The following is a 55,752-nucleotide window of genomic DNA, read 5'->3' on the forward strand; positions in this document are numbered from 1 at the left end:
CCGACATGGCGCGCCTCGCCATTGGCCTGCCAGTCCAGCCGGTCATCTTCATGGATCGGCACCTTGCTCAGGATCGCCACCCCATGATGCATGCGCTGACCGTTCAGCACCTGATGCACATAGCCCATGCGCCGGAACATGTCGGTGGGGAAGGTTTCGTTCACCACCTTGGTTTCCTGCAAGCACAGGATGTCGGGGGATTCCTGCCGCAGCAAGTGTTCGACGATGTCGATGCGGGCGCGGACGCTGTTGATGTTCCAGGAGCAGACGGAGAGGGTTTGGGCCATGGGCTTGCCCTAAAAGCGTGCGGGACGTTGCGCAAGCCGCCCGCATGTTCACCGGCGGCGGACAATGTAAGACCCCCGCTCCGGGGGCGTGGAACGGGGGTCTCGATCGCGCCCTTGAAGCGCTTCGCAGCGAAAGATGGGGACCGGGTAACAGGGGGGAAATCCCGGTTTTGCCTTCCGCTGTGAAATCTTGATTAGCGTCGCGGATATGAGCGGCAGATGAACGGCGCGGAAAGTTTTTCCATCCGTCGCGCCGGACGCTCCAGTCAGCCGCCTGCGGAACGGCCACGTGGACGCGGATCGGTCCAGCGAAAGGCATTATTGTCCACCGGCACCCCGTAACGCTGATTGGTCAGGCGCACGGCCGTACGGTTATTCTGCGAATCAAGCGCCACCCAGCCATAAAGCTGCAAGCCGGCGGGACTCGCGGCGTCGCGCTTGAAGATCATGGTGATGGTGCCGAACTCCGGCCGTTTGGGATCGCGCGCCTGAACGGACAGGATCGACGGGTCGTCGGTCGGGATCACCTTGCCGAATTTCGACAGGTCCTTGCTTGGATCGATCAACGCACCCAACGGCGAATTGCCGATCGGCCAACGCTGGACCTGCCGCACCTCATAGTCGATGACGGTCAGCGCCTTGCCATCTCCCACGATCAGCAATGGCACGCCCTTTTGATACTGGAAGCGGATCTTGCCGGGCTGCTTCAGCGTCAGCTTGCCGGTCAGCGTCTGGCCATTGCGGTCGGTCTGGCTGAAATCGGCGGTCATGGTCGTCACCGCGCGGATATAGGCATTGACCCGCGACAGGTCCGACTGGTTTTGCTGCGCGGTGGCCGGGACGGTCGGTATGACCAGCGGCGCAGAGGCAAGGACCAGCATAAGGGGCGCAACGATGCGCTTCATGGCGTGTAACTCCGGTTCGTTCCTGTGGGATCTGACCTAGAAGGCGGGGCTTGAACCCGCTGTGAACCCGCTCGTTCCGAAACTGCAAGGATTTGCGCAAGCGAAATCCTGCCGCGTCCCGCTTGCCCAAATCAAAAAAAGGGCCGGTCCGAAGACCAGCCCTGAAAGTTTTTAGGAGAGGATGCCTGAAAGGCCCGTTCCTTATGTCGTCAGGCCGGCGTCCACTCAAATGCGAAGGCTTCGATCACGATTGCATGCCCTGCAATCGCATCAGATGGGATTGCCATTCTCGTCGCGCAGCACTTCGCGCCGGCCGACATGGTTGGGCGGACCGACTAGGCCCTCCTCCTCCATCCGCTCGATCAGGCGCGCCGCGCTGTTATACCCGACGCGCAATTGCCGTTGGAGCCAGCTGGTCGAGGCCTTCTGGTTTTCGAACACCAGCTGACATGCCTTGCGGAACAGCTGCGCGTCCGGGCTGTCATCGCCCAGATCGACGCCATCGAGCGCAAAGCTGCCTTCCTCCGGTTCCTCGGTGACGGCGGAGATATAGTCGGGCTGCCCCTGCGCGCGCCAATGGTCGGCAACCATCCGCACTTCGTCATCCGATACGAAGGGACCATGAACGCGGGTCAGGCCCTTGCCGCCATGCATATAGAGCATGTCGCCCTTGCCCAGCAGTTGTTCGGCACCCTGCTCGCCCAGGATGGTGCGGCTGTCGATCTTGCTGGTGACGAAGAAGCTGATGCGGGTCGGCAAATTCGCCTTGATGACGCCGGTGATGACGTCGACCGATGGGCGCTGGGTTGCAAGTATCAGGTGGATGCCTGCCGCGCGCGCCTTTTGCGCGAGGCGTTGGATCAGGAATTCGACTTCCTTGCCCGCCGTCATCATGAGGTCGGCCAGCTCGTCGACCACCACCACGATCTGCGGCAGCGGCTGGAAATCGAGCTGCTCCTCCTCATAGATGGGCTTGCCGGTTTCGGGATCATAGCCGGTCTGGACGCGCCGGCCGAGCGGCTTGCCCTTGGCCTTGGCGGCGCGCACCTTCTCGTTATAGTTGGCGAGATTGCGGACCGAAATGGACGCCATCATGCGGTAGCGGTCCTCCATCTGCTCCACCGCCCATTTGAGCGCGCGGATCGCCTTGCTCGGTTCGGTCACGACCGGCGACAGCAGATGCGGGATGTCGTCATAGGTCGACAATTCCAGCATCTTGGGATCGATCATGATGAGGCGCAGCTGGTCGGGCGTCATGCGATAGAGCAGCGACAGGATCATCGCATTGAGGCCCACCGACTTGCCCGACCCGGTGGTGCCCGCGATCAGCAGATGCGGCATGGGGGCGAGGTCCGCGATGATCGGCTCGCCCGAAATATTCTTGCCAAGAATGATCGGCAAAGTTGCTTCCTGGCCGAATTGCTCGCTGGTAATGAGTTCGCGGAAGGACACGCCCTCCCGATTGGCATTGGGCAGTTCGATGCCGATGACCGTGCGCCCCGGAATCGTCGCGACGCGGGCCGACAGGGCCGACATGTTACGCGCAATGTCGTCGGCCAGCGCGATGACGCGGCTTGCCTTGATACCCGGCGCGGGTTCCAGCTCATACATGGTGACGACCGGGCCAGGGCGGACCTCGGTGATGTTGCCCTTCACATGGAAATCGTCGAGCACCGATTCGAGCAGCCGGGCGTTGCGCTCCAGCGCGGCCTTGTCGATCTTGCCACCCTGATTGGCAGGAATGGGATTGAGCAGATCGGGCGAGGGCAGCGAACTGTTGCCGAACAGATCGTCCTGACTGACGGGGGCCATGGCGCGCTGCACCGGGGCGGGCTTGGGCGCCTGGATCGTGATCGGCGGCTTGGGCTCGTTCGATACCTGGCGGCGCGGCGCGATGACGCGCTCCTCTTCCTCCTCCGCCTGCGACATCGGTTCAGCGGCCGGGCTTCCCGCCAGCGCCAGACTGGGACGCGGCAGGGTCAATCGCGGAAGGGTCGGGCGACGCAGCGCGATGATCGGCTTTTCCAGCGCCAGACTGCGATAACAGATGAACAGCCCGATGATCAGCGCCAGCACGATCACGCCACCCTTGATCCAAGGAGCGGCGGCCGGAGCCTGCGCCAGCAGGCTGCCAATTCCCTTGGCCGTGACCAACCCGATCACTCCGCCCCAACCGGCAGGCAGACCGACCAGGGGATCGGTCTGGAACAGGGAAAGGGCAATGCCGATCAGAATGATGCCGAACAGACATTTGCCGAACTGGCCCTTCCACCCCTGCATATCCTGGTCGCCCCAGAGCCGACGGGCCGTGACCGCCATCAGCGGCAGGATCAGCGCCACCGGCACACCCAGCAGCCAGAGCAGAAAATCGGCCGCCCAGGCGCCGGGCGCGGCCATGATGTTGGCGACATGATCGCCCGCGACCGTGTTCATCGACGGATCGCTCGGCGCATAGCTGAGCAGCGCCAGCGCCAGGAACAAGGTCCCCAGCACCAGCGCGATCGCGCCAATCAGCGCGCCGCTGCGGATCAGGCTGCGCTTGAGCATTTCACGCCATTCCGGCGTGCGTTTGACGGTGCGGCCGACGGCCATATCCTGTCTGTGTCCCCCAAATGTTCCGTTTCGGCACAATGCGCCGAGGGGGGAGTCCGCGTCAAGCCCGCGGACCTTCAGCCTGTCGTGCCGAGGCCTGGCTTACGACGGGAGCGCAGCCAGGCGAACCAGTGCCTGCCCATCGACCCGCTGGACGGTCCATTCGTCCATCGCGCGTGCACCCAGCGCCCTATAGAAGGCGATGGACGGTTCATTCCAGTCCAGCACCGACCATTCCAGCCGCGCGCAGTCCCGATCGATCGCGAGCGCCGCGAGGCGCGCCAGCAACGCCTTGCCCGCACCCCGCCCGCGCGCCTCCGGCAGCACAAACAGATCCTCCAGATACAGGCCCGGTCGCCCTTCAAAAGTAGAAAAATTATGGAAGAACAAGGCAAAGCCCACCGCCGATCCGTCCGCCTCCGCGATCAGCACTTCCGCCATCGGACGGGGTCCGAACAGGTAGCGGCCAAGCATGTCGCGGTCCGCCTTCACCTCATGCGCCAGCCGTTCATACTCGGCGAGCGCCAGGATGAAGCCGTGGATCGTGTCGATGTCGTCGGCCTGCGCCGCGCGCACTAGGATGCTGCTCATGCCGTCCCTGCCTCCACATGGGCGATTGCCGCCCGTTTCGAGCGCGCCGCGATAAGGCAGCCGGCAACGATCAGCAAGGCGCCCGCCAGCGTCGCCAGCGTCAATGGCTCGCCAAAGATCAGCCAGCCGATGATCGCCGCCCAGATGAAGGCGCTATATTCGATCGGTATCAGGCGCTGCGCCTCCGCGCGGGCATAGGCCCAGGCCAGCACCGCGAGCGAGGTGAAGGCGAGGGTTGCGGCGAGGAGCACCAGCGGGGCGGCGTCCAGCGGCGGCATTGCCAGCCAGAAGGGCGCTGCCAGGGCAAAGACCCCCAGCATGACAAGATGCTGAAAGAAGGCGACCTCGATCGGGGAGGCCAGCTGCGCTTGCTTGCGCTGGATGATGAGGTTCCAGGCGAAGAGCACCGCGGACGCCAGCACCGCCAGCGCGCCGAGCAGGGCATCGGGCTCGTAGCGCCCCTGCAACCGACCGGACAATATGACCGCAACGCCGGTCAGACCCAGGAGCGACGCGCCGATCGCGCGCCGCCCGACGCGTTCCCTGAGCAGCCACGCCGCCAGATAGAGCGCGATCAGCGGCGCGATGAACGACAGGGCGATCGCTTCGGCGAGCGGCAAGCGCAAAATCGCCCAGAAAAAGAGCGCCGCCATGAAGGCGACCACGACGCCGCGCAGCAGATGGATGCGCAGCACCGCCGCGCCGGGCCAGCGCTGCCGCGTCGCCAGCATCAATATAAGGCCTAGCACCGTCCCCGCGAGCGCCCGCCAGAAAAGGGCATTGTAGAGCCCAATCGCCAGCCCCAGCCCTTTCATCGTCGCATCCATCACAGAGAACAACGCGACGCCCAGGCAACAGACGACAAAAGGGGCCGCGACATTATGCGGCGGTGAGGCGTCCATGGTTGCGCTTTGTCCTATTCGGCCGCTTCGACCTTGCCGGCGTCCGTGGATTCGGCCTCCAGCTTGGCCGCTTCGATCTCGGCCGCCTTGGCTTCCACCAGACGGACGATATGGTCGACCATATCGGCGTCCTGAACTATATGGTCGGTGACACCCGACAAATAGACCATATGCTTGCCCGCCCCGCCGCCGGTCAGGCCAATGTCGGTTTCGCGCGCTTCACCCGGGCCGTTGACGACGCAGCCGAGGACGGAGAGCGACAGGGGCGTATGGATATGCTGGAGCCGCTCCTCCAGCGCCTGCACGGTGCGGATCACGTCAAAGCCCTGCCGCGCGCAGCTGGGGCAGGAAATCACCTTCACGCCGCGGGTGCGGATGCCGAGCGACTTCAATATCTCATAGCCGACCCGCACTTCCTCTTCCGGTTCGGCGGACAGGGACACGCGGATAGTGTCGCCAATGCCGGCCCAAAGCAGATTGCCGATGCCGATGGCGCTTTTCACCGTGCCGCCGATCAGGCCGCCCGCTTCGGTAATGCCCAGATGCAGCGGACAATCGACCGCCTCGGCAAGGCTCGCATAGGCGGCGACGGCCAGGAACACGTCGCTGGCCTTCACCGCGACCTTGTATTCGTGGAAATCCTGATCCTGAAGCAGCTTGATATGGTCGAGCGCGCTTTCGACCAGCGCTTCGGGGCAGGGTTCGCCATATTTTTCCAGCAAATCCTTTTCGAGACTGCCGGCGTTGACGCCGATGCGGATGGAGCAGCCATTCGCCTTGGCCGCGTCCACCACTTCCTTGACCCGCGCCTCGCTGCCGATGTTGCCGGGATTGATCCGCAGGCAGGCCGCGCCCGCATCGGCGGCCTCCAGCGCGCGCTTGTAATGGAAATGGATATCCGCGACGATCGGCACGCGGGCGGCGCGCACGATCTGCTTCAAGGCGGCGGTCGACGCCTCGTCGGGGCAGGACACGCGGATGATGTCCACGCCCACCTCCTCGCAGCGACGGATCTGGTCGATCGTCGCCCTGACGTCGTGGGTGGGCGTATTGGTCATCGTCTGCACGCTGACCGGGGCGCCTCCACCCACCGGCACATTGCCGACCATGATCTGCCGGCATTGGCGACGGGCGATATCGCGCCAGGGACGCAGGCCGGGATTATGGTCGGACATGAAAAAGGGGCTCCGTGGTTACGAAGCCCCTATAGTCCTTCACGCGCCGGGTTGAAACCGCCGACGCGCACAATCGCACGCCCGGATCAGAAGCGGACGGTCAGCGACGCCGCGACCTGATCGGCATTGCCGCTGGTCTGCGCCAGCGTGGTGGCGGTTACGGTGGCCGGCGCCGGGAAATAGCTGTCGGGGCGAATGATGTTCGCCTTTTCGACGAAGGTGTGCGCGTAGCTGAGGTTGAGCGCCATCATTTCCGACATGTTCCAGGTCGCGCCGCCGGTCAGCCAGACGCGGTCGCCATCGGGCACGCGGGTGGTCAGATATTGCGGATTGGTCGGCGTGCGGTCGAACATCGTGCCGGCGCGCAGCGTCAGCGCCGGGCTGACATCATATTCGCCGCCGACGCTGACCGAATAGCTGTCCTTGTAATCCAGTTCCTTATTGGTCGTGCCGGTCGCGGACGTGACCGCGATGCCCTTGAACTTCGACCAATTATACCATTTGCCGGTGATCATCGCGCGCAGCTGCGGCGTCAGGCGGTGCATCATGCTGACGGTGACGATATCGGGCAGGTCGAGCGGCGCGGTCGCGGCGAATTCGCCATTGGCGGCTGTCAGCGGCGCGGCCAGGCCCGAGATGATCTGGGTCCCTTGCAGCTTGTGGCTGATGCCGGAGCGATAATGGACGCCGAAATTGGTGTCGCCCGTGGTGTAGAACAGGCCCGCGTTCCAGCCGACCGACCAGTCATTGCCCTTCAGGCTGGTGAAACCATCGGTCGGGACGAGCGGCGACACCTGCGGCAGCGCATTGGTCAGCGTCGCCTTCACATATTGCACGTCGACGCCACCGCCGATCGACAGATTGTCGGTCAGCTTATAGGCGGCCGATGGCTGGATATTGTAGGTTTTAAGGTCGGTGTAGAGCGAGTCGTACCGCCCGAAGAAATCATCATCATATTCCAGCTTCAGCCCAAAGGGCGCGTTGACGCCCAGGCCCAGCCACAGCTTGTCCGTCACCTGCGCGCTGGCGTAAAAGCTGGGTACCGGAATGACGCTTTCGAACGGATTGCCGCCATCGCCGCCCGTCACGGGCACTTGCACGGTCGATCCGGGGACCGAACGATAGCTGCCACGATTGGTCTGATGCGCCGACGCCATCAGGGCTGAGGCGCCAGCGGACAGCTGCACGCCCTGAAGCTGCGTCATCGCCGCCGGATTGAAATAGATGGTGGACGGATCATCCCCCGCCGCTGCGCCGCCCGACAGTGCCCGGCCAATTTCGATCGGCGACTGTTCCTGCAGATAGAAACCGCCGGCCAGCGCGGGAACGGGCGCAGCCAAGGCGGCGGTGGCGACAAGGGACCAGGATAGGCGGGTCAATGACATGGGGGTGCATCCTCTATTGTTGGCGACTCTTCTTCGGTCCGGGTTAGACGCGGCCTTCACCGCGCGAACCAGCCGGTAACGCAGGCGGCTTATCAAAGATGATGCGAATTTCCAGTATATCCGCCGCTGTTCGCCGCACTTTTGCTGGCCTTGTTGCGTGCATACGACATGGTGACGCTACGGCTGCCGAACGCCATCGGGCCATGGCCGAGACAAAAAAAAGCCGCCCGGAAAGGCGGCCTTGAAGTTTTAGGAGAGGATGCCTGAAAGGCCCGATCTTTGTGCGGTGCAACGCGGATTATCGCAAATGCGAATGGATTAACGGCGATTGCATTTTCTGCAACTGGAGCCCGGAAGACAGCTTTCCGTAAAGGAAAGTTGCGAATTGATATTCAGATCTTAAGCCAGCTCCATATCGCTTTCTGCTGATTTTCGCCGTCATCCTCTCTGGATACCCGAAGCCCGCAGCTGCGAATCAAGCATCTCGATCAATTCTGCCAACGCCGATTCGGTGTCGGCTTCGGCCCGCATCACCAGCGCCGCCTCCGTATGGGACGCACGGAGCAACCACCATCCCCGCGGCGCGTGCACGCGCACGCCATCGACCCGATTTAGGTCGGCGCCCATGGCCTCCAGGCGCCCACGCACCTCGTCCACTATCGCAAATTTTCGCGCTTCCGGCACGGATATGCGGATTTCCGGCGTGATGGCGCTGGCGGGCAGGCCATCGACGAGGGCGGTCACGCTTTGCCGCCATTCGCCAACGGCGCGGATCAGCCGGACGGCGGCATATAATCCATCGTCATAGCCGGGATAATCATCGGCGAAGAAGAGGTGCCCCGTCGTTTCCCCGCCCAGCGGGTTGGCAATCTGCTTCATTTTGGACTTGATATGGCTGTGGCCGCTTTTCCACATCACGGGTTGGCCACCCAGCGCGGCAATCCGGTCGAACACGGTCTGGCTGGTCTTGACGTCGGCCACGATCGGCGCGCCAGGCCGGACTTTGACCACCTGCTGGGCAAATAGCCCAAGCAGCAGATCGCCGGGGATGGCGCGACCCTGCCCGTCAATCACACCGATCCGATCGCCATCTCCATCAAAAGCCACACCGAAATCGAGCTGCTTGTCCAGGACCAGGGCGCGCAGGTCGGCCAGATTGGCGTCCTGGCTGGGATCGGGATGATGATGGGGAAAATGGCCGTCTATGTCGGTGAAGAGCAGATGATGCTCACCCGGCAGCAATTGCGTCAGGCGCTCGACCGCCGGTCCGGCCGCGCCATTGCCCGCGTCCCAACCGACACGGCAGGCCGAACCGTCAAAGCCCTGCATCATGCGGGTGACATAGTCGTCCAGCATCGCGCAGTTTTCGACGCGGCCTCTACCATCGTCCCAGTCACCGGCGGCGCAGAGCGCGCCCATCGCCTGAATCTCGGCCCCGAAAAAGGGCGCATGGCCCTTCACCAGCTTGAAGCCATTCTGATCGGCGGGATTATGGCTGCCGGTTATCTGAATGCCGCCATCCACATCGCCCGTCATTTCGGCATGATATAGCATCGGCGTCGGCCCCAGGCCGATCCGCACCACATCGACGCCGGTCGCCACCAGCCCGTCGACCAGGGCCGCTTCCAGCATCGGGGAACTCAGCCGCCCGTCATAAGCCACAGCGACCCGCCGCCCACCGCCGCGCGCGACGATTGTCCCGAAACCGCGCCCCAGTGCCCAGGCATCGGCCTCATGCAATGTTCGACCCACGGTGCCGCGCAGGTCATAATCGCGCAGCAGCGTGGGGTCGAAGCGATGGCTCACCGTTCGGCCTGGTCCCGCAGCAGCAGATCGCGCGCGGCATTGATCTGTGCCGCCAGCGCCTCGGTCCCACCCTTGTCCGGATGAACCGATGCGATCAAACGACGATGCGCCGCGCGTATCGCGTCCGGATCGGCATCGGGGCCCAATCCCAGCAAAGCCCGCGCCCGCACGATGTCAGCCGGATCGGCGGGCGCAGCGGGAGGAACGACCCGCTTGCGCCGGCGCACGCGCGCCTTGCCCTGCCGCGCGAAGAACAGCGCCGCGCTGATCAGCAACGGCGCGCCAATGAGCGGCTTGCCCTTCGCCGCCAGCACGGCGCCCACCAGCGCCGCGCCCAGCGCCATGCCGTCCTTCGCCGTCATGCGCTGCAGCTTGCCGGTCCAGATCAGCCAGATGGCAAGCGCCGCGATCAGCAGCGTTAAAACGCCCATCAGGCCGCGCCAAGCAGGTCCACCGACGCGGTCCCACCCTGCGTCGGCAGGGCAAATCCCGCCACCATCTCCCGCAATTCCTGTCGCGCCGCAATGTGGCTGACGCCCAGTTCGCCCAGATGCCCCTTGTCCAGCAGGGTGAGGCCCGATGGGAAAAGCTCGCGAAAGATCACGCGTTCCGAGAGTCCGGGAATGACGCGAAAGCCAACCCGGCGCGACAATTCCATCAGCGCGTCGCCCACGCGCTTCTTGTTGCGCGCATCATGATGCTGGACGCGGTTGCGCAGCACCACCCAGTCGATCGTGACGCCATCCACCTTGGCCCGCGTCTTGCGCGCGTCGAAGATCAGTTCCGAATAGAAGGACAGGCGCCGCACCTTGAAGGTTTCAGGATCAACCTGGCCGATGAGGTCGAAATCGACGAAACTGTCGTTCATCGGCGTCACCAGCGTATTGGCGTGCGGGGCGAGATGCCGCGCGAACACATCGTCGCGCCCAGGCGTATCGACGACCAGGAAATCCTGACCCTGGGCCATGGCGATCACCTGATCGTCCAGTGCATCGGTACTGTCGCCCGTGAACACCGAAAAATCCGGCACCGGCAGATCGATACCGCGGCGACGCGCGGTTTCGACGCGATTTTCCATATAGCGGGTGACGGTCCGCTGGCGCGGGTCGAGGTCTATGAGGCCGACCTTGTGCCCCAGGGCGCTCAGCGCGATGGCGGTATGAACGGCCGTCGTCGATTTGCCCGTGCCGCCCTTTTCATTGGCGAAGATGATGAGATGCGGCTGAGGATTGCCCATTGCCCCTGATAACCCCGTTGACTGTCGCAATGATTATTGACGCTCGCGCCGGCACCAGCCTAGCAGGACGCGCATTCTTTCCTCGCCCTTATCGGAGCCCATCCTCCCGTGCAAACGCTGCGTGACCTGCCCGCCCTCCGCGCCGCTGTCGATGCCCTGCGCAGCGATGGCCGACCGATCGCCCTGGTGCCGACCATGGGCGCCCTTCATGACGGGCATATGGCCCTGGTGGAGGAAGCGCGCCGTCATGGTCGCCATGTCGTCGTGTCGATCTTCGTCAATCCCCGGCAATTCGGCCCCAATGAGGATCTGGATGCCTATCCCCGGCGTGAAGCCAAGGACGCGCAGATGCTGCAGGCCGCTGGCGCTGACATCCTCTGGATGCCCAGCGTGGATGTCATGTATCCCGCCGGCTTTGCCACCAACATCAGCGTGTCGGGCATCAGCGAAGGGCTGGATGGCGCGGCCCGGCCCGGCCATTTCGACGGTGTCGCCACGGTCGTGACCAAGTTGTTCAACCAAGTCCGGCCCGATGTCGCGATTTTTGGCGAGAAGGATTATCAGCAGCTTGCCGTCATCCGCCGCTTCGTGGCCGATCTGGATCTGCCAATCGAGATTATCGGCCTGCCGACGCAGCGCGCCGAGGACGGCCTCGCTTTGTCGTCGCGCAATGCCTATCTGACCGACGAAGACCGGAAAAAGGCGCTGGCGCTCCCGCGCGCACTGGGCGAAGCCAAGCGGCAGATCGAACGGGGCGATCCGGTGGATGGCGCCCTGGCGCGGGCGATTGCGATGCTGTCGGCCCATGGGTTCGGCCCGATCGACTATGTGACCCTGTGCGACGCGGCGACGCTGGAGCCAATGCACAGGCTCGATCGCCCGGCGCGGCTGCTGGGCGCAGCGAAGATCGGCACGACGCGTCTCATCGACAATATCGCGGTCGATCCGGCCTGATCGTATAGCCCTTTGTCAGAAGGGCTTCACGATTACCGCGATCACGATGACGGCGGCGGCGATCCCCGGAATTTCGTTCAGCAATCGCAATTGCCGGTCGCCAAGCGGCCGCTGCCCCTTGGCCAGCTTCTTCGTGTAGCTCGCGATCCAGCCATGATAGCCGGTCAAGCCCAGCACGAAGAGCAGCTTGAGGTGGAACCAGCCGAACTGCCACGCGCCGATCTCCACCATCAGCATCAGCCCCAGCACCCAGACCAGTACCAGCGAGGGGTTGAGGATGATCTTGAGCAACCGGCCTTCGCGTTCGATCCAGCGCTGGTCCTCGGGCGATCCCGGCACGGTTTCCTGATGATAGACGAAGAAACGCGGCATCATGAACAAGCCCGCCATCAGGAAGATGACGAAGATCAGATGGGCGGCCTTCACCCACAGATAGGCGGCGCCAAGATAGGCCATCAGCTGCAATCTCCTTGCTGTCGCACATAGCTAAGAAGCGCCTCGACATGCGCAATGGGCGTGTCGGGCAAAATGCCATGGCCAAGGTTGAAGATATGCGGGCGGTCCGCAAAGGCAGATCGGATGGCGTCCACCGCTTCCTCCACCGCGCGCCCGCCGGCAATCAGCGCCAGGGGATCGAGATTGCCCTGCACGGGCATGCCGGCCGGCAAGGCCTCATGCGCCCAGCGCGGGTCGATGGTTTCATCGACGCCAACGGCGTCGACGCCGGTTTGCGCCGCATAATCGGCCAGCTTCGCGCCCGCCCCCTTGGGAAAGCCGATGACCGGGATGTCGGGATGGCGCTCTTTCAGCGCAGCGACGATGCGGCGATTGGGGTCTATCACCCAGCGTTCGAACTGGATCGGCGACAGGCTGCCGGCCCAGCTGTCGAACAGCTGCACGGCCTCCACCCCGGCCTCGATCTGGCCGCTAAGATACGTGACGGTCGCATCGATGATCGCGTCGATCAGCGCGGCGAAGCGGTCGGGCTCGCAATAGGCCATGCGCCGCGCCGCGCCATGATCCTTGCTGCCCTGTCCCGCCACCATATAGGTCGCGATCGTCCAGGGACTTCCGGCAAAGCCCAGGAAGGTGACATCAGGGTCCAATGCGGCCTTTACCCGGCGCACCGTTTCATAGATCGCATCGAAGCGCGACCAGTCGGGCGTCAGCGCGGACAGGTCGGTTTCCGCCAGGATGGGCGCTAAACGCGGGCCTTCGCCAGCTTCGAACCACAGATTTTGCCCCATGGCATAGGGTATGATCAGAATATCGGAAAACAGGATCGCCCCGTCAAAGCCGAACCGGCGCAAGGGTTGCAGCGTCACTTCCGCCGCCGCGGCGCTATCATAGACCAGCTCCAGAAACCCGCCCTTGTCGGCGCGCAGGGCGCGATATTCGGGCAGGTAGCGTCCCGCCTGACGCATCAGCCAGACGGGCGGCACGGCCGGCTGCTCGCCCCGCAGCACGCCCAATAAGGTCTTGTCGGCAATTCGGGCCGGGGCGTTCAGGCTCATCAGACTCTCACTTAATTAAGATTCAAAAAGGATGATGCAGATGTTGGTGCGTTGGCAGCGGGGTTACTGCGCTGTGCCCATAATTGCCAACAGATTGACTCTGACGATCGACGCAATCGCATCCGAGTCAGCTTCCCTATCCCCGCTATCCACAGGCTGTGGATGAAATTGAGCGCCTGTGGGAGGGTTGTGGATAAGAATCCGGTCAGTGGGGAGCAGGAATGACCAGCCGATCATCCACTGATTCCTCCCTTGCTTTATCCACAGCCCTTCCACACAGATGGGCACATGGCGCGCATCCACCTCCATCTCCTGTCGGACTCTACCGGGGAAACGCTGGAAAACATCGCCAAGGCGGCGATCGGCCTGTTCGAAAATGTCGAGGCGATCCGCCATTTCTGGCCCATGGTGCGATCGGAAGTCCATCTTGATCGGATCATGGAGGATATCGCCGCCAATCCGGGGCTCGTGCTGTTCACGCTGACGAACCATATGCTGCGGCGGCGGCTGGAAACGCGATGCCGCGCGCTTGGCCTGCCGCATGTGGCGGCGCTCGACAGCGTGGCCGATGCCCTCTCCAACATATTGGGGCAGGAAACCCGCACCCGGCCGGGCCGCAAACATATATTGGACGAAGCCTATTTCGCGCGGATCGAGGCGATCCAGTTCACCATCGCCCATGATGACGGCGTGGGCCATGAAAATTGGGAGGAGGCCGATATCGTGCTGGCGGGGGTATCGCGCGCGTCCAAGACGCCGACCTCCATCTATCTTGCCAATCGCGGCTACAAGACCGCCAATATCCCGCTGGTTCCGGAATCGCCGCCGCCGCGCAGCCTTTACACGCTGCGTCATCCGATGGTCGTCGGGCTGACTGTCAGTCCCGAACGGCTGGTGCAGATACGCCGCAACCGCTTGCTCTCGCTCAACCAGGCGCCCGAAACCGCCTATGTCGATATCGACAAGGTGCAGGATGAACTCGCCTTTGCCCGCCGCATGTTCGCTGACCATGGCTGGCCCGTCATCGATATGACGCGGCGGTCGATCGAGGAAGCAGCCGCGGCGATCATCAACCTTTTCAACGACCGCGTTCTGGCCGAAGGAGATGGCGCATGATCGTCCTTGCCTCGCAAAGCGCCAGCCGCCGGGCGTTGCTGAGCGCGGCGCAGGTGCCCTTTGAGGCGCTATCCCCCGGCGTGGACGAAGATGCCGCCAAGGAAGCGCTGCGCGCCGACGGGCTGGACGCGCGCGCGCTCGCCGATGCTTTGTCGGAACTCAAGGCGCTCAAAGTATCGCGCCGTGTGCCCGGCGCGCTGGTGCTGGGTTGTGACCAGACGCTCAGCATCGGCGACGGCGCGGAACGGGGCGAGATGATCGACAAGGCTGTCGATCGGGCTGATGCGGAGCGCATCCTGCGCCAGCTTTCGGGCCGGACGCATCACCTCCACAGCGCCGCCGTCATCATCCTCAACGGAGAGCCGATCTGGCGCCATGTCGAGCGGGTGCGCATGACCATGCGACCGTTGTCGGACGACTTTATCACCGCCTATCTGGACAGCGACTGGGACGAATGCCGCTGGTGCGTGGGCTGCTACCGGATCGAAGGGCCGGGCGCGCAGCTGTTCAGCCGGGTGGAAGGCAGCCAGTTCGCCATTCAGGGCCTGCCGCTGCTTCCGCTGCTTGACTTTCTGCGCGTCCGCGGCGTTCTGAAGGCATGACAGACAAGCTCCCCTATGCCGAGGTGATCGGTGATCCGATCGCACATAGCCAGTCGCCGCTCATCCATAATTTCTGGCTTGAGGCGCTCAATATCGAGGCGGAATATCGCAAGACGCATGTGAGGGCCGAGGGCCTTGGCAGCTATTTTCTTGAGCGCCGGGCCGACCCGGACTGGCTGGGCTGCAACGTCACCATTCCGCACAAGATCGCGGTGCTCGACTATGTCGATGATCCGGGTGGGGTGCGCGACAGGATCGGGGCGGTCAACACCATCGCATCGGAAACCGGCGGGCCGCTGATCGGCACCAACACCGACGCCGGCGGCTTCCTCCAGCCCCTGCTGCGCGAAGGGTGGAAGGGCAGCAGCGCGGTCATCGTCGGATCGGGCGGCGCGGCGCGTGCGATCCTGTTCGCGCTCGCAAGCCTTGGCGTTCCCGACATCAGCATCATGGCGCGCGACGCGGCCAAGGGGCAGGCGCTGCTCAATCGCGCCCGGGTGAAGGGCCAGGTGCTTGGCATGGCCGATGCGCTGCCCGCCGTTGACTTGCTGGTCAATTCGACCTCGCTCGGCATGGCGGGGCAGCCCGCGCTCGATCTTGACCTGACGCCGTTGCCCGAAAAGGCGATCGTCTACGACATCGTCTATGCCCCGTTGGAAACCGGCTTGCTTAAAGCTGCCCGCATCCGCGATTTGCGGACGCTCGATGGCCTTGAAATGCTGATTGGACAGGCGGCGCTGGCCTTCGACATATTCTTTGACGCGCAGCCGCCTCGCGACCTGGACGGGGAATTGCGCGAACGGCTGCTCGCCGCACAGTCATGAAGGTCTATGGCCTCACCGGCTCGATCGGCATGGGCAAATCGACCGTCGCGGCCATGTTCCGCCGGGCGGGCGTGCCGGTATTCGACGCTGATGCCGAGGTGCATCACCTGCAAGGACCGGACGGTCCGCTGCTTCCCGCCATCGAAGCGCGCTTTCCCGGAACCACTGGCCCCAAGGGCGTGGACCGAGCAAGGCTGGGCGCCGCCGTCTTCGGCAACCCGGAAGCGCGCAAGGCGCTGGAGGCGATCGTCCATCCCGCGGTCCATGCGCGGCGCAAGCGGTTCCTGCAACGCCACCGCGCCCGTGCCTTCGTCATTCTCGACATTCCGCTCCTGTTCGAAACCCGTGGCGACAGGCGACTGAACGGCGTGATCGTCGTCACCGCGCCGGCCTGGAAACAGCGGCGGCGGGTGCTGGCCAGGCCGGGCATGACGGCAGGGAAATTCCGACAGATCCTGAATTTGCAGACGCCGGATACTGTAAAGCGGTCAAAGGCCGATTATATCATCGACACGGGCACAACTTTGGCCGGAACGGCCGCACAGGTCCGCGCTCTGGTCGCTTGCCTTGGCCGCAAGACAGGCAGATAAGGGTTGGCCCACAGAGTCGATTGCGAGGGCGATGCGCGAGATTATTTTCGATACCGAAACGACGGGGTTCGACCCCGCATCCGGCGACCGGATGGTGGAGATTGGCTGTATCGAGCTGGTCAACCGGGTGCCGACCGGACGCACGTTCCACGCTTATTATCACCCCGAACGCGATATGCCGGCGGCGGCCTTTGCCGTGCATGGCCTGTCCGCCGATTTCCTGGCCAAGCACCCGGTCTTTGCGGCTGGTGCGCTCGAACTGCTCGATTTTCTGGAGGACAGCCCGCTCGTCGCGCACAATGCGCGCTTCGATTTCGGATTCCTCAATCATGAACTGACATTATGCGGCCATCCGGAAGTCGGCATGCATCGCATGATCGACACGGTCGCGATCGCCCGGCAGCTGCATCCGGGCGCCAAGCACAGCCTCGACGCGCTCTGCACACGCTACGGCATCGATCGCAGCCATCGGGTCAAGCATGGCGCGTTGCTGGATGCCGAATTGCTGGCGCAGCTTTACATCGAACTGACTGGTGGCCGGCAGATCGGCCTGGGTCTGGCACAGGAGGAAGCAAAAGAGATCGTCAGGGTGGAACTGACGGAAAGTCCCGTGGTTCGCCCTGTTCGTCCTGCGCGCGTCTTCATGGCGAGCGCGCAGGAGCTGGAACGGCACGCCGCGTTCGTCGCGACGCTGGACAGGCCGCTCTGGCTGGAGGAGGCATAGGCCCAGCAGGGACCTGTGCCTTCACGCCAACCCGGCCGCCCTCCCGGCGGTTCGGCAAGAACAAGGAGAAGGCATATGGATATTCGTGTTTCCGGGCATCAGGTCGAAACGGGCGATGCGCTCAAGCAGCATGTCTGGGATCGGCTCGAGGCGATGGCCGAGAAATATTTTTCCCGCACGATTTCCGCCCAGGTCACCTTCCGCGGCGCGCCGCATGGCGCTTTCCATTGCGACATCGTTTGCCATGTCATGACCGGTCTTATCCTTAAAGGTGCGGGCGAAGCGCAGGAGGCGCATCCGGCCTTTGATCAGGCGGCCGAGCGGATCGAAAAGCAGCTGCGCCGCTATATGCGCCGCCTGAAGGACCGCAGCCAACAGGCCGCCGCCGCCGAAGCGCAGCGCGCCAACGGCTTCAGCCTGGATGATGTCGATGGCGCGGGCTACACCATCTTTGCCGGCGGCCGCGACGAGGAAGAGCCCGATGACGCACCCCTGATCGTCGCGGAAACGCGCGTCGATATTCCAGAGGCGAGCGTGTCCGATGCTGTCATGATGCTTGACCTGCGCAACACCAATGCCCTGCTGTTCATGAATGCGGGCACATCGACCTACAATATGGTCTATCGTCGCCAGGATGGGACGATCGGCTGGGTCGAGCCGCGCGCCTGACCCGTTGGGCCCGGCCCCGCGCTGTTGACCTTCGGGGTCGGGCGGCTTATGGGGCCGGGCTTCACAGTCCCCGAGCATACGCGCATAATCTTCCCCCTGGCTGAGCGCGGCTCGGCTGGTTCGGAATGGTCATGGTACAGTTCAACGATATCGTCTCGCCCGACGCGCTGGCCGCGCGGCTTACGATCAATGGCAAGAAACAGCTGTTTCAGAAAATCGCGGCGCTGGCGGCGGACGCCTACGGCCTCGATGCTGCGATCGTCGCAGAGGCATTGTTCGACCGAGAGCGGCTTGGCTCGACGGGCTTTGGTGGCGGCGTCGCCATTCCCCATGCCAAGATCCCAGGACTGGCCCGCATGTGTGCGCTGGTAATCCTGGCCGATCCCGCCATGCCGTTCGATGCCGTGGACGATGCCCCGGTCGATATCATCTTCGCTCTGCTTTCGCCGGTGGACAGCGGCGCTGAACATCTCAAGACGTTGGCGCGCGTGTCGCGTTACCTGCGCGACGATCATAATGTGGCGCGCCTGCGGGGCGCCAGTTCGGCTGAAGCGCTTTATGCGCTCCTTGCAGGCAGCGGGACGCGTGACGCAGCCTGACGGTCCGAGCGGGGAAGCCGCGCATTTCCGCGCGCTGGAGCAGCTTTATCGTTCCGCGCCGATCAACCGCCTGTTCCGATCCGACCTCGTCATTACAGAAGCAGGCCGGTCCCGCATCGATTTCGACGTCGATGAAAGCCAGTTCCACGCGGCCGGCGCCGTGCATGGCACCGTTTATTTCAAGATGCTGGACGATGCCGCCTTCTACGCGGCGAACAGTCTGGTCAGCGATCGCTTCCTGCTGACGACCGCCTTCAACCTGTTGTTCACCCGCCCGATCGGGCCGGGACGGATACGCGCGGAAGGACGCTGGATCAGCGGTAAGCGGCGTGTCTATGTTGCCGAAGCGAGCCTGATCGACTCGGACGGAGAAGAGGTCGGCCGTGGGACCGGCACTTTCATGCGGTCGCAATTCCCCCTGTCCTCGCTTCCCGGCTATGCCGCCTGACGCCCGGCTGACCAGCGCGATGCTGGTCGGGGCCCTGCGGCGTCGCGTCGCCGAAGCTGGAGGATTCGCCACCATCCTGGTCAAAGGCGATGAGATAAGCGGCGTCATTCTGGTCCAGGCGCTGGATCGGGGACAGGATATCGGCCTTTTTGAGCGAGTGCCGAACCTTGATGGCGGCTATGCGTTGATGCGCTGCGGACCTGCCACTGGCGACGATCCAGAAGCGCTGGCCACCTATATCGAACGCCGTCGCAGGTCGGACCCCGACCTGTGGATAGTCGAACTCGATGTCCCAGAAGCGGAACGGTTCGCCGCTGAAACAATCTGCTGATCGTTGACAGACCGTCATGGTCCGGGCAGAGGCGCGCGACGCCAATGCGCAGGTTGCCGTTTCGTCCATGGGGGGCGGGTCTGGTAAACACGCAGACGGGAGGCGGCCGGTCGTCGCGACAATAGGGTTACAATAGACGACGCCCCGGCCAAGAACCGCTTGTTTTTGAGCTGAAATGAGTTTTCGTTTGAGAGCTGCGATCGTCGCAGCCTTTGCCTTGTCCGCGGCTGCCGCCGTGTCCGCTTCTGAAATGTCGATCGCCGGCGAATCCATCGCGTCGATGACGTCCTTGCCAAAGACCGAACCCGCTGCGACGCAGCCTGCGGTCGTCTTTGCCGCCCCGCGCGAAACCGCGCAGCCACTGGAATCCGACCATGCGGCCGGTTCCTCCTCCACATCCGACTCCGATTTTTCGGCAACCAGCCTCGCTGCTCTGGTCGATGCCCAAGGCGCGCCCGAGGAGCTGGACGGCGACATGCAGTGCCTGGCCGGAGCAGTTTATTTCGAATCCAAGGGCGAAAGCCTGGAAGGCCAGCTGGCCGTCGCGCGGGTGATCATCAACCGCGCCAAGTCCGGCCGCTTCGCCGACAGCCTGTGCGGTGTCATCTATCAGCCGAGCCAGTTCAGCTTCGTGCGCCGCGGATCGATGCCGCCCATCCGCATAGAAAGCCGCAGTTGGCGCCAAGCGGTCGCCATCGCCCAGATCGCCATGAACGACAGCTGGGACAGCCGGGCCGAAGGCGCGCTGTTCTTCCACGCCCGTCGCGTGTCGCCCGGTTGGGGCAAGACCAAGCTGGCCTCGATCGACAATCACATCTTCTACCGCTGATCCTGCGGGATTTGCGGCCAAGGCAAAAGACTGAGCCGGTTCGGATCGTCCGAATCGGCTTTTCTTTTGTTTCCTTTATGTTCTAAAGATCGGCCATGGATAGCATCGCACAAGACGCCTGCTCCCCGCTCACTGACGGCACGGCCCTGGCGGTTGCGCGCGGCACGCTGAGACTGTTTTTCCGGCACGACATGAGCGGAATATTGGAAGTGCCGCTGCCCAATGGCCGCCGCGCCGACATCATGGCGATCGATAGCGCCGGGCGACTGACCATCGTCGAAATCAAATGCAGCCGCGCTGACCTGCTCGGTGACATGAAATGGCCCGATTATTTCGACTATTGCGATCGTTTCTACTGGGCTGTGCCGGCGGGATTCGACCTCAGCCCGTTTGAGGGCGAATCGCTCTGGCCGAGCCGGACCGGCCTCATCGTCGCGGACCAATATGACGCCGAACTGGTGCGCCCCGCACCGGTCGAGCCGCTGGCGGCGACCAGGCGCAAGGCCGAAACGCTGCGCTTTGCGCGACGCGCCGCGCGCCGTCTTACCGCGCTGGCCGACCCGGATCACGCGGCGGAACTGGGCTGGTAATGCTCCTTTGCCGGGCCGCCACCACGCGCCGCTGCGTATCGAGTTGAATCAGCATGTCCGCTCGATGCGGCATGTCATCCAGCATGTGGCGGGTGATCCGTTCATAATGCTGGATGAACCGGGTCAGTGCTGCGTCATCCATGCCCCGCCCGACCGCGCGTAATGTCTGCTCCTGTTCGCCGCGCCATCGCCCGACCACCGAAAAATCCGGTGCAGCCAGAAAGATGAAGCGGTCGATCCTGTCGAAAAGCCTTTGATACGGACCGGCCAGCGCCGCGTTGACATAGCGCCGCCAGCGGGCGCCGGCATCCTCCTCCCGCTCCAGCGCATTGATCGGGGCATTCAGGGCATCGGCATGTTGTGGCCTTGCGCCCACGCACCAGCCTTCCAGTAGCAAAAGGCCCGCGCCCGCCGGCGCGCGATCCCACTGCGCTCTAGGCAGGCGGTCGTCAGCACCTTTGTCGAAGCGAGGGAGGGCCACCGCTTCGCCTTGCTCGAGGGCGGCGATCAACTCCAGGCCAAGGCTGACGTCATGCGTCCCCGGCACGCCCCGCGTCCGCAGCAAGGGATGCACGTCGCGCGCCAATGCGATTCGCTCCGCCTTGGTAAGATAGAGATCGTCGATGGACAGCAGCGCCGTGGGGACGTGTTCCGCGTCCATGCGGTTCTTGATGGCGGTGGCGAGCGTCGACTTTCCGCTGCCTTGCGCACCGGCGATTCCGACGATCGCCAGCCTGTCGCCCGCTTGCGCCATCGCCTGGGCAACCATTGTCGCGGCGATGTCGATGGCAGTCACGCGCCCACCTTCCTGTTTGCGGGCGAGCGATGCTTACGGAAGGGCCGCCACCAGCAATTTATCGATCTTGCGCCCGTCCATGTCGACAATCTCGAAACGCCATCCCTGGTCATCCACGAAATCGCCCACCTCGGGCAAGCGCCGCATCAGCCAGAGCGCATGGCCGGCGACTGTCGCATAGTCGCGGTCTTCTGACAGGCTGATGTCGATGCGGTCGGCCAACTGGTCGATCGCCATCTGGCCCGACACAAGCAGGCTGCCATCCTCCCGCTCCACCAGATCCGGTTCGTCAAAGGCGTCGCGGTCGGATGCGAAATGCCCGGCAATGGCGGACATGAGGTCGGCCGGCGTCACGATGCCTTCGAAATGGCCATATTCGTCATGCACCATCACCATCGGCACGTCCGACCGGCGCAGCACTTCCAGCGCGTCCATGGCGTCGACCTGATCGGGCACGATTTCCGCGCGCCGCATCAGCAGGTCCAGCGACAGGGGCTCGCCGCGAAACAGGGCGGTCATGATGTCCCGCGCCTGGACGACGCCGACGATATCCTCAACCGACCCGCGCCCGACCGGCAGGCGGGTATGCGATGTCGCAAGCAACCGCGCGCGGATCGTTTCCTCATCGGCCGACAGGTCGATCCAGTCGACATCCATGCGCTGCGTCATCACCTCACGCACGGGGCGGTCGGCCAGGCGCACCACGCCTGAAATAATCGCGCGCTCGCTTTCCTCGATCACGCCCGACCGGCTGGCCTCCGCAACGATCAGATGCAGTTCCTCGGCGGTGACGTGATTTTCCGATTCGCGGTCCAGCCGCAGCAGCTTGAAGATCAGCGCACTGGACCCGTCGAGCACCCAGACCAGCGGCGCGGTCAGCTTCGCCAGCCACAGCATCGGCGTCGCCACCAGCAGCGCGATCGGTTCGGGCGCGCGCAGGGCGAATTGCTTGGGCACCAGTTCGCCCACGATCAGCGAGGCGTAGGTGGTCAGGCCGATCACCAGCGCGAATCCGACATTTTCCGCCAAGTTCGGAGCAAGACCCAGGCCCTGCAACCGTTCGCCGACCGGGCCGCCCAGGCTCGCGCCAGAATAGGCGCCCGCGACAATGCCGATCAAGGTGATGCCGATCTGTACCGTCGACAGGAAACGTCCCGGATCGGCCGCCAGGTCGAGCGCCACCTTCGCCCCCCTGCGTCCCGCCTTTTCCATGGCTTGCAGGCGCGGCCGCCGCGCCGACACGATCGCCAGTTCCGACATGGCGAAGATGCCATTGAGCGCCACCAGCGCCAGGATGATGACGATGTCGACCCAAGGAAAGGGCGTCGGAGTTGGGGAGGGGATCGTGGCCATGGTGGTCAGCTGCCCCCTATAACGCCTATTCTTTCAATTTCACAACATCGCCATCATCAGCAGTTCAGTTCGGCTGTGGAACAAAGATGCCGGCTTGGCCATTTGGGGGGCCATGCGCTCCTTTTGCGGGCGGATAAAGACAAGGGAATAGAGATTATGAGGATTTCTCATCGCATTCTGGGCGCGGCGGGTCTGGCCGCCATGCTGGCCACCACCGCCTGCACGACCGATCCCAACACGGGTCAGCGCTCAATTTCGAAGGCCGCGATCGGCGGCATTGGCGGCGCACTGGGCGGCTATCTGCTGGGCGATCTGGTCGGCGGCCGCAATGACCGCACGGAAAAGATTCTGGGCGCGGGCATCGGCGCCGTCGCGGGCGCGGGCATTGGCGCTTACATGGACGCGCAGGAGCGCAAGCTGCGCGAGGATACCGCCGGCACCGGCGTCGACGTCATTCGCGATGGCGATAATCTGCTGCTGCGTATGCCCTCTGGCATCACCTTTGCCTATGACCGGGCCGACGTGCAGCCGCAGTTCCAGCCGACACTCAACGATGTCGCCAGCGTGCTCGCCCAATATCCCAAGACCTATATCGACGTGTACGGGCATACCGACAGCGACGGGTCGGACGCCTATAATCAGACCTTGTCGGAACGCCGTGCGCAGGCGGTCGCCAATTATCTGGTGAGCCGAGGCGTGCAGTCGGCGCGGATCGGCACGCGTGGCTTTGGCGAAACGCAGCCGATCGCGTCGAATGCGACGGAGGAAGGCAAGGCTGCCAATCGCCGGGTCGAAATCAAGATCGCGCCTGTCACCGAAGCCGACGTGCGCAACTGATCGATCAGCCCTTACCTGAAAACAATTGCACCCGGTTCGCTTGCGGACCGGATGCAATTGTCTGGAGGGGTTGCCGGACAGGGCGCAGCGGCGCCTTATCCCGTCACTCCTGCAGGGATACGCCCGGGCTGCGCGGGTCCGCCGCGCCGACCCAGTGGCCGTCCGCCGTGCGCTCGGCCGCATTAGCCTTGAGGCCGAGCGGGCTGATCGTGACATGATGGCCCAGCTTTTCCAGCGGACCCTTCATCGCCTCCAGCGACGTGCCCTGTTCCAGCACCAGACCGTCCTTGTTGTAATAGATAAGCCCGTGCGCGATCGAATCCTGCGCTGACAGGCCCCAGTCGAAATGCGCGATCAGCGCTTTTGCCACCTGCATGATGATGGTCCGGCCGCCGGCCGCGCCCACGGTGAAGATGGGCACGCCCTTGTCGTCATAGACGATCGTCGGCGACATGGAGGATAAAGGGCGCTTGCCCGGCTCGACACGGTTGGCGACCAGCTTCCCGTCCTTTTCCGGCGCAAAGCTGAAATCGGTCAGTTCATTGTTCAGGATCACGCCATTGGCCACCAGCTGGCTGCCAAAGAAGCTTTCGATGGTGGAGGTCCAGCTGGCAACGTCGCCATTGCGATCGACCGCGACGAAATGGCTGGTGCCCACTTCAGGCTGCGGTCCGGCGGCGGTGCGCGGCTGCGCGCCGGGCGGGGTGCCCGGTTCATAGGTGCGCAGCGATCGGTCCAGCCGGATCATGGCGGACCGGCGCTTCAGATAAGCGGGGTCGATCATGCCGGCCACCGGTACCGATACGAAGTCGGGATCGCCCAGCCAGGTGTCGCGATCGGCATAGGCCAGTTGCATCGCTTCGCCGATCACATGCCAGCTGCGAGGATCGTCCTTGCCCCACTGGCCCAGCGGGAAGCGCTCGACCATGCCCAATATTTCCAGCACGGTGACGCCGCCGGCCGATGCCGGACCCATGCCGCATACGGTGTAGGCGCGATATTTGCCGCATACCGGCTTGCGCATCTTCGCCTTATATCCGGCAAGGTCCGCCGTCGTCATCGGCACCGGATTATTGGGCGCCTCCGTCACCGCCTGGGCGATCGCCTGCGCGTTTTCGCCAAGGTAGAAGGCATCCGGTCCCTCCGCCGCCACCTGTTTGTAGAGCGCGGCGAGCGGTGGGTTCTTGAGCAGGGTGCCGACCGGCGGCGGTGCGCCATCGACCCAGAAATAGGATTGGATTTCCGGAAAATCCTTCCAGATATCCTTCAGTCGGTCGAGCGCGGTCGCCGTCCGTTCGCCCAGTTCGAACCCGTCCTGCGCCAGCTTGATCGCCGGCTGGAACAGGTCGGCCCAGGGCAGCTTGCCCCATTTGCGGTGCGCGTCCCACGCCAGCCGCAAATTGCCCGGCACGCCCACCGAATAGCCGCCCGGCCACGCCTGAATGAAGGGCAGCGGCTTGCCATCGGGACCAAGGAAGCGGTCGGGCCGTGCGGCCGCCGGCGCCGTTTCGCGACCGTCGATTGATTCGAGCAAGCCCGTGTCGCCATCATGATGCATCAGGAATCCGCCACCGCCGATGCCGCTATTATGCGGTTCGACAACGCCGAGCGTCAGCATCATGGCGATCGCCGCGTCGGTGGCGCTGCCACCCTGACGCAATATCTCCTGCCCGGCCTGGGCGGCACGCGGATCGGCGGCCGACACGGTGGCATTGAGGGCAATCGGCGTGCGGGCCAGCAGAGGCGCGGGCGCGGCGATGGCAAGAAGGGCGAGCGAGGCCAGTGCGGCCGGGAGGCGGAACGTCATGACCGGCACCCTAGGCGCTCTGCGACATGCCGCAACCTTTTCGATAGCATCGTCATGGCTTTCCTGAACGGATCAGGCGTCGCTTCCCACCAGTTCGGCGATGGTGCGCACCCCGTCGCGCGTCATCAGTGCCTTCAGTCCGCTATTGATGCGCCGCGCCAGCCAGGGGCCTTCATAGACCAGTGCGCTGTAGACCTGCACCAGCGATGCGCCGGCACGGATCCGGTCATAGGCGTGCTGCGCGGTGGCGATGCCGCCTACCCCGATCAGGGGCAGGCGTGTGCCCAGAAGCCGCCGGAAATCGCGCAGGCGGGCCAGTGAAAGGTCGGTCAGTGGCGCGCCGGACAGACCGCCGGTTTCGGCCGCGTGAACGGACCGCAGCGCCGGCCGGCTGACGGTAGTGTTGGACACGATGAGCGCATCTATCGCGTGGTCGATGCAGGCAGCTGCAATGTCCTCCATGTCCGCCGGCGTCAGATCGGGTGCCACTTTCAGGAAAATGGGCGTCGGGTCCGCGCCGCGCGCCGCCATCACCGCCCCCAGCAGATCATCGAGCGCCGCGCGATCCTGAAGCGCCCGCAATCCGGGCGTGTTGGGGGACGAGATGTTGACCGTCAGATAATCGGCCAGCGGCGCCATGCAGGTGACTCCGGTGACATAATCGGCGATGCCCCGGCCCGCTGCCGTCGCATCCTTGTTCGCGCCGATATTGATGCCGATCACCGGCCCTTCGCCCTTGGGCCGGCGATAGCGCGCAATCCGGTCGGCCGCTGCGCCCTGACCACCATTGTTGAAGCCGAAGCGGTTGATGACGGCCTTGTCGTCGACCAGGCGAAACAGACGGGGCTGGGGATTGCCGGGCTGCGCCAGCGGCGTCACCGTGCCGAGTTCGGCAAAGCCAAATCCCAGGCCGTGCATCTTGTGCGCCACCCGCCCGTCCTTGTCATAGCCCGCGGCAAGGCCAACGGGGTTGGGAAAGCGCAGGCCCGCCACATGGCTTTCCAGCATCGGGTCAGTGGGCAATGGCTGCGCCGTCGGCATCATGCGCAGGGCGACGATCGACAGATTATGCGCGCGTTCAGGGTCCAGCGCGAAGAGCAGGGGGCGGATCAGGCGATAGGACATGGCCGCGCTATGCCAGCGCCGTTCATCGCCGTCGAGTCAGGGTGGCATGAGTGCAACACGCTCGCGTTTGCGTTACTTAATGACAGCAAACGTCATCAATGAGACCGTTTCGGACGAAGAAATGTCCGTTCTGTCCAATAAACTTTCAACGATTCGGGCGTAAAGCGCTCCTGCGACCCGAAGGCTCCTAGGCCCTATGGCCAACGAGACCTTTTCCTGACCCGGCGATGAAAATTGCCGGGTCATTTTTTTGCCCTTCCATCGTCCCCGGGGCGGTTGGCCATTGGACTTCATGGCTCTTGCGTATTGTGACGCCACGCGCATAGTGAGCGCCGGGGTGAAAATATGGGGTCGCATCAGGCATCTAAGCCGGTGGGCGCAGTCGCGCTGCCGGATGAACGGGGACCGCTATCCTACGCGGTGGCTGCGGCGCAGGGACCGGTGCGGCTGCATTATATGCCGCCGCCCGAACATCTGCGGCTCTATTTCGGGTCCATCTATCATTTCAGCGTGACCGCCGATTCCTATGCCGACGCCACGCGCGCCGATGTGCCGCAATTGCGCTTCATGCTGACGGGCAGCGGCCATTATCAGTTTCAGGACGGCGTGAAGGTGGTGACGCCGCCCGTCTGCCTGCTCGGGCCGACGATGGGGGCGACGCGATTCGTGCTCGACGGCCCGGCGCGTGTGCTTGGCATTTCCCTGCTGCCGGCCGGCTGGATATCCTTGTGCGGCAGGGACGCCAGCGATCTGGCCGACCGGCTGCTCGATTTCACCGACGCCCGCGACGGCGCTTTTGCCGCGATGCTGGATCGCCTGCGCGCCATGGAGGAAGGGGAGGGTGAGGCCATGGCGGATCTGGTGTGGACGCAACTTGGGCGGGTTGTGCAGCCGTTGCGCAAGGCCAGCTGGGAATTGCTCGCCGCCGTCGATGCCTGGCTGGTCGGCGAAGGATCGCCGCGCATCGAAGCGCTGGCGGAAGCGACCGGCCTGTCGCAGCGCCAGCTCGCGCGACTTACCAACCGCTATTATGGCGCGCCGCCCAAATTGCTGGCGCGCAAATATCGGGCGCTGCGCTGCTCCGCTCGGATCGCGCTGGACGGCGAAAGCTGGCAGCAATTATGCGAGGAGGCAGGCTTTTACGACCAGTCGCATTTTATTCGCGAAATCAAGCACTTCATCGGCCTGACACCCCATCAGTTGCAGACCGAGCCATCGGCGGTCGCGCAGCTGACATTGCTGCGCCGATCCCTGGGCAGCGACGTCGCGGTTCTCAACCGCCTGTCATAAAAAACCCTTGATTCCCGCCGCGCGCGGGACCACATGCGCAATCGGATGGATTCGATCCGATTTGAGAATGGTTCGCAATGCGCTTGTCGAGTTTCGCTGATTATGCCGTGGTGCTGATGAGTGCGGCTGCGCGCCATTGCGGCGCCGCGCGAATGAACGCGACGACCCTGGCCGCCGAAACCGGTATTCCGCTGCCCACCGCGCAAAAGCTGGTGAGCCGGTTGTCGGGGGCGGGGCTGCTCGAATCGAGTCGGGGCACGGGCGGCGGGGTCCGCCTGTCTCGTCCGCCCGCCGCGATCACGCTGGCGGATGTGGTGGAAGCGGTCGAAGGGCCGATCGCCATGACCGCCTGCGCTGAAATGGGCGCGCATGACTGCAATCTGGAACGGGATTGCCGCATCCGCCCGCACATGAATGTCGCGAACAATGCGATCCGCCAGGCGCTGGCCGGAGTGACGATCGCGAGTTTGACGAGAGAGATGGCATGACCGACGACGTGACGACCATACGCAATCAGGAAGCACTGGAGGCCGCCGAGCGCGCGTCCACCTATGAGCATGGCTGGTCGTCCGCGATCGAGCAGGATTTCGCGCCCAAGGGGCTGAACGAGGATACGGTCCGCTTCATTTCCGCTAAGAAGAAGGAGCCGCAATGGCTGCTCGACTGGCGGCTCAAGGCCTTTGCCCAATGGCAGACGATGGAATCGCCGGATTGGGCCAAGCTCAACGTCCCGCCGATCGATTATCAGGACGCCTATTATTATGCCGAGCCCAAGAAGAAGGCGGAGCTGAACAGCCTGGATGAGGTCGATCCCGAAATCCTCGCCACCTACCAGAAACTGGGCATCCCGATCGCGGAGCAGGAAATGCTCGCCGGGGTGAAGGGCAGCCGCAAGGTCGCCGTGGATGCGGTGTTCGATAGTGTCTCGGTCGCCACCACCTTCCGCAAGGAACTGGAGGAGGCGGGCGTCATCTTCCGCTCGATCAGTGAGGCGGTGCGCGAATTTCCTGACCTTGTGAAGAAATGGCTGGGGAAGGTCGTGCCGATGCACGACAACTATTTTGCCACCTTGAACTGCGCGGTCTTTTCCGACGGCACCTTTGTCTATATTCCCAAGGGCGTGCGGTGCCCGATGGAACTCAGCACCTATTTCCGCATCAATGCCGAGAATACCGGCCAGTTCGAACGCACGCTGATCGTCGCGGACGAAGGGAGCTATGTCTCCTATCTCGAAGGCTGCACCGCGCCGATGCGCGACGAGAATCAGCTGCATGCGGCCGTGGTCGAACTGGTCGCGCTGGACGATGCCGAGATCAAGTACAGCACCGTCCAGAACTGGTATCCCGGCGACGAGAATGGTAAGGGCGGCATCTATAATTTCGTGACCAAGCGGGCGCTCTGCCAGGGCCGCAACAGCAAGGTCAGCTGGACGCAGGTCGAAACCGGCTCCGCCATCACCTGGAAATATCCGTCCTGCGTGCTGAATGGCGAAAACAGCGTCGGCGAATTCTATTCGGTCGCGCTGACGAACAACAGGCAACAGGCCGATACCGGGACGAAGATGATCCACAATGGCAAGGGGACGCGATCGACCATCGTGTCCAAGGGGATCAGCGCGGGCCGCAGCAACAACACCTATCGCGGGCTGGTGCGGGTGGCGCCGGGCGCGGAAGGGGTGCGCAACTTCACCCAGTGCGACAGCCTTTTGCTGGGCGATCAGTGCGGCGCGCATACCGTGCCCTATATCGAGGTGCGGAACCCCAGCGCGCAGATCGAGCATGAGGCGACGACGAGCAAGATCAGCGACGACCAGCTTTTCTACGCGATGCAGCGCGGGCTGGACACGGAAAGCGCGGTGTCGCTGATCGTCAACGGCTTCGCCAAGGAGGTGCTGCAACAGCTGCCGATGGAGTTCGCGGTCGAGGCGCAGAAGCTGCTCGGCATTTCGCTGGAGGGCAGCGTGGGCTAAATTTGTCCTGCCCCTTCACGTCACGCCGGACTTGACCCGGCATCCCGCTTTCCTTGAGCGTGGCGTGAAGACAGCTGGACCCCGGATCAAGTCCGGGGTGACTACAAAACAAAGATTTGAAGGATTAAGTTTTGAGCGACGAAGACGATATCCAGGATGCCCTCGCCGATTTCGCGGAGGATGTGGGCAATGGCCAGTCATGGACGGCCGCCATCCGCATCCTGACCGAGGATTATGAGCTGGAGGAGGGCGAGCTGGAAGCGCGCGCGCGCAAGGATTTTGGCGATCTTGACGCCTATCAGGCCGAATGCCGCGCTGCGCTGGAAAAGGGCGACGCGGCATTCACGGAGCGGCTCAAGACCGACAAGGCGTTCCACAAGGCCAAAGCCCCCAACCTCGCCCGCATGGAGCCCGTGACCGAATTCGTGACCGGCGTCCTGGAAAAGGGCGCGCCGGAGCCGGGTGCGGACTGGTGGCCCTATATGCCTATCAAGCGTCATATCGACACGCTGTTCCCCGCGCCGGGTGACGTGCGCGACATGGCCTTCTGGACCGCGCGGACGCTCCAACGCGCGCACAAGGGATAACCCAATGCTGACGATCAACGACCTCACCAATGAAATCGACGGCAAGCCGATCCTCAAGGGCCTGTCGCTCTCCATCAAGGCGGGGGAAATCCACGCGATCATGGGGCCGAACGGCGCTGGCAAGTCGACGCTGGCCTATACGCTGGGCGGTCGTCCGGGCTATGAGGTGACGGGCGGCGAGGCCGCCTTTGACGGTGTGAACTTGTTCAGCTTGGACCCGCATGAGCGCGCGGCCGCCGGGCTGTTCCTGGGGTTTCAATATCCGGTCGAAATTCCCGGCGTGTCGAACCTGCAATTTCTGCGCGAGAGCCTCAACAGCCAGAAGCGCGCACGCGGCGAAGCGGAGCTGAATGGCGGCGAGTTCATTCGCCTGGCCAAGGATAAGGCGGCGCTGCTTGGCCTCGACATGGAAATGCTGAAGCGTCCGGTGAATGTCGGCTTTTCCGGTGGTGAGAAGAAGCGCGCCGAAATGGTGCAGATGGGCATTCTCGACCCCAAGCTGGCTATCCTCGATGAAACCGATTCCGGGCTCGACATCGACGCGCTCAAGATCGTGGGCGCAGGCATTAACGCGATCATGCGCAAGCCCGACAAGGCGGTGCTGCTCATCACCCATTATCAGCGGCTGCTCGATTATGTGAAGCCGGACTATGTGCATGTCCTGGCCGGCGGCCGGATCGTCAAGTCAGGCGGCCCGGAACTGGCGCTGGAGCTGGAGCGCGAAGGCTATGCGGAGGTCGTGGCCGCGTGACCGCGCTCGCCCTTCCCACGCGCCGGGACGAAGCCTGGCGCTATAGCGATCTGGATGCGCTTGCGAGTGTCTGGCCAGTGCCCGATGCGACCCGCATCACGGTTGCAGCCGGCGAAAGCGGGCACGACCATCTGTTGCAGGACGCCGACACCGATACAGCGGCCGTGCATGACTATGTCATCGATATTGCAGACGGCGCGCGGTTCGATTTCCACCTGCTCAATATCGGTGGCAAGCTTGGACGCGTCACTTTCGGTGTCACACTGGGCAAGGGCAGCCATTTTGAATTGAGTGGCGCGATCATCGGCGGCGGCGACCAGACTCTGGAAATCGTGACAAGGGTCACGCATGCCGAGCCGGATGCGACCAGTGGCCAGACGATCCGGTCGATCCTGGGCCAGCGCGCCACCGGCAGCTATCTGGGCAGCATCAATGTCGCCCGCGACGCGCAGCGCACCGATGCCTTTCAGTCGGTCAAGGCGATGCTGCTCGATCGCACGGCCACCGCCAACGCCAAGCCGGAACTGGAAATCTTTGCCGACGACGTCAAATGCGCGCATGGGGCGACGGTCGGCGAACTGGATCGGCAGGCGCTGTTCTACATGGCGAGCCGCGGCATGGACCCGGCAACGGCCAAGACATTGTTGCTCAAGGCGTTCGTCGCCGGCGTGTTCGACGATGTAAGCGACGAAGCGGTGAAGGACCGGCTGGAGGCTGCCGCGATCGCGAAGCTGGAGACGTTGGTATGACGAACCTCGCTCAAGGGTTGCGACTGCGGGACGATTTTCCCGGTGTCGGCGACTGGCATTATCTCGACAGCGCCGCGACCGCGCAAAAGCCCCAGGCCGTGATCGACGCCATCGCCCGCGCTTATGGGGCCGACTATGCGACCGTGCATCGCGGTGTCTATGAACGCTCGGCCAATATGACGCTGGCCTATGAAGCCGCGCGGCGAAAGGTGGCGCAGTTCATCGGCGCGGCGTCCGATGCCGAGATTATCTATGTGCGCGGCGCGACCGAGGGGATCAATCTGGTCGCGCACAGCTGGGCGGGCACGCAGCTCAAGGCGGGCGACCGCATCCTGCTGTCCACGCTGGAGCATCACAGCAATATCGTCCCTTGGCAGATCGTGGCCGAACAAGTCGGCGCACAGATCGACGTCGTGCCACTGACGCAGGATGGCTGTATCGACCTTGACGCCATGGCGGCGATGATTACGCCCGCGCACAAGATGGTGGCGCTGGCGCATGTTTCCAATGTGCTGGGCAGCGTCCTCGACTGCCGCCGCGCGGCCGACATCACGCACGGCGTGGGCGCCAAAATCCTGATCGACGGCTGCCAGGCCGTCCCGCGCCTTGACGTCGATATGGCCGCGCTTGACTGCGACTTCTACGTCTTTTCCGCGCACAAGCTTTATGGCCCGACCGGCATCGGCGTGCTGTGGGCGCGCCAGGAACTGCTGGAGAAGATGCCTCCCTATCAGGGCGGTGGGTCCATGATCGACAAGGTGACGTTCGAAAAGACGAGCTATGCGCCTGCGCCGACGCGTTTCGAAGCGGGGACGCCGCATATTACCGGCGTGGTCGGCCTGTCGGCCGCGATCGATTATGTGCAGGCGATCGGGCTGGATGCGATCCATGCGCATGAATGCGCGCTTGTCGCAAAGGCGCGATCGGCACTTGAGGATCTGAACAGCGTGCGGCTGTTTGGACCGGACACTTCGGCTGGAATCCTCTCTTTTGAAGTTCAGGGGGTTCATCCGCACGACGTCGGCACCATATTGGATGAAGGCGGCGTCGCCATCCGGGCCGGCCATCATTGCGCCCAGCCGTTGATGAACCATCTGGGTGTCGAGGCGACCGCACGGGCCAGTTTCGGCCTGTATAGCGATGATAGCGATGTGGACGCGCTGGTGCAGGGTCTGGCGCGGGTAAGGAAGATTTTCGGATGACCGACGAACGCAGAATCATGGTCGAGGAAGTGGATGCGATCGATGCGCCGCCCAAGGCGCGGGTCGACGCGGCGGAGCCTGCTCCACGCCAGCGCGACTATCTGGACGGATTTCTGACACAGGCGCCCGCGCCGCAACCTGCTGGCGAGCCGGGCGGCGACCTGTATGAAGCGGTGATCGACGCGCTCAAGGAAATTTACGACCCGGAAATTCCGGTCAATATCTATGATCTGGGCCTGATCTACGGCGTGGATATCAGCGAAGGCCATGTCGCCGTCACCATGACGTTGACGACGCCGCACTGCCCGGTCGCTGAATCCATGCCGGGTGAAGTCGAACTGCGCGTCGGCGCCGTGCCGGGCGTGGGCGATGCGGAGGTCAACCTTGTCTGGGACCCGCCATGGGACCCGCAGAAAATGAGCGACGAAGCCAAGCTCGAATTGGGAATGCTGTAATGATGACAGAAACCAAAGCGCGCGCCCGTCCCGCTGCCGTCATCCTGACGCCCAATGCCGAGGCGCGCATTGCGGATCTGATGGCGCAGGCGCCCGAGGGGACGATCGGCGTCAAGCTGTCGACCCCGCGACGGGGCTGTTCGGGACTTGCCTATTCGGTCGATTATGTGGCGGAAGAGGCCAAGTTCGACGAGAAGATCGAAACGCCCGGCGGCACCTTCTACATTGACGGCGCATCGGTCCTGTATCTTGTCGGGTCGACCATGGATTGGGTCGAGGATGATTTCACCGCCGGCTTCGTCTTCAACAATCCCAATGCCAAGGGCAGCTGCGGCTGCGGCGAAAGCTTCACGGTCTGAACATTGGCCGGCTGATCCTTTGATGCCCCACATGCTCATTTTCGGCATGGGATATACCGCTTCGCGACTGGCGGATCGGTTGCGTGAGCATGGCTGGCGCGTGACCGGCATTCGGCGCAGCGTTGATGCCGGGTCCGAAATTCTCGCTTTTGATGATGAGAGCGCCATTCGTTCTGCTTTGGCTGAGGCGAGTCACATTCTCTCATCTGTGCCACCTGCTGGCGATGTCGATCCCGTGCTTGATCTTCATGGGCCAGCGATCGCCGCCGCACCCGCCGTCTGGACCGGCTACCTCTCCTCCACCGGCGTCTATGGCGACGCCAAGGGGGCGTGGGTGGATGAAAGCGCCCCAATCGGTCTTGGTCGTCGTACGGCCCGCGCACAGGCGGATGAGGATTGGGGCGGCTTGCGGGACGATATGCGCCGGTTCCGCCTGCCGGGCATCTATGGCCCCGGCCGCTCCGCGATCGACCGCGTGCGCGAAGGGCGCGCCCATCGGATCGACCTTCCTGACCAGATTTTCAGCCGGGTCCATGTCGATGATATCGTGACGGGCGTGATCGCCTCGTTTGAAGGGCCGCCCGGCATCTATAATCTGGCCGACGACCTGCCCTGCGCGCACAATCGTGTGATCGAACTGGCGTGCGATCTGGCCGGGACGCCATGGCCACCGCTCCAGTCGCTCGACGCGGCGGGACTGTCCCCCATGGCGCGGGGCTTTTATGCGGAAAATCGCAGGGTCGCCAATGGTCGTGCAAAGCGCTTGCTGGGCTGGGCTCCACGCTATCCCACCTATGTCGAAGGTCTGCGCGCCTGCCTTTGAGTGGCGCGGTGTGGTTTACGCCTTGTTAACCCACACCGCGCGACAAAGGGCCATCGTTCCAAGAGGATATTTGATGACCCGCTTCGACCAGGCCTTTGCAGCTATTTCCGACCGAATGCATCAACCATTTGCGCCGCAGGCTAGAAGAGTTCAGGCGTCGTCCCTCCCCAGCCTGATCGAGCGCGTGAACAGCGCTAAGCTGCGCTATCGGCCCGGTCGAAGCTAAGCCATTTTTGACCGCAGGGCGACGACCATGCCAGCAATTGCCAGCAAGGCCCCCGGCGCGGCGAAACCAGTCCAGCGATAGCCTTCTAACAGCGTGGAAATGAGCATCGCGATCACCGGTATCAGGACGGACGTATAGGCGGCGCGCCCCGCGCCGATCGTCTGGATCAGACGGAAATAAAGCGGAAAGGTGACGACCGATCCGGCAATGCCCAGATAGGCGATGCCGGCCAGATAGCCCAGCCGCCACTCAATGACAGGGGGGCCTGCCGTGACCCACGCAAAGACGGCGTCGATCGCCGCGCCGATCAGCATCGCCCATGCCAGCACGGCCATCATGGGAAGCCGCCGGGCAATTTCGGTGCCCTGCATGACATTGGCCGCCGACGCGCTCAGCAATCCCAATATCGAGAAGGCAGCGCCCAGCAATATGGCGTCCGGCACGACGTCAGCCGCGCGATATTCATGGACAAGCATCATGATGATGCCCGCCGTCGCAATTGCCGACCCGACGATGAAACCGCGCGTGACCGGCTGACGAAAGGCGAGGAAGGCAAGCAGCGAATTGGGGATCAGCAGCATTGCGTAAACGACAGCGACGACGCCGGAGGTCAGATACTGCTCGGCGCGATAGACAAAATTGAAGTTGAGCACGAATTGCGCGGTGCCAAGCAGGCCGGCGAACAGCATGCCCGCCCCGCCGATGCGAAGCGGCACGCCGCGCACGCGCGCGAAGATCGCCATGGCGATCCCGGCCAGCAAAAAGCGGTAGCAGACCGACCAGCTAGGCGGCACGCTGCCCAGCTGGTCCCGGATCACGATCCAGGTCGAACTCCAGATCAGCGTGACAAGCGCGAAGGGAATCAGGACTGCCTTGGCCGTGTCGGCAGGAACCGATGGCGCGTCAGCCACGATCAAAGCCGGGCGAGCGCCGCAGCGAGCGGCGCGACGGTGGCTTCATCCTGCGACCAGTTCGTGACCAGTCGCGCGGCTCCATGGCCCCAATCGTGAAAACCAAAGCCCTGGGCGCGCAACGTCGCGGCTTCCTCCGCCGTCAGGCGCACGAACAGTTCATTGGCCTCGACAGGGTGCATCAGACGGTTCCCCGCCTCTTTGGCGAGGATCTGAGCCGCCGCATTCGCGGCGTTAGCGTTGCGAAGCCACAGGTCATCTTCGATCATCGCCAGCAATTGCGCGGCGAGATAGCGCCCTTTGGAGAAAAGATGCCCCGACCGCTTGCGCCAGCGCCGCGCCTCTGCTGCACGGTCCCGCGCCTGCGGACCGAAGAAGAGCAGCGCCTCGCCGATCATGCCGCCATTTTTCACGCAGCCAAAAGTCAGCGCATCCACGCCCGCGCGCCATGTCACATCTGCCGGCGCGCAGCCCAGATGCGCCACGGCGTTGGCGAACCGGGCGCCATCCATATGCAATCCCAGGCCATGCGCCTTGGCGACATCCCCCAGCGCCGCGACCTCTTGCGGTGTGTAGACAAGGCCATATTCGGTGGCGTTGGTGATGCTGATGGCGCGGGCGGGCACCTGATGCACATCCGGCCTGATCGCCTTCAGCCGGTCGCGAACGGCGTCCGGCGTCAGTTTCGCCCCGACACCCGGCAGCGGCATCAGCGTCGCGCCATGGGTGAAGAACCCCGGCGCGCCGCACTCGTCCACGACGATATGCGCCTCTTCATGGGCAATCACGCCGCCATAAGCGGGGCAGAGGCAAGCCAGCGCGATGCTGTTCGCCGCCGTTCCGCTGGCGATCCACAGGGCCTGCACCGGGGTTTCGAACAAGGCGGAGAAAGCATCGTCCAGCCGCGCGCTCCATGCGTCGCCATCATAGCCATGATCGGCCCGGTCGGCGGCGGCGATGGCGGCCATGACGTTCGGGCAAACAGGCGTCGCATTGTCGGAAAAAAAGTGCATGGCATGGCGATAGCGAGCCGTCCGCCGAACGGGAAGGGGCCATCGGGGACGCTGTGGCCCTGTGCGTGCTGATTAGGTCAGTATAGATGACCAATTGTTTCGCGCGCTGCTCTGTGACATAGGCGGCGCGTCCTATCCATGCACAAGGAGTCCCGCCATGGACGTCGAGCAGAAGTCGCGCTTCACCGTCAATCGCAGCAGCCAGGCTGTGGCAGCGGACCAGCGCGCGATCCTGCTTGCCGACCCGGGTTTTGGCCGGGTGTTTACCGATCATATGGTGACCATCCGCTACACGGAAGGACAGGGGTGGCACAGCCATAAGGTGGGGCCTCGTGAACCCTTCCAGATGCATCCGGCCTGCGCGGTGCTCCATTATGCCCAGGAAATCTTCGAAGGCATGAAGGCCTATCGCCTGAACGATGGCCAAATCGCCATGTTCCGACCGGAAGAAAATGCCCGCCGGTTCATGGAATCGGCAGAGCGTATGGCCATGCCCGCGCTGCCCCAGGACCTGTTTCTGGAGGCCGTCGCTGAACTGGTGAAGATCGACGCGGACTGGATTCCCGAAGGGGAAGGCAGCCTCTATCTGCGCCCCTTCCTGTTTGCGAGCGAGACCTTCCTGGGCGTGCGTCCGTCCAATGAATATATATTCTGTGTCATCGCCTCGCCCGCCGGCGCCTATTTCAAGGGCGGTAGCAAGGCTGTGACCTTGTGGGTGTCGGAACATTATAGCCGCGCCGCGCGCGGCGGCACCGGCGCCGCCAAATGCGGCGGCAATTATGCCGCCAGCCTGATCGCGCAGAAGGAAGCGATCGGCCATGGCTGCGATCAGGTCGTCTTTCTTGACGCCGCCGAGAATAAATGGGTCGAAGAACTGGGCGGCATGAACGTCTTTTTCGTCATGGATGACGGATCGCTCGTGACTCCGCCCCTTGGTGGGACCATCCTGCCCGGCATCACGCGGGCGTCGATCATCGATCTGGCCCGCGCCCATGGCCATGACGTGCGCGAGGAACCCTATAGCTTCACCCAATGGCGGGACGATGCCGCCAGCGGCCGACTGCGCGAGGCCTTTGCCTGTGGCACCGCTGCCGTCGTCACGGCGATCGGCACGGTCAAGAGCAGCGGTGGCGACTTTACGATCGGCAATGGCGATGGCGGCATCGTGACCGAAAAGTTGCGCGCGCAGCTGACCGGTATTCAGCGCGGCACCGTCACCGATCCGGCAGGTTGGGTACATATCGTCTGATTTCGCGTGGTCCGCTGCCGGGCCGTCTTTCCATTTCCCGTGGCAGGACCTAGATACGGGGAATGGAACGCTACGACGTCGTCATCCTGGGCGGGGGGCTTGTCGGCCTCACCCTGGGCATCGCCCTTTCCGGACATGGCGTGAAGACCGCCATCGTCGATCCTGCCGACCCTGTCGATATGACGGCGGCAGGGTTCGACGGGCGCGTGTCGGCGATCAGTTCGACAAGCTATGCCATGCTTCAGGCCATTGGTGTCGCGCGGCATCTGGATGGCAAGGGCTGTCCGATCGATCGCATATGGGTCAGCGACGGGCTGGAACCGGGCGCGCTGGATTTCGTGCCCGATGCTGATGATGGCCTGATGGGAACGATGTTTCCCAACCGGGATCTGCGGATCGCGCTGGCGCAGACGGCGGCGGAGGCCGATAACCTGATCTTCTATCAGCCCGATCGCGCGACGGCCGTCGATCGCGGCAGCGATGGGGTAACACTGACGTTGCAGAATGGCGCGACGATCGGTGCGCCCTTGCTGGTCGCGGCCGAGGGGCGAAACAGCCCGACGCGTGAAGCAGCCGGCATCCGCACAACCCGCTGGCAATATAGCCACACGGCCATGGTCACGGCGATCGACCATGAGATACCGCATGCCAATACCGCGTATGAGATTTTCTATGTGGGCGGCCCCTTCGCCCTGCTGCCGATGTTGCCAGGGACCCGGTCGGCTGTGGTCTGGACCGTGCCGACGGGTCAGGCGCCCGCCATGCTCAAATTATCCGAACGGGCCTGGCTGGCAGAGGCGCAAAAGCGGATTGGCGGCTTCCTGGGAGACATCAGCCTGGCCGGACCGCGTTCCTCCTATCCGTTGGGCTTTCACCATGCCGCGCGCATCACGGATACCCGCCTGGCGCTGGTGGGGGATAGCGCCCATGCGATCCACCCCATCGCCGGCCAGGGTTTGAACCTGGGATTCCGCGATGTCGCCGCGCTGGTGGAGGTTCTGGTCGAAGGCATGCGCCTGGGCCTAGACCCTGGCGATGCGCAGCTGCTCGCGCGCTATCAGCGCTGGCGCGGGCTCGATGCCTTGATGACCAGTGTCGCCATGGACGGTCTGGTGCGTCTGTTCGATATTCCCGGCAAGCTGCCGTCTCTGGCGCGGCGAGCGGGCCTGGCTATGGTGCAGCGCACGCCCATGCTCAAAGGCCGCTTCATGGCGGAAGCGCGAGGCCAATCGGGGGCACTGCCGCGGCTGCTCGCCGGCGAAAGGCTCTGACGCCTGCGTGATCGCGGCAATAGCTTCCGGTAGCCCTTATCGGTCGCCGTTCAGGTCATGCGGCGCAAGACATCATCCTTTAGCACCAAATGATGACGCAGCGCCGCGCCGATGTGGAGCAGCAGCAGCGCGCTCCATAGCCATGGCAGCAGTTCGTGCGATTCGTGCGCCAGGCTAGTGAGGGCGTCCTCCCGGCCCACGGCAAATTTGGGCACGTCGAACAGGGCGAACCAGGTGAGCGGTCGGCTGCCGGCGGACGTCATGATCCAGCCGGACAGGGGAACGACTAGCATCAAGGCATAAAAGGCCAGATGCGTGACATGCGCCGCGCTCTTCTCCCATCCCGGCATCTCTTTGGGAAGAAACGGCGGCCGATGTGTCAGGCGCCAGACGATGCGGCAGACCGTGAGCGCCAGTACCGTCAACCCGATCGACTTGTGAAGGGGCATGACGCCCCAATCGCGCGGCAGCGCCTCATGCGCGAATCCAAGCACCAGATTGGCGATGATGAGCGCCGCCATGATCCAGTGCAGCGCCCGGGCGACGACGGTATAACGGGTCAAATTTCGCTCCCTGTGTCTCTGGAACCGGCACTCAGGCCCGCTTATGCACCCTGACGATTGGCGACCAGATTATCCACCACGGAAGGGTCGGCGAGCGTGCTGGTGTCACCCAATGCCTGTGCCGACACCTCCCCCTCGGCGATTTTGCGCAGGATCCGGCGCATGATCTTGCCGGAGCGGGTCTTGGGCAGGCCAGGCGCAAACTGGATCACATCCGGCGTTGCGATCGGGCCGATTTCCCGCCGCACCCAGTTCACCAGCGTCTTGCGCAGCTCGTCGCTGGCTTCATCGTCATTATTGAGCATGACATAGGCGTAGATGCCTTGGCCCTTGATATCGTGAGGAAAGCCGACCACCGCGGCTTCTGCCACGCTTTCATGCAGCACCAGCGCGCTTTCGACTTCCGCCGTCCCCATGCGGTGGCCCGACACGTTGATGACGTCGTCCACCCGGCCCGTGATCCAGTAATAGCCGTCTGCGTCCCGCCGCGCGCCGTCGCCGGTGGTATATTTGCCGGGGAAGGTCGTGAAATAAGTCTGAAAGAAGCGGTCATGATCGCCCCAGACCGTCCGCATCTGCCCAGGCCAGCTTCGTGCGATGACCAGATTGCCCTCGGTCGCGCCTTCCAGCACTTTGCCTTCGGTATCGACGATCTGCGGCACGACGCCAGGCATGGGCAGGGTCGCCGATCCGGGTTTCAGATCAGTTGCGCCGGGCATGGGCGCGATCATCGCCCCTCCGGTTTCCGTCTGCCACCAGGTGTCGATGATCGGGCAGCGATCCTCGCCGACCACATGATGATACCAGCGCCAGGCTTCGGGATTGATCGGCTCGCCAACCGTGCCGAGCAGGCGCAACGATGCGCGACTGGTCGTCTTCACATGGTCGTCGCCTTCCTTCATCAGCGCGCGAAGCGCCGTGGGGGCGGTGAACAGGGTCTGGACCTGGTGGCGATCCACGATCTGCCAGATGCGCGCGGGCGTGGGATGATTCGGCACGCCTTCATACATCAGCGTCGTCGCCCCATTGGCGAGCGGCCCATAGACGATATAGCTGTGGCCTGTGACCCAGCCGATATCGGCGGCGCACCAATAGACGTCCCCCGGCCGATAGTCGAAGCATAGTTCATGGGTCAGGCTGGCCCAGAGCAGATAGCCGCCGGTCGTATGAAGCACGCCCTTGGGCTTACCGGTGGAGCCGGAGGTATAGAGGATGAACAGCGGGTCTTCCGCCTGCATGGGTTCGGCCGGGCAGTCGGCTGCGACCTTTTCCGCTGCTTCATGCAGCCACAGGTCGCGGCCCGGCTTCATGGGGATATCGGACCCAGTCGCCTTGACCACGATCACCGACTTGACGCCGGGGCAGTCTTCAAGGGCTGCGTCGACATTGGCCTTGAGCGCCACTTTTTTGCCGGCGCGGCAACCTTCATCTGCGGTCACGACGATGGTGGAGTCGCAATCTTGAATGCGGCCACACAGCGCATCGGGTGAAAAGCCACCGAACACCACCGAATGGATCGCGCCGATCCGCGCGCAGGCGAGCAGCGCGAACGCCGCTTCCGGTATCATCGGCAGATAGATGGTGATCCGGTCGCCCTTCTTCGCGCCCGCTGCCTTGAGCACATTGGCGAAGCGACACATCTCGGCATGAACCTGGCGATAGCTGTAACGGCGCGGCTGGCCGTCGGGCGAATCGGGTTCCCAGATGATCGCGGTCTGGTCTCCACGTTCTTCAAGGTGTCGGTCCACGCAATTGACGCTGACATTCAAGACGCCGTCCGCGAACCATTTGATGCCGAAATCCGCTTCGTCGAAACTGCTTTCATCGGCGCGCGTGGGTGGGGTTATCCAGTCCAATCGCTGCGTGCGCTCCAGCCAATAGGCGTCGCTGTCTTTGATCGAGCGGGCATAATCGGCTTCGCGCTTGGCCCGATCCATATAGGCTCCCTCGACCCAGGCTTGCGGCACGGGGAAGAAATCTTCAGGCATCGGCTATCCTTTCCAAGGCGAAATCCATTATCGGCGCTCTTCTATCGTCCGGTTTCCGTCGCTGAAAGGGGCGATGCGCTCGGCAGCCGCCATCCTTTCGGCCAATGCGCTGGGCGACCATGGGTGTCATGCGATCGCTTTTGCCGCTTCCCCCGCGACGCGCCTGCGCCTAACAGACGGTTTCTATGTGGCTGCTCTATCAATTCCCCCTATGCCCTTTTTCCCGCAAGGTCCGGCTGCTGCTGGGCGAAAAGGGCATCGGATATGATCTGGTGCGCGAATCGCCATGGGCGATGCGCGACGAATTTCTGGATCTCAATCCCGCCGGATTGACGCCTGTGATGACGGATCAGGAACGGGGCGTCACGCTGCTCGACAGCCAGGCGATCTGCGAATATTTCGAAGAGACGGTGGAGAAGGTCCCCCTTATCTCAGGGACCGCCGCCGGGCGTGCCGAAGTCCGCAGGCTGACCGCCTTTTTCGACCAGAGCTTCTATGGCGACGTGGTCGGCCCGCTTTTGCATGAACGCATGAAAAAGCGATTCATCGAACGCGCGCCGCCCGACGCCAGAGTGTTGCGCGAAGCGATGAAGCGCGCGAACGTCCATATGGATTATATGGACTATCTGCTCGATCATCGTAGCTGGATGGCGGGCGGCACCCTTAGTCTGGCGGATATCGCCGCCGCTGCGCATCTGTCCGTCGCCGATTATCTGGGGGGCATCGACTGGGCCGGCCATGAGCCGGTGCGGCGCTGGTATGCCGGATTTAAGTCACGGCCGTCGTTCCGCCCGCTTCTGTCCGAACGGATGGAGGTCATCGCGCCGCCACCGCATTACGAAAAGCCTGATTTCTAGGATTCCAAGGCCTGCGGCCCTTCGCGTCCAAACGGTCAATCCGTTTCGGCGGCCAGATAGACGCGATTGCGGCCATGTTCCTTGGCCAGATAAAGCGCGCGATCGGCAGCCTTGAGCGCGGCGCGGGGATCGTCAAAGGCCAGAACATTGGCGACGCCCGCTGAAAAGCTCACCCGGTCCATGCGTTCGCCATTGGTGCGGTTGACCAGGCTGCGGCTGGCAAGGTCTTCGCGCACTTCGTCGACCGCTTCGCATGTCTCTGCAGCCGTCTTGCCCCGGAACAGCATCACAAATTCCTCGCCGCCATGTCGCGCGACATGACAGCGATCATCCGACACCTTGGCGAGCAAGCCCGCCACGAATTTCAGCACACGGTCGCCGGTATCATGGCCGTGCGTGTCGTTGATGGCTTTGAAGTGGTCGATATCGCAAAAGGCGATGGACAAGGACTCGTTCGCCGCTTGGGCCTCCGCGACTTCGTCCCGCAACCGCGCTTCAAAGGCGCGACGGTTGGGCAGGCCGGTCAGATGATCCTGTTCGGCAGCGCGACGGGCGGTTTCCAGACTGGATTTCAGCGCCTGCGTCTGTTTCTGATTCTCGCGCAGTTGGGTTTCCACGGCCCGCGTTTTTTCCACCATCGACCGGGTCAGACCGACCAGGCGGGCCAGCACCGGCTCGCCCTCGGCCACGTCAGCCAGATCCTTCGCCTGCTCCTGCAACGCCGCACCATAATCCTTCGCTGACTTGCGCGATTCGTGCATCAGGCCGGTGAACTGGTCGAGATTTTCCTCCACCTTGTCCAACATGGTGGCGAGCGATTCGGGCGTGACTTCATCCGCGCGCTGTTCAGCCGCCAGGCTTTCAACCCAGCCATTGGTGATCTTGCCGCGCTCCATCATGACGGCGCGAATGGCTTTTTCGACGCCGATATTCGCGCCGGTCAGATAATCGAGCGCGACGCTGAAATTGATTGCCGTCAGGTCCAGATCATGCGCGAAGAGGAAGTCGCCAATGTCGGCATAAAGCTGACGCCGCCGATTGATTTCGCGATTGGCGGCGGTGCCGGCCCGTTGACGGGTCGCCGCCTCAGCCTCCTGCGGCTCATCCGGTCGCCCGGACAGTCCCTTCGCCCACCGCGCCAGGCGGTCGGTCAGCCCGTGTTGCGCATTGGCGGATGAAGATGGTGCCCCGATCATGACCTTCATAACGGCCGCGCAAGGAGAGGCTTAAATGCGTGGCGCCAAAGAATCGTATCGCCTTGTGCGGCCTAGATTTCGGCAGCCACCAGCCAGTCGCGAAAGATGCGTACGGCCCGCGTCTGCAGCGCGCGCGGGCGGCACACGAAGAAATAGCGATAGGGGCTTTCGACATGGATGGGGAATAGACGCACGAGCCGGGGGTCCTTGGACTGCTCGAAATGGCTGGCGTGCATGACGGCAACGCCCAGCCCCTGCGCGGCAGCTTCCAGCATCAATTGGCCCGAATCATAATTGTCGACGGCCAGCGGTTGCAGATCGGGCAGGCCGGCGGCTTCCTTCCACGCGTCGAAGGACAAGGCCATGTCGCGGTGAAGCAGGATCGTCTGCTGCGCCAGTTCCTCGGGCGATTTGAGCGCCTGGGGCCCTTCCAGCAACTGCCGGCGGCCGATCAGATAGACTTGCTCATGGTCGAGTTCATGCGCGTACAGCGCGGGATCAATGTCCTTGGCCATCAGGACGATCGCAGCGTCCAATCCTTCGCCGAGCCGCGCCACGGCATGGGGCGTGGTTTCAATGTCGATATGCAGTTGCGGATGCTGTTGCCGCAGCCGACCCAGATGCGGGAACAAGCGCTGCGTCGCGAACAGAGGCATGACGGCAAGCCGCAGGCGCAGCTGGTTGCCCCCGCTCTGAATATTTTCCAGCGCTTGGCTGAGCGAATCCAGCGCCGGCGCGATATCGTCGAGCAGTCGCTGACCGTCGATATTGATCTCCAGCGCCTGATGCTTGCGGTCGAACAACGGCCGCCCGATGAATCGCTCCAGCGCTTGGACGCGGCGGCTGAGCGCCGGCGTCGACAAGGCAAGTTCCTCCGCGGCAGCCTTGACGGAGCCAAGGCGGGCGACCTGAACAAAGGCCTCCAGGGCCGTAAGGGGCGGCAATCTGCGCATAATCTGTCACAAGTCCGAAGCCGATCCGCTGCGCCGCGTCAATTCTCTTTATCGAACGGCGCGCTTCCCGGTTCCAAGCATCCTGTCCGCAATGAGCAGGAAAATGCGAAAAATGGCAAGATGCATTTTTTGCAACCTTAACTTTCATTTCGCACTTGCGAAAGAACGCATTGCAATGCACATAGGACAGGCCTTTCAGGCATCCTCTCCTAAAACTTTACGGGCTGGCCCACCGGGTCGGCCCTTTTTTTGTTGTAGGTCGCTGCATCGGCAGGGTCTTTCCGACCGGCTTTGCGTTCCCTATCTCGTTTCGGAACGAGAAAGATGGGGAAGCCGCGTGGCTGATCAGGAACAAACCGGACGAAGGATACAGGTCGCCAATGCGCGGCCGGAGGATGCGGGGCGCGGATTGGCGCGCTTGCCACTGGCGGTGATGGCCCAGTTGCAGCTCAGTGAAGGCGACGTGATCGAAATCGTGGGCAAACGCAACACGCCTGCGCGCGTGGTGCGGCCCTATAAGGAGGATGAAGGGCTGGACGTCCTGCGGCTTGACGGATTGCAGCGCGCCAATGCCGGCGTCGGGTCCGGCGACTTCGTCCAAATCAGCAAGGCCGAGCCAAGGGCGGCGCAGCGCGTTGTGTTCGCGCCTGCACAAAATAACCTGCGCCTGCAAGGCAATCCGGAGGCACTGAAGCGCGTATTCTTCCAACGCCCGCTCGCGGCGGGCGATGTAGTGGCGACGGCTGGGCAGCAACAGGTGCCCCCGGGGGACATGCCCCCACAATTGCGCCAGATGCTGGCGGCGCCCGCCTATGCCTTGCAGGAAATCCGGCTGGTGGTGGTGTCGACGACCCCTAAGGGCATCGTCCACATCGATGCGGACACCGAGGTGGAACTGCGCGCCGAATATGAGGAGCCGCGCGAATCCCGCCGCGCCGACGTTACCTATGACGATGTCGGCGGCATGGCCGAAACGATCGACCAGCTGCGCGAGATGGTCGAACTGCCGCTGCGCTATCCCGAGTTGTTCGAGCGGCTGGGCGTTGACCCGCCGAAGGGCGTTCTGCTGCACGGGCCGCCGGGCACGGGCAAGACCCGGCTCGCCCGCGCCGTCGCCAATGAATCGGAAGCCGAGTTCTTCCTGATCAACGGTCCGGAAATCATGGGTTCGGCCTATGGCGAATCCGAAAAGAAGCTACGCGAGATTTTCGAGGAGGCGGCGAAGGCGGCGCCGTCGATCCTGTTCATCGACGAAATCGATTCGATCGCACCCAAACGCGGCAATGTGACCGGCGAGACGGAAAAGCGCCTGGTCGCGCAATTGCTGACGCTGATGGATGGGCTGGAGCCGCGCACCAACTTGGTGGTCATCGCGGCGACCAATCGGCCCGAAGCCATCGACGAAGCATTGCGCAGGCCCGGCCGCTTCGATCGGGAGATTGTCGTTGGCGTGCCGGACGAGCGCGGTCGCCGCGAGATATTGGGTATCCATACCCGCGGCATGCCGCTGGGCGATCGCGTGGACCTGACCGAATTGGCGCGGATGACCTACGGCTTTGTCGGCGCTGATCTGGCTGCGCTGACACGCGAAGCGGCGATCGAAGCGGTGCGCCGCTTCATGCCGCGCCTCAATCTGGAGGAAGGGACGATTCCCGCCGATGTGCTGGAGGAGCTGTCGGTCACGCGCGAGGACTTCATGTCCGCGATCAAGCGGGTGCAGCCGTCCGCCATGCGCGAGGTCATGGTGCAGGCACCCAATATCGGCTGGTCTGACATTGGCGGTCTGGATGATGCGCAGATGCGTTTGAAAGAAGGCGTCGAGCTGCCGCTCAAGGACCCGGATGCCTTCCGCCGCATCGGCATCCGTCCGGCAAAGGGCTTTTTGCTTTATGGCCCCCCGGGCACCGGCAAGACGCTGCTGGCGAAGGCGGTCGCGCGTGAGGCGCAGGCCAATTTCATTGCCACCAAGTCGAGCGACTTGCTGAGCAAATGGTATGGCGAAAGCGAGCAGCAGATTGCCCGCCTCTTCGCCCGTGCGCGGCAGGTGGCGCCCACGGTCATTTTCATCGACGAACTGGACAGCCTGGTCCCGGCGCGCGGCGGCGGCCTTGGCGAGCCGGCGGTGACGGAGCGGGTGGTGAACACGATCCTGGCCGAGATGGACGGACTGGAGGAACTGCAATCCGTCGTGGTGATCGGCGCGACCAATCGGCCCAACCTGGTCGATCCTGCGCTATTGCGGCCCGGTCGGTTCGACGAACTCGTCTATGTGCCGGTGCCGGAGGAAGCGGGGCGCCGTCGCATCCTGGATATCCATACGCGCAAGATGCCGCTGGCCGACGATGTCGACCTGGATGCGCTGGCGCATCGGACCGAGCGGTTCACCGGCGCGGACCTGGAAGACCTTGCGCGGCGCGCGGGGCTGATCGCGCTTCGTCAGTCACTGTCGGTCGATGCCGTCACCATGGCGCATTTCGAGGCGGCGCTGGACGAAACCCGCGCATCCGTCACGCCGGAGATGGAGCGCGAATATGAGCAGATCCAGGCGACATTGAAGCAGAGCGCGATGCAGCTCGATCCGATCGGCTTCGTGTCGCCGGGCATGTTGCGCGCCCGAGAACGCTAGGATCATGCGGATGACGGAATGAACACTTCCGTCATCCGCACGTTACCGCCCCATGACCCGCAAAGCCGCTTGCCAGCGGACTCTGATTTTGCGAGGCCGAAACGAACATGACAGACAGGCGGTTTTGATGGCGTCCCTTCCCTTCAAGGACAAACATAAGACAGGTTTCAAAAGCGCCCATGGTGGCTCCTTCCTGAAGCAGTGGACCATCTTCTTCCGCCAGTTCCTGAAGCATCCGGGTATGATCGGGTCGGTGATCCCGTCGTCCCGCACGCTGGTAGACGCCGTGCTGGAGCCGGTGGATTGGGAGCGGACGCGGTTGTTCGTGGAATATGGACCGGGCGTCGGCACCTTCACTCGCCCGATCCTGGAGCGGATGCATCCCGATGCGACGCTGATCGCGATCGACCTCAATCTGGATTTCGTGGCCTGGCTGGACGCGCAGATCGACGACCCCCGGCTGCGCGTGGTGCACGGGTCGGCCATCGATGTGCGACGCTTCATTCGTGAGGCGGGATATCAGCAGGCCGATTACGTGGTGTCCGGGTTGCCTTTTTCGACGTTACCGGATGGCGTAGGCGGCGCGATCTGCGCGGAGACGCGCGCGGCACTTAGACCGGGCGGCGAGTTCCTCATTTATCAATATTCGCGCTATGTGATGCGCCTGCTGACGCCGGTCTTCGGTGCGATCAGCGATCGGCTGGAGTGGCGAAATATCCCGCCGTGCCGGGTGATTCGCGCCACCAGTGACGAGGCATTGGCTGAGGCGGCCTGAGACTGTCCGAGGTTCGTCAACGGCTGCACCTTTGTTCGCCATGTCTGGCGATTGACTTGGCCCCTTTTGTAGAGGACGAAAGTCGGGGGTAACATGTGGGGCTGGCGATGGCATCTGCTGTCGGGAATGGCGGACAATGGGCGGATATTTTCACCGCTGCGGCGTTGGAGCCGCATCGTTGGGACGACGCGTTGCGGGCCATGGCGCAGGCTACGGGATCGCGGCATGGGCAGATGGTAGGCTTTGGTCCGGCGGGCGCGGCATTCAACTGGATCAGTGATGTCGATTCAGCGCTGATACCCGCCAGCCTGTCCATCGATCATGGCTCCCCCACCGTGAATTACCGCGTCGGCGCAGACCTGCTACCGAATCAGCCGGCAATCGTGCATGAGGCGCATTATGACGAGGCGCGCCAGAGACTAAGTGCGGCGGACTATTTGGATTTATGCGCCGATTTCGACATTTTCGACGGATGCCAGACCCGCCTGCACGTCGGGCCGGACGGGATGATCGGGCTGGCCTTGCTGCGTTCGTCAAGCAACGGTCGCACCACGGTCGAGCAGCGCGACCTGTTCGGTCAGATTGCCGGCCATGCTCGCGTGGCGGCGCGGTTGCAGCAGGCGATCGAGCGGCAGGGATTTGCGCTGCTGGCAGGCACGTTCGAGGCGATGGATCGCGCCTGCTGGCTGGTCGATGCCACAGGACGGGTGGGCGGCATGACGCCGGCGGCGGAGGCGATGCTGAGCATAGGCGTTCTGCGGCTGGCCGAGGGATATTTGACCTGTGACCGGGCCGCGGACAGCCGAGCCCTGAGCCGGGCGGTGCGCGCCGTCCTGGCCGCGCCGGCGCTGGCCGCAGACCCGGTGATCGTGACCGATCGGGATGGCCATGTGCGCCTGTCCGTCGAATGCTATCCCTTGCCCGCGCGTCCATGGGCGCTGCCCTTTGCGCCGCGCGCCATCATCGTCGCGCGCACCGGCGCGCCTGCCGATCGTCAGGTGCAGCAGTTGATGCGCATGTTTCGGCTGACGCCCGCAGAGGCGGATATCGCCGTGCGGATCGCGTCCGGCCATAGTCGGCAGCAGGTCGCCGCCGCGCGCGGGGTGACGCCCGAAACGCTCAAGGTGCAGTTGCGCAGCATCTACGACAAGACCGGCTGCGGGCGGGAGGCGCAGCTGGTCCGGCTGGTGGGGCTGCTGACGCAATGACGGTACGGCATGGTGACCTTACCCCCGGCGGGGTATGCGCCGACTTGGGCGAATCGCTATAAGGGTCGGCGTGACAGTATCGCTGTCTGTCGGCTGCCGGATCATATGCGACCCATGGTCCGGCCGCCGGCTTTGGATCGCCCGCCTTTCATGCTAAGTCGCCGCGCGACCGATTGGCGAGACATGCGATGAACGACCTGACACAGACCCCCGAAATGCTGATCGCGACCATGGGTGCGCGGGCGCGCCGCGCCGCCGCGACCATTGCGCAGGCGAGCGACGCGCAGAAGGCCGATGCACTGCGCCGCGCCGCGCAGGCGTTGCGCGACCAGGCCCCGGCGATCATCGCCGCTAATGCGCGGGACATGGAAAATGCCGCGGCCAATGGCCTGTCGCCCGCCATGCTGGACCGGTTGAAGCTGGACGAGGGGCGGATCGCGGGCGCGGCGGCTGGCGTCCAACAGGTCGCGACGCTCGCCAGCCCGCTGGGATCGATCATCGACCGGCAGGTGCGGCCCAACGGGCTGGAACTAAGCCGCGTGCGCGTGCCGCTGGGCGTGATCGGCATCATTTACGAAAGCCGCCCCAATGTGACCGCCGACGCGGCCGCGCTGTGCCTGCGGGCGGGCAATGCGGTGATCCTGCGCGGCGGCAGTGAGGCGAAGGAAAGCAATCGCGCCATCCATGCCGCGATGCTGGAGGGGATCGTTGCGGCGGGCCTGCCGGCAGACGTAGTGCAACTGGTCCCGACGACCGATCGCGCGGCGGTGGGTGCGCTGCTCAAGGCGGCGGAGTTTGTCGACCTGATCGTGCCGCGCGGGGGCAAGAGCCTGGTGGCGCGGGTGCAGGAAGAGGCGCGCGTGCCCGTGCTGGCCCATCTGGACGGCATCAACCACAGCTATGTCGATGGCGCGGCCGACCCGGCGATGGCGGAAAAGCTGGTGGTGAACGCCAAGATGCGCCGGACCGGCATTTGCGGGTCGACCGAGACGGTGCTGATCGACCGGGCGTATGCGCAAGGGCCGGCCCTGGTGCGGGCGCTGATCGAGGCGGGCTGCGAAGTGCGGGGCGATGAGGCGGTGCAGGGCATGGACGCGCGGGTGAAGCCGGCGCAGGAGGCGGACTGGGACACTGAATATCTGGACGCGATCGTGTCGATCCGGCTGGTGGACGGGCTGGACGAGGCGATCGCCCATATCGCGGCCCATGCGAGCCACCATACCGATGCGATCATCACCGAAGACGGCGCGCGGGCCGAGCGCTTCCTTAACGCCGTCGACAGCGCGATCGTCATGTGGAACGCATCGACTCAGTTTGCCGACGGCGGCGAGTTCGGGCTGGGCGCGGAGATCGGCATTTCGACCGGGCGATTGCATGCACGCGGGCCGGTCGCGCTGGAAGGGCTGACGACATATAAATGGATCGTCCGGGGGACCGGGCAGGCGCGGCCCTGACCCATAAGCCGTTTGCGACAGCAAGTGCGACATATCGGAAGATTTCGCACTTCGTTAGTTAGCTAACTAAGTGTAGGATCAGGCCTTGGCGATTGCGTCTATCGCCTTGAGCCTCTCCAGCATCGGGCCGACCCAGTCGAGCGGCAGCATGACCGGGCCGTCCGACGGCGCATTGTCGGGATCGTCATGCGCTTCGGCAAAGATGGCGGCAACGCCGGCGGCGACCGCGCTGCGGGCCAGAAGCGGCGCATAGTCGCGCTGGCCGCCCGACGCCGATCCGAGGCCGCCGGGCTGCTGCACCGAATGGGTGGCGTCGAAAATCACGGGATAGCCGGTCTGCGCCATCACAGGCAGCGCGCGCATGTCGCTGACCAATGTGTTGTAGCCAAAGCTGGCGCCGCGTTCGGTGAGCAGGATGCGATCATTGCCGGTCGATGCGACCTTCTGCGCCACCGCCGCCATGTCCCAGGGGGCGAGGAACTGCCCCTTTTTGACATTGATGACCGCGCCGCTGCGCCCGGCAGCGAGCAGCAAGTCCGTCTGGCGGCAGAGAAAGGCGGGAATCTGTAGGATATCGACGGCTTGCGCTGCGGCCTCCACCTGATCGGGGCCGTGAATGTCGGTCAGCACCGGGCAACCGAGCGCGGCCTTGACCTCCGCCAGGATGGCGAGGCCAGCGTCGATGCCGACGCCGCGCCTGCCCGATACCGATGTGCGGTTCGCCTTGTCGAAGCTGCTCTTGAAGATGAAGGGCACGCCCGCCTGCGCGGCGGCGCGCGCCAGCGCATCGGCCATGAACAGCGCATGGTCGCGGCTTTCGATCTGGCAGGGGCCGGAGATGAGGACGAAGGGCAGGTCGTTGCCGATGGTGATCGGGCCGACCGCGACATGGCGGGGGGTGGTCATGGCGCGATCATTTGGGCGCTTTTGCAAAGCGGCGCAACAATTGCCCGCGCCACAGCCCCTTGCCGGGATGATAATTCCAGCAGAACCAGCCAAAGGCGAGGCAGGCCAGCAGCGAGGGCAGCGCCATCGGATCGCCATTGGCCCGCATATGGCGGTAAAATTCCATGTCGGCGCGCCAGCGGTCGCGTTCGCTGCCGCCGCCATTGATGCCGTAGAGATTGTCATGGCGCCGGCAACCGACATTGCGGTTGTATTTCCGGTGGTCGATGAAATAGCAGTAATCGCGTTCGGGCGTGCTCATGCCCCGATTAGGGCGGCGGTGTTGGAAAAGTTCAAGCGTAAAGTCTTTTACCTCGGCGGTTTCGATCCGCGCGGCGTCCGCTTCTATCACCAGCTCTATCGCGAGCAGGCGGCGCGCTATGCCGCGCTGACCGGCGAGGACGTGACGGTGAGCAGGCGTCAGGCGGGCGAGGCAGGGGCGGCGGTGTCGGCGCGCTGGCGCGTCGCAAATGCGACCGCCGGGGTCGAAACCGATTATGAATATCTGCGCTGGGAAGATGTGATCGGCAAGGTGTGGATCCGCAATCCCCTGGCGCTCGCGCTCAAATCGGCGCGCGCCTATGCGGGCCATGCCCGGCACATGGATTTCGCGCGGATGCGGCGGCTGCGCCAGGGGCCGGTCATCACCATCCTATATCCGCCAATGCTGGCGGTGCTGATCCCGCTGCTGCTGGCGCTCGTCCCCGCTCTGATCCTGTCGCTGGCCTTGCCCTGGTGGGCGGCGGCGATCATCGGCATGCTCGTGAGCGCGCTATTGTCCGGGCGCATCCTGGCCAAGCTGGTGGTGCCCTGGCTGCTGCGGTTCATGACCTATACCGGCGCGCTGGCGGCGCAGGGGCCGGGCGCGGCGCTCGACGCGCGGATCGACGCCTTCGCGCAGCGGATCGTGGCGGCGCTGGATGGTGACTGGGACGAAGTGCAGCTGGTGACGCACAGCGCCGGCACGATCCTTGGCATGCGGCTGTTGCGCCGGGTGATCGCGCTGCGCGGCGGGGCGCCGCCCGACCGGTTCGTGATGCTGGGGCTGGGGCAGGTGGTGCCGGTGATCGCGCTGCGGCGCGACGCGCTTTGGTATCATGAGGATCTGAAAGCGCTGGCGGATGTGCCCTTCCGTTATGTCGACATCAGTTCGCCGCCCGATGGCGCGGCCTATTTCGACGTGAACCCGTTCCGGCTGGTCGCCCCCGCTTATGCCGCGCGGGTCGACATGCTCTCGCCGCGCTTTCACCTTTTTTACGAGCCGCAAAATTATCATGGCGGCTGGTCGAACAAATATGAGGCGCATTTCGACTATCTGCGCGTTGGCGACCGGCTCTCGCCGCTGGACTTCATCAGCCTGACCGCAGGCCGCCGCACCGTGGATGAGGCCGTCGCCGCCTTCAGGACGATCGCATGACCGAGATTTTCACCCCGCCCTATCCCCGCCCGCCCAGGAACAAGCGGGGACTGGTAAAGCGATTCCTGCGCGGCTGGCACAGCTGGATCCATGTGCTGTTCGACAAAAGCTATACGATGAAGATGGGCGAGATCCGCCTGCCGGGGCGGACCATGTATATCGCCAACGAATTGCCGCTGGTGGACAGAATATTGCGCGGCGGCACCGCCTTCCCCAAGCATAGCGAACTGGTGCGCAACCTTGATCCGTTGATCGGTAATTCGGTCTTTTCGGCCAATGGCGCGGACTGGGAAAGCCAGCGCGCCATGGTCAACCCGGCCTTTGCCCACACCGCGCTGGGCCGGTCGATGCCGCTGATGGTCGCGGCGGCGGACGATCTGGTCGCGCGGATCGAGGCGGCGGCGCGGGCCGGCGGGCCGATCGATATCGACCCGATGATGACCCATGTGGCGGCTGATATCATATTTCGCACCCTGTTCAGCGAGACTCTGGACGCGGAGCGTTCCAACATCATCCACAGCGCCTTTGGCCGGTTTCAGCGGCTGGCGCATTCCGCCTCCATGTTGCGGCTTTACGGCCTGCCCGCCGGCTGGTTCGAGAAACGGTCCAGGGGCCCGGCACGGGCGATCCATGACGTGTTCCGCCCGATCGTCGAGGCGCGCTATGCGGGCTTTCATGGCGGGGGAGAGGCCGGGCCGCGCGACATCCTGCAATCGCTGATCGAGGCGAAGCATCCCGAGACGGGCACACCTTTCACCTGCGAGCAGGTGATGGAGCAGGTGTCGACCATCTTCCTGGCGGGGCATGAGACGTCGGCGAGCACCATGACCTGGGCGCTCTACATGCTGGCCGAATGCGCGCATATCCAGACGCGGGTGCGCGAGGAAGTGGCGCGGGTGGCGGGCGACGAGCCGCTGAACGGCGCAATGCTCAAGGACATGAGCCAGCTGCGCAATATCTTCAAGGAAACGCTGCGGCTTTATCCGCCGGTATCCTTCCTGCCGCGCGAGGTGACATGCCCGATGGACATGCGCGATAAGCATCTGGAGGCGGGCGCGATGCTGGTGGTGGCGCCATGGCTGACGCAGCGGAACAAGGATAATTGGGCCTGCCCCCATGGGTTCGATCCCGACCGGTTCGATGATCCGGCCAATGCCGAGATGGCGAAGCAGGCCTGGTTCCCCTTTGGCCGGGGACCGCGCGTGTGCGTGGGCGCGGGCTTTGCCCAGCAGGAGGTGATGACAGTGATCGCCAGTGTGGTGCGTCGTTTCCAGATCAGCGTGCCCGCGGGCTTCACGCCTGAGCCGATCAGCCGGCTGACGATCCGGCCGCGGACGGGCATGCCGTTGATGTTCGCGCCGGTCAGCTGAGCGCGGCTTCTTCTTCCGGCGCGACGTCGACCATGACGGACTGGCCTTGCCCCGCGCCGCCGACGAACAGGCCGTCCATCGGCGCGACATCGGCATAGTCGCGGCCCATGGCGACGAAGAGATGCCCGTCGCCTGTGATGCAGCCATTGGTGGGATCAAAGCCGATCCAGCCGCGCGTCGGCCCGCACCAGAGCATGACCCAGGCGTGCATGGCGTCGGCCCCGACGAGGCGCGGCATGCCGGGCGGCGGCAACGTGCGCAAATAGCCGCTGACATAGGCGGCGGGCAGGCCGGCCAGACGCAGGGCCACGACCATGATATGGGCGAAATCCTGGCACACGCCATGCCGCCCGGCAAAGGCGTCCGCGACCGGCGTGTCGGCATCGGTGACGCCGGGCCGATAGGCAAAGGCGCTCTGAATATGCAGGGCAAGGTCCAGCGCGGCGGCGACCACGGGCGCATCGGGTGCGAGCCGGGTGCGCGACCAGTCGCCGATCGCCGCCAGCATCGGCGTGCGCGCGCCGGCGTAGAGATAATGGGCGGGCGCGGTCGGGCCCATATCGCGATCCAGCAGCGCGGCCCCGGCCACCGCGCCGATTGCGGGATCATCATCCTGCGGGGTGATGATGCCGCCCTGCACGCCGCAGCGGAATCGGCTTTCGATGCTGAGCTGGCGAATCGGGCTTTCGATCACCAGCCGGGCGACCTGGACGGGCCAGCCGCCCGGCCGCGATTCGATGATGGTCGGGGTGGGATCGACATCGAGTTGATAGTCCGATGTCCACTGGCCGGGCCAGGACGCGGGTTGCAGGCGCAGGTTGAAGCGCGCGAGACGCACCGGCGCGGCATAGCGCAGCAGCGTACGATGGCGGACCTGATAGATCATGCCAGTATCTCGGCGCTTTCCGTCTTGCGGACTTGCAGGAAATAGCGTTGCCCGATCGCGTCGGAGAGGGC

59 protein-coding genes (2 of these 59 running past the window's edge) are annotated in these 55,752 nt (G+C 64.0%); 33 read left to right on the plus strand and 26 right to left on the minus strand.

Annotated features, from left to right (window positions below):
* From RLDS_RS43480 to RLDS_RS43525, 10 genes are all read right to left on the minus strand, one after another.
* Positions 1-287 carry the 5' portion of an exodeoxyribonuclease III gene (locus RLDS_RS43480; protein ID WP_021226703.1) on the minus strand. Its footprint begins 511 nt before the window's first position, so the window shows 287 of its 798 coding nt (coding positions 1-287); the start codon lies at positions 285-287; the stop codon falls past the left edge of the window.
* Positions 288-553: 266 nt separating this feature from the next.
* Entirely contained in the window at positions 554-1,192 is a 639-nt protein-coding gene (locus tag RLDS_RS43485) for a LolA family protein (protein ID WP_021226704.1), read from the minus strand.
* A 270-nt stretch (positions 1,193-1,462) separates the two neighbouring features.
* Positions 1,463-3,784, minus strand: coding sequence for a DNA translocase FtsK (locus tag RLDS_RS43490; RefSeq protein ID WP_021226705.1), 2,322 nt, complete (start codon positions 3,782-3,784; stop codon positions 1,463-1,465).
* A 102-nt stretch (positions 3,785-3,886) separates the two neighbouring features.
* Entirely contained in the window at positions 3,887-4,375 is a 489-nt protein-coding gene (locus RLDS_RS43495) for a GNAT family N-acetyltransferase (RefSeq protein ID WP_021226706.1), read from the minus strand.
* On the minus strand, positions 4,372-5,277 hold the full coding sequence (locus tag RLDS_RS43500; protein WP_021226707.1) for a DMT family transporter: 906 nt from the start codon (positions 5,275-5,277) through the stop codon (positions 4,372-4,374). The genes RLDS_RS43495 and RLDS_RS43500 overlap by 4 nt, the downstream gene beginning before the upstream one ends.
* Before the next feature lie 14 nt (positions 5,278-5,291).
* Positions 5,292-6,452 carry a flavodoxin-dependent (E)-4-hydroxy-3-methylbut-2-enyl-diphosphate synthase gene (gene ispG / locus RLDS_RS43505; protein WP_021226708.1) on the minus strand — a complete coding sequence of 387 codons (1,161 nt, stop codon included), beginning with the start codon at positions 6,450-6,452 and terminating at the stop codon, positions 5,292-5,294.
* 86 nt (positions 6,453-6,538) lie between these two features.
* Positions 6,539-7,837, minus strand: a complete 1,299-nt coding sequence (locus tag RLDS_RS43510; RefSeq protein ID WP_021226709.1) for an OmpP1/FadL family transporter — start codon at positions 7,835-7,837, stop codon at positions 6,539-6,541.
* A 438-nt stretch (positions 7,838-8,275) separates the two neighbouring features.
* Positions 8,276-9,643, minus strand: coding sequence for a phosphoglucomutase/phosphomannomutase PgmG (gene pgmG, locus RLDS_RS43515; protein WP_021226710.1), 1,368 nt, complete (start codon positions 9,641-9,643; stop codon positions 8,276-8,278).
* Entirely contained in the window at positions 9,640-10,074 is a 435-nt protein-coding gene (locus tag RLDS_RS43520) for a J domain-containing protein (protein ID WP_021226711.1), read from the minus strand. Before RLDS_RS43520 ends, pgmG begins: the two co-directional genes overlap by 4 nt.
* Positions 10,074-10,880 (minus strand): division plane positioning ATPase MipZ, encoded by an 807-nt coding sequence (locus RLDS_RS43525; protein ID WP_021226712.1) that lies wholly within the window; start codon positions 10,878-10,880, stop codon positions 10,074-10,076. The genes RLDS_RS43520 and RLDS_RS43525 overlap by 1 nt, the downstream gene beginning before the upstream one ends.
* Before the next feature lie 108 nt (positions 10,881-10,988).
* Between RLDS_RS43525 and panC the strand changes: the two genes are divergently transcribed.
* On the plus strand, positions 10,989-11,834 hold the full coding sequence (gene panC, locus RLDS_RS43530) for a pantoate--beta-alanine ligase (protein WP_021226713.1): 846 nt from the start codon (positions 10,989-10,991) through the stop codon (positions 11,832-11,834).
* Positions 11,835-11,849: 15 nt separating this feature from the next.
* On the opposite strand, the gene RLDS_RS43535 is transcribed toward panC, so the two are convergent.
* Together RLDS_RS43535 and hemE are read right to left on the minus strand one after the other, a co-directional pair.
* Positions 11,850-12,290, minus strand: coding sequence for a CopD family protein (locus tag RLDS_RS43535; protein WP_009823316.1), 441 nt, complete (start codon positions 12,288-12,290; stop codon positions 11,850-11,852).
* Positions 12,290-13,348 carry a uroporphyrinogen decarboxylase gene (hemE, locus tag RLDS_RS43540; protein ID WP_021226714.1) on the minus strand — a complete coding sequence of 353 codons (1,059 nt, stop codon included), beginning with the start codon at positions 13,346-13,348 and terminating at the stop codon, positions 12,290-12,292. Before hemE ends, RLDS_RS43535 begins: the two co-directional genes overlap by 1 nt.
* Before the next feature lie 288 nt (positions 13,349-13,636).
* On the opposite strand from hemE, the gene RLDS_RS43550 reads away from it, so the two are divergent.
* From RLDS_RS43550 to RLDS_RS43600, 11 genes are all read left to right on the plus strand, one after another.
* Positions 13,637-14,464, plus strand: a complete 828-nt coding sequence (locus RLDS_RS43550) for a pyruvate, water dikinase regulatory protein (protein WP_021226716.1) — start codon at positions 13,637-13,639, stop codon at positions 14,462-14,464.
* Positions 14,461-15,066 (plus strand): Maf family protein, encoded by a 606-nt coding sequence (locus RLDS_RS43555; RefSeq protein WP_021226717.1) that lies wholly within the window; start codon positions 14,461-14,463, stop codon positions 15,064-15,066. The genes RLDS_RS43550 and RLDS_RS43555 overlap by 4 nt, the downstream gene beginning before the upstream one ends.
* On the plus strand, positions 15,063-15,890 hold the full coding sequence (aroE, locus tag RLDS_RS43560) for a shikimate dehydrogenase (protein ID WP_021226718.1): 828 nt from the start codon (positions 15,063-15,065) through the stop codon (positions 15,888-15,890). The genes RLDS_RS43555 and aroE overlap by 4 nt, the downstream gene beginning before the upstream one ends.
* Positions 15,887-16,480 (plus strand): dephospho-CoA kinase, encoded by a 594-nt coding sequence (gene coaE, locus RLDS_RS43565; protein ID WP_021226719.1) that lies wholly within the window; start codon positions 15,887-15,889, stop codon positions 16,478-16,480. The genes aroE and coaE overlap by 4 nt, the downstream gene beginning before the upstream one ends.
* A gap of 31 nt (positions 16,481-16,511) precedes the next feature.
* Positions 16,512-17,204 carry a DNA polymerase III subunit epsilon gene (dnaQ, locus tag RLDS_RS43570; protein ID WP_021226720.1) on the plus strand — a complete coding sequence of 231 codons (693 nt, stop codon included), beginning with the start codon at positions 16,512-16,514 and terminating at the stop codon, positions 17,202-17,204.
* A gap of 75 nt (positions 17,205-17,279) precedes the next feature.
* Complete coding sequence (gene hpf, locus RLDS_RS43575; RefSeq protein WP_021226721.1) at positions 17,280-17,873, plus strand: ribosome hibernation-promoting factor, HPF/YfiA family; 594 nt, start codon at positions 17,280-17,282, stop codon at positions 17,871-17,873.
* Between the two features lie 131 nt (positions 17,874-18,004).
* Entirely contained in the window at positions 18,005-18,472 is a 468-nt protein-coding gene (locus tag RLDS_RS43580; protein WP_031298385.1) for a PTS sugar transporter subunit IIA, read from the plus strand.
* On the plus strand, positions 18,432-18,920 hold the full coding sequence (locus RLDS_RS43585; protein WP_031298387.1) for a PaaI family thioesterase: 489 nt from the start codon (positions 18,432-18,434) through the stop codon (positions 18,918-18,920). The genes RLDS_RS43580 and RLDS_RS43585 overlap by 41 nt, the downstream gene beginning before the upstream one ends.
* A complete protein-coding gene (locus RLDS_RS43590; protein WP_021226724.1) occupies positions 18,910-19,251 on the plus strand; it encodes a DUF1491 family protein in 342 nt (113 codons plus the stop codon). The genes RLDS_RS43585 and RLDS_RS43590 overlap by 11 nt, the downstream gene beginning before the upstream one ends.
* Before the next feature lie 175 nt (positions 19,252-19,426).
* Entirely contained in the window at positions 19,427-20,080 is a 654-nt protein-coding gene (locus RLDS_RS43595) for a cell wall hydrolase (RefSeq protein ID WP_031298388.1), read from the plus strand.
* Positions 20,081-20,175: 95 nt separating this feature from the next.
* Positions 20,176-20,670 (plus strand): MmcB family DNA repair protein, encoded by a 495-nt coding sequence (locus tag RLDS_RS43600; RefSeq protein WP_021226726.1) that lies wholly within the window; start codon positions 20,176-20,178, stop codon positions 20,668-20,670.
* On the opposite strand, the gene RLDS_RS43605 is transcribed toward RLDS_RS43600, so the two are convergent.
* Both RLDS_RS43605 and RLDS_RS43610 read right to left on the minus strand, forming a co-directional pair.
* Complete coding sequence (locus RLDS_RS43605) at positions 20,624-21,439, minus strand: kinase (RefSeq protein ID WP_052034144.1); 816 nt, start codon at positions 21,437-21,439, stop codon at positions 20,624-20,626. The genes RLDS_RS43600 and RLDS_RS43605 overlap by 47 nt on opposite strands.
* 60 nt (positions 21,440-21,499) lie before the next feature.
* Positions 21,500-22,819 carry a hemolysin family protein gene (locus tag RLDS_RS43610; protein ID WP_021226728.1) on the minus strand — a complete coding sequence of 440 codons (1,320 nt, stop codon included), beginning with the start codon at positions 22,817-22,819 and terminating at the stop codon, positions 21,500-21,502.
* Between the two features lie 156 nt (positions 22,820-22,975).
* Here RLDS_RS43610 and RLDS_RS43615 point away from each other — a divergent pair, with 156 nt between their 5' ends.
* A complete protein-coding gene (locus RLDS_RS43615; protein ID WP_021226729.1) occupies positions 22,976-23,656 on the plus strand; it encodes an OmpA family protein in 681 nt (226 codons plus the stop codon).
* Between the two features lie 103 nt (positions 23,657-23,759).
* Here RLDS_RS43615 and ggt read toward each other — a convergent pair whose 3' ends face one another.
* Together ggt and RLDS_RS43625 are read right to left on the minus strand one after the other, a co-directional pair.
* A complete protein-coding gene (ggt, locus tag RLDS_RS43620; RefSeq protein WP_021226730.1) occupies positions 23,760-25,463 on the minus strand; it encodes a gamma-glutamyltransferase in 1,704 nt (567 codons plus the stop codon).
* Between the two features lie 72 nt (positions 25,464-25,535).
* Positions 25,536-26,588 (minus strand): quinone-dependent dihydroorotate dehydrogenase, encoded by a 1,053-nt coding sequence (locus tag RLDS_RS43625; protein WP_021226731.1) that lies wholly within the window; start codon positions 26,586-26,588, stop codon positions 25,536-25,538.
* Between the two features lie 345 nt (positions 26,589-26,933).
* Here RLDS_RS43625 and RLDS_RS43630 point away from each other — a divergent pair, with 345 nt between their 5' ends.
* From RLDS_RS43630 to RLDS_RS56305, 11 genes are all read left to right on the plus strand, one after another.
* Positions 26,934-27,878 (plus strand): helix-turn-helix domain-containing protein, encoded by a 945-nt coding sequence (locus tag RLDS_RS43630; protein WP_031298389.1) that lies wholly within the window; start codon positions 26,934-26,936, stop codon positions 27,876-27,878.
* A gap of 77 nt (positions 27,879-27,955) precedes the next feature.
* On the plus strand, positions 27,956-28,366 hold the full coding sequence (locus RLDS_RS43635; RefSeq protein WP_021226733.1) for an RrF2 family transcriptional regulator: 411 nt from the start codon (positions 27,956-27,958) through the stop codon (positions 28,364-28,366).
* Positions 28,363-29,847 carry a Fe-S cluster assembly protein SufB gene (sufB, locus tag RLDS_RS43640; RefSeq protein WP_021226734.1) on the plus strand — a complete coding sequence of 495 codons (1,485 nt, stop codon included), beginning with the start codon at positions 28,363-28,365 and terminating at the stop codon, positions 29,845-29,847. Before RLDS_RS43635 ends, sufB begins: the two co-directional genes overlap by 4 nt.
* A 131-nt stretch (positions 29,848-29,978) precedes the next feature.
* Complete coding sequence (locus RLDS_RS43645; protein WP_021226735.1) at positions 29,979-30,434, plus strand: hypothetical protein; 456 nt, start codon at positions 29,979-29,981, stop codon at positions 30,432-30,434.
* Between the two features lie 4 nt (positions 30,435-30,438).
* A complete protein-coding gene (gene sufC, locus RLDS_RS43650; protein WP_021226736.1) occupies positions 30,439-31,185 on the plus strand; it encodes a Fe-S cluster assembly ATPase SufC in 747 nt (248 codons plus the stop codon).
* On the plus strand, positions 31,182-31,934 hold the full coding sequence (locus RLDS_RS43655; RefSeq protein ID WP_021226737.1) for a SufD family Fe-S cluster assembly protein: 753 nt from the start codon (positions 31,182-31,184) through the stop codon (positions 31,932-31,934). The genes sufC and RLDS_RS43655 overlap by 4 nt, the downstream gene beginning before the upstream one ends.
* On the plus strand, positions 31,931-33,136 hold the full coding sequence (locus tag RLDS_RS43660; protein WP_021226738.1) for a cysteine desulfurase: 1,206 nt from the start codon (positions 31,931-31,933) through the stop codon (positions 33,134-33,136). Before RLDS_RS43655 ends, RLDS_RS43660 begins: the two co-directional genes overlap by 4 nt.
* Positions 33,133-33,591, plus strand: coding sequence for an SUF system Fe-S cluster assembly protein (locus RLDS_RS43665; protein ID WP_021226739.1), 459 nt, complete (start codon positions 33,133-33,135; stop codon positions 33,589-33,591). Before RLDS_RS43660 ends, RLDS_RS43665 begins: the two co-directional genes overlap by 4 nt.
* Positions 33,591-33,950 (plus strand): HesB/IscA family protein, encoded by a 360-nt coding sequence (locus RLDS_RS43670; protein WP_021226740.1) that lies wholly within the window; start codon positions 33,591-33,593, stop codon positions 33,948-33,950. The genes RLDS_RS43665 and RLDS_RS43670 overlap by 1 nt, the downstream gene beginning before the upstream one ends.
* 22 nt (positions 33,951-33,972) lie before the next feature.
* On the plus strand, positions 33,973-34,773 hold the full coding sequence (locus tag RLDS_RS43675; RefSeq protein ID WP_031298391.1) for a Rossmann-fold NAD(P)-binding domain-containing protein: 801 nt from the start codon (positions 33,973-33,975) through the stop codon (positions 34,771-34,773).
* Between the two features lie 73 nt (positions 34,774-34,846).
* Entirely contained in the window at positions 34,847-34,999 is a 153-nt protein-coding gene (locus RLDS_RS56305) for a hypothetical protein (RefSeq protein ID WP_161626735.1), read from the plus strand.
* On the opposite strand, the gene RLDS_RS43680 is transcribed toward RLDS_RS56305, so the two are convergent.
* Together RLDS_RS43680 and RLDS_RS43685 are read right to left on the minus strand one after the other, a co-directional pair.
* Positions 34,996-35,910 (minus strand): DMT family transporter, encoded by a 915-nt coding sequence (locus RLDS_RS43680; protein WP_052034143.1) that lies wholly within the window; start codon positions 35,908-35,910, stop codon positions 34,996-34,998. The two genes, RLDS_RS56305 and RLDS_RS43680, sit on opposite strands and share 4 nt — an antisense overlap.
* Positions 35,911-35,912: 2 nt before the next feature.
* Positions 35,913-36,923: a threonine aldolase family protein gene (locus RLDS_RS43685; protein ID WP_031298393.1), complete on the minus strand. Its 1,011-nt coding sequence runs from the start codon at positions 36,921-36,923 to the stop codon at positions 35,913-35,915.
* 157 nt (positions 36,924-37,080) lie between these two features.
* Here RLDS_RS43685 and RLDS_RS43690 point away from each other — a divergent pair, with 157 nt between their 5' ends.
* Both RLDS_RS43690 and RLDS_RS43695 read left to right on the plus strand, forming a co-directional pair.
* Complete coding sequence (locus RLDS_RS43690; RefSeq protein WP_021226744.1) at positions 37,081-38,172, plus strand: branched-chain amino acid aminotransferase; 1,092 nt, start codon at positions 37,081-37,083, stop codon at positions 38,170-38,172.
* 62 nt (positions 38,173-38,234) lie between these two features.
* Positions 38,235-39,443: an FAD-dependent monooxygenase gene (locus tag RLDS_RS43695; RefSeq protein WP_021226745.1), complete on the plus strand. Its 1,209-nt coding sequence runs from the start codon at positions 38,235-38,237 to the stop codon at positions 39,441-39,443.
* Between the two features lie 50 nt (positions 39,444-39,493).
* Here RLDS_RS43695 and RLDS_RS43700 read toward each other — a convergent pair whose 3' ends face one another.
* Positions 39,494-40,006 carry a cytochrome b gene (locus RLDS_RS43700; RefSeq protein ID WP_021226746.1) on the minus strand — a complete coding sequence of 171 codons (513 nt, stop codon included), beginning with the start codon at positions 40,004-40,006 and terminating at the stop codon, positions 39,494-39,496.
* A 41-nt stretch (positions 40,007-40,047) separates the two neighbouring features.
* A complete protein-coding gene (gene acs, locus RLDS_RS43705) occupies positions 40,048-41,994 on the minus strand; it encodes an acetate--CoA ligase (protein ID WP_021226747.1) in 1,947 nt (648 codons plus the stop codon).
* A gap of 185 nt (positions 41,995-42,179) precedes the next feature.
* Between acs and RLDS_RS43710 the strand changes: the two genes are divergently transcribed.
* Positions 42,180-42,851, plus strand: a complete 672-nt coding sequence (locus RLDS_RS43710; RefSeq protein ID WP_021226748.1) for a glutathione S-transferase family protein — start codon at positions 42,180-42,182, stop codon at positions 42,849-42,851.
* 35 nt (positions 42,852-42,886) lie between these two features.
* Here RLDS_RS43710 and RLDS_RS43715 read toward each other — a convergent pair whose 3' ends face one another.
* Positions 42,887-44,047 carry a GGDEF domain-containing protein gene (locus RLDS_RS43715; RefSeq protein WP_031298395.1) on the minus strand — a complete coding sequence of 387 codons (1,161 nt, stop codon included), beginning with the start codon at positions 44,045-44,047 and terminating at the stop codon, positions 42,887-42,889.
* Positions 44,048-44,118: 71 nt separating this feature from the next.
* Positions 44,119-45,000, minus strand: a complete 882-nt coding sequence (locus tag RLDS_RS43720; protein ID WP_021226750.1) for a LysR substrate-binding domain-containing protein — start codon at positions 44,998-45,000, stop codon at positions 44,119-44,121.
* A gap of 337 nt (positions 45,001-45,337) precedes the next feature.
* On the opposite strand from RLDS_RS43720, the gene RLDS_RS43725 reads away from it, so the two are divergent.
* From RLDS_RS43725 to RLDS_RS43740, 4 genes are all read left to right on the plus strand, one after another.
* Positions 45,338-47,626 (plus strand): CDC48 family AAA ATPase, encoded by a 2,289-nt coding sequence (locus RLDS_RS43725; RefSeq protein ID WP_021226751.1) that lies wholly within the window; start codon positions 45,338-45,340, stop codon positions 47,624-47,626.
* Positions 47,627-47,753: 127 nt separating this feature from the next.
* Positions 47,754-48,401 (plus strand): class I SAM-dependent methyltransferase, encoded by a 648-nt coding sequence (locus tag RLDS_RS43730; protein WP_021226752.1) that lies wholly within the window; start codon positions 47,754-47,756, stop codon positions 48,399-48,401.
* 107 nt (positions 48,402-48,508) lie between these two features.
* Positions 48,509-49,609: a helix-turn-helix transcriptional regulator gene (locus tag RLDS_RS43735; RefSeq protein WP_021226753.1), complete on the plus strand. Its 1,101-nt coding sequence runs from the start codon at positions 48,509-48,511 to the stop codon at positions 49,607-49,609.
* A 188-nt stretch (positions 49,610-49,797) separates the two neighbouring features.
* Positions 49,798-51,063 (plus strand): glutamate-5-semialdehyde dehydrogenase, encoded by a 1,266-nt coding sequence (locus RLDS_RS43740; protein ID WP_021226754.1) that lies wholly within the window; start codon positions 49,798-49,800, stop codon positions 51,061-51,063.
* Between the two features lie 78 nt (positions 51,064-51,141).
* Here RLDS_RS43740 and kdsA read toward each other — a convergent pair whose 3' ends face one another.
* Together kdsA and RLDS_RS43750 are read right to left on the minus strand one after the other, a co-directional pair.
* Positions 51,142-51,969 (minus strand): 3-deoxy-8-phosphooctulonate synthase, encoded by an 828-nt coding sequence (gene kdsA, locus RLDS_RS43745; RefSeq protein WP_021226755.1) that lies wholly within the window; start codon positions 51,967-51,969, stop codon positions 51,142-51,144.
* A gap of 7 nt (positions 51,970-51,976) precedes the next feature.
* Entirely contained in the window at positions 51,977-52,270 is a 294-nt protein-coding gene (locus RLDS_RS43750) for a hypothetical protein (protein ID WP_021226756.1), read from the minus strand.
* A 21-nt stretch (positions 52,271-52,291) separates the two neighbouring features.
* Here RLDS_RS43750 and RLDS_RS43755 point away from each other — a divergent pair, with 21 nt between their 5' ends.
* Positions 52,292-53,425 carry a hypothetical protein gene (locus tag RLDS_RS43755; protein WP_021226757.1) on the plus strand — a complete coding sequence of 378 codons (1,134 nt, stop codon included), beginning with the start codon at positions 52,292-52,294 and terminating at the stop codon, positions 53,423-53,425.
* Positions 53,422-54,795 (plus strand): cytochrome P450, encoded by a 1,374-nt coding sequence (locus RLDS_RS43760; protein ID WP_021226758.1) that lies wholly within the window; start codon positions 53,422-53,424, stop codon positions 54,793-54,795. Before RLDS_RS43755 ends, RLDS_RS43760 begins: the two co-directional genes overlap by 4 nt.
* On the opposite strand, the gene RLDS_RS43765 is transcribed toward RLDS_RS43760, so the two are convergent.
* Together RLDS_RS43765 and RLDS_RS43770 are read right to left on the minus strand one after the other, a co-directional pair.
* Positions 54,788-55,681 (minus strand): transglutaminase family protein, encoded by an 894-nt coding sequence (locus tag RLDS_RS43765; RefSeq protein ID WP_021226759.1) that lies wholly within the window; start codon positions 55,679-55,681, stop codon positions 54,788-54,790. The genes RLDS_RS43760 and RLDS_RS43765 overlap by 8 nt on opposite strands.
* Positions 55,678-55,752 carry the 3' portion of a circularly permuted type 2 ATP-grasp protein gene (locus tag RLDS_RS43770; RefSeq protein ID WP_021226760.1) on the minus strand. Its footprint extends 2,412 nt past the window's final position, so 75 of the gene's 2,487 nt are visible here — the last part of the coding sequence; its start codon lies beyond the right edge, outside the window; the stop codon is at positions 55,678-55,680. Before RLDS_RS43770 ends, RLDS_RS43765 begins: the two co-directional genes overlap by 4 nt.

Origin of the sequence: Sphingobium lactosutens DS20, assembly GCF_000445105.1 — a bacterium.
In the GTDB taxonomy this organism is placed as follows: Bacteria; Pseudomonadota; Alphaproteobacteria; order Sphingomonadales; family Sphingomonadaceae; genus Sphingobium; species Sphingobium lactosutens.

Bases quoted from the DNA above. Each gene is read 5' to 3' on its own strand.
- RLDS_RS43595 (WP_031298388.1), top strand. From the start codon at position 19,427: ATGAGTTTTCGTTTGAGAGCTGCGATCGTCGCAGCCTTTGCCTTGTCC.
- RLDS_RS43580 (WP_031298385.1), top strand. From the start codon at position 18,005: ATGGTACAGTTCAACGATATCGTCTCGCCCGACGCGCTGGCCGCGCGG.
- RLDS_RS43735 (WP_021226753.1), top strand. From the start codon at position 48,509: ATGGCATCTGCTGTCGGGAATGGCGGACAATGGGCGGATATTTTCACC.
- RLDS_RS43685 (WP_031298393.1), bottom strand. From the start codon at position 36,923: ATGCACTTTTTTTCCGACAATGCGACGCCTGTTTGCCCGAACGTCATG.
- RLDS_RS43740 (WP_021226754.1), top strand. From the start codon at position 49,798: ATGAACGACCTGACACAGACCCCCGAAATGCTGATCGCGACCATGGGT.
- RLDS_RS43720 (WP_021226750.1), bottom strand. From the start codon at position 45,000: ATGCGCAGATTGCCGCCCCTTACGGCCCTGGAGGCCTTTGTTCAGGTC.
- RLDS_RS43690 (WP_021226744.1), top strand. From the start codon at position 37,081: ATGGACGTCGAGCAGAAGTCGCGCTTCACCGTCAATCGCAGCAGCCAG.
- aroE (WP_021226718.1), top strand. From the start codon at position 15,063: ATGACAGACAAGCTCCCCTATGCCGAGGTGATCGGTGATCCGATCGCA.
- RLDS_RS43535 (WP_009823316.1), bottom strand. From the start codon at position 12,290: ATGGCCTATCTTGGCGCCGCCTATCTGTGGGTGAAGGCCGCCCATCTG.
- RLDS_RS43730 (WP_021226752.1), top strand. From the start codon at position 47,754: ATGGCGTCCCTTCCCTTCAAGGACAAACATAAGACAGGTTTCAAAAGC.
- RLDS_RS43495 (WP_021226706.1), bottom strand. From the start codon at position 4,375: ATGAGCAGCATCCTAGTGCGCGCGGCGCAGGCCGACGACATCGACACG.
- RLDS_RS43500 (WP_021226707.1), bottom strand. From the start codon at position 5,277: ATGGACGCCTCACCGCCGCATAATGTCGCGGCCCCTTTTGTCGTCTGT.
- RLDS_RS43635 (WP_021226733.1), top strand. From the start codon at position 27,956: ATGCGCTTGTCGAGTTTCGCTGATTATGCCGTGGTGCTGATGAGTGCG.
- hpf (WP_021226721.1), top strand. From the start codon at position 17,280: ATGGATATTCGTGTTTCCGGGCATCAGGTCGAAACGGGCGATGCGCTC.
- ggt (WP_021226730.1), bottom strand. From the start codon at position 25,463: ATGACGTTCCGCCTCCCGGCCGCACTGGCCTCGCTCGCCCTTCTTGCC.
- RLDS_RS56305 (WP_161626735.1), top strand. From the start codon at position 34,847: ATGACCCGCTTCGACCAGGCCTTTGCAGCTATTTCCGACCGAATGCAT.
- RLDS_RS43555 (WP_021226717.1), top strand. From the start codon at position 14,461: ATGATCGTCCTTGCCTCGCAAAGCGCCAGCCGCCGGGCGTTGCTGAGC.
- RLDS_RS43695 (WP_021226745.1), top strand. From the start codon at position 38,235: ATGGAACGCTACGACGTCGTCATCCTGGGCGGGGGGCTTGTCGGCCTC.
- RLDS_RS43490 (WP_021226705.1), bottom strand. From the start codon at position 3,784: ATGGCCGTCGGCCGCACCGTCAAACGCACGCCGGAATGGCGTGAAATG.
- RLDS_RS43550 (WP_021226716.1), top strand. From the start codon at position 13,637: ATGGCGCGCATCCACCTCCATCTCCTGTCGGACTCTACCGGGGAAACG.
- RLDS_RS43590 (WP_021226724.1), top strand. From the start codon at position 18,910: ATGCCGCCTGACGCCCGGCTGACCAGCGCGATGCTGGTCGGGGCCCTG.
- hemE (WP_021226714.1), bottom strand. From the start codon at position 13,348: ATGAGCCTGAACGCCCCGGCCCGAATTGCCGACAAGACCTTATTGGGC.
- RLDS_RS43660 (WP_021226738.1), top strand. From the start codon at position 31,931: ATGACGAACCTCGCTCAAGGGTTGCGACTGCGGGACGATTTTCCCGGT.
- RLDS_RS43665 (WP_021226739.1), top strand. From the start codon at position 33,133: ATGACCGACGAACGCAGAATCATGGTCGAGGAAGTGGATGCGATCGAT.
- RLDS_RS43525 (WP_021226712.1), bottom strand. From the start codon at position 10,880: ATGGGCAATCCTCAGCCGCATCTCATCATCTTCGCCAATGAAAAGGGC.
- RLDS_RS43760 (WP_021226758.1), top strand. From the start codon at position 53,422: ATGACCGAGATTTTCACCCCGCCCTATCCCCGCCCGCCCAGGAACAAG.
- RLDS_RS43605 (WP_052034144.1), bottom strand. From the start codon at position 21,439: ATGGTTGCCCAGGCGATGGCGCAAGCGGGCGACAGGCTGGCGATCGTC.
- RLDS_RS43600 (WP_021226726.1), top strand. From the start codon at position 20,176: ATGGATAGCATCGCACAAGACGCCTGCTCCCCGCTCACTGACGGCACG.
- ispG (WP_021226708.1), bottom strand. From the start codon at position 6,452: ATGTCCGACCATAATCCCGGCCTGCGTCCCTGGCGCGATATCGCCCGT.
- RLDS_RS43625 (WP_021226731.1), bottom strand. From the start codon at position 26,588: ATGTCCTATCGCCTGATCCGCCCCCTGCTCTTCGCGCTGGACCCTGAA.
- sufB (WP_021226734.1), top strand. From the start codon at position 28,363: ATGACCGACGACGTGACGACCATACGCAATCAGGAAGCACTGGAGGCC.
- RLDS_RS43765 (WP_021226759.1), bottom strand. From the start codon at position 55,681: ATGATCTATCAGGTCCGCCATCGTACGCTGCTGCGCTATGCCGCGCCG.
- RLDS_RS43585 (WP_031298387.1), top strand. From the start codon at position 18,432: ATGCGCTCCTTGCAGGCAGCGGGACGCGTGACGCAGCCTGACGGTCCG.
- RLDS_RS43615 (WP_021226729.1), top strand. From the start codon at position 22,976: ATGAGGATTTCTCATCGCATTCTGGGCGCGGCGGGTCTGGCCGCCATG.
- RLDS_RS43520 (WP_021226711.1), bottom strand. From the start codon at position 10,074: ATGGGCGTTTTAACGCTGCTGATCGCGGCGCTTGCCATCTGGCTGATC.
- sufC (WP_021226736.1), top strand. From the start codon at position 30,439: ATGCTGACGATCAACGACCTCACCAATGAAATCGACGGCAAGCCGATC.
- RLDS_RS43670 (WP_021226740.1), top strand. From the start codon at position 33,591: ATGATGACAGAAACCAAAGCGCGCGCCCGTCCCGCTGCCGTCATCCTG.
- RLDS_RS43675 (WP_031298391.1), top strand. From the start codon at position 33,973: ATGCCCCACATGCTCATTTTCGGCATGGGATATACCGCTTCGCGACTG.
- RLDS_RS43485 (WP_021226704.1), bottom strand. From the start codon at position 1,192: ATGAAGCGCATCGTTGCGCCCCTTATGCTGGTCCTTGCCTCTGCGCCG.
- kdsA (WP_021226755.1), bottom strand. From the start codon at position 51,969: ATGACCACCCCCCGCCATGTCGCGGTCGGCCCGATCACCATCGGCAAC.
- RLDS_RS43715 (WP_031298395.1), bottom strand. From the start codon at position 44,047: ATGATCGGGGCACCATCTTCATCCGCCAATGCGCAACACGGGCTGACC.
- RLDS_RS43610 (WP_021226728.1), bottom strand. From the start codon at position 22,819: ATGGCCACGATCCCCTCCCCAACTCCGACGCCCTTTCCTTGGGTCGAC.
- coaE (WP_021226719.1), top strand. From the start codon at position 15,887: ATGAAGGTCTATGGCCTCACCGGCTCGATCGGCATGGGCAAATCGACC.
- RLDS_RS43710 (WP_021226748.1), top strand. From the start codon at position 42,180: ATGTGGCTGCTCTATCAATTCCCCCTATGCCCTTTTTCCCGCAAGGTC.
- dnaQ (WP_021226720.1), top strand. From the start codon at position 16,512: ATGCGCGAGATTATTTTCGATACCGAAACGACGGGGTTCGACCCCGCA.
- RLDS_RS43510 (WP_021226709.1), bottom strand. From the start codon at position 7,837: ATGTCATTGACCCGCCTATCCTGGTCCCTTGTCGCCACCGCCGCCTTG.
- RLDS_RS43750 (WP_021226756.1), bottom strand. From the start codon at position 52,270: ATGAGCACGCCCGAACGCGATTACTGCTATTTCATCGACCACCGGAAA.
- RLDS_RS43630 (WP_031298389.1), top strand. From the start codon at position 26,934: ATGGGGTCGCATCAGGCATCTAAGCCGGTGGGCGCAGTCGCGCTGCCG.
- acs (WP_021226747.1), bottom strand. From the start codon at position 41,994: ATGCCTGAAGATTTCTTCCCCGTGCCGCAAGCCTGGGTCGAGGGAGCC.